This is a genomic window from Nocardia sp. NPDC058666 (assembly GCF_042714895.1).
Classification (GTDB): domain Bacteria; phylum Actinomycetota; class Actinomycetes; order Mycobacteriales; family Mycobacteriaceae; genus Nocardia.
Genome location: NZ_JBHXRY010000005.1, coordinates 1 through 57,671, shown reverse-complemented (window position 1 = coordinate 57,671; position 57,671 = coordinate 1). Strand labels below are relative to the sequence as shown.

The window sequence follows — 57,671 nt, the reverse complement described above, 5'->3', positions numbered from 1 at the left end:
GACGGCTGGTCCATGCCGTTGCTGATGAAGGAAATGTTGGTCCTGTACGCCACCCACGGCGACGCGACCGTGCTGCCCCCGGTGCGCCCGTACCGCGACTACCTCGAGTGGCTCACCCGCCAGGACCGCACCGCTGCCGAACAGGCCTGGTCCGAATTCTTGACCGACGTGGAGCCGACCGTGCTGGCCCCCGAACTGACCTGGCCGCGCGCCACCGACACCGGTTTCGGCCTGTGCGAGTTCGAGTTCGACGCCGCCCACACCGCGCAACTGACCGCGTTCGCCACCGCCGCCGAGGTCACCCCCAACACCGTGTTCCAGACCGCCTGGGGCCTGGTCGTGGCCGCGACGTCGGGCCGCGACGACATCGTGTTCGGTGCCACCGTGTCCGGCCGCCCGCCGCAGTTGGACGGTGTGGGCGACATGATCGGCCTGTTCGTCGACGCGGTCCCGGTGCGCGTGCGCCTCACACCCACCGACACCGTCGGCGACCTGATCCGCACCGTCCAAGCCGAACAGGCGTCGCTGCTGGATCACCACCACCTAGGCCTGGGCGCGATCCAGCGCGTGGCCGGCCTGGGTGAACTGTTCGACACGATGCTGGCGTTCGAGTCCTACCCCGTCGACGTGGAAGGCCTGCAGCAGGCAGGCGGCGCCCTGGACGGTTTGTCCATCGACGACCTGCAGGGCGCCGACCACACCCACTACCCGCTCACCGTGCTGGTCTTCCTCGGCGCCCGCACCCAGGTCCAGATCAAATACCGCCGCGACCTGGTCTCCGACACCGTCGCCCAGGCGATCACCGACCGCCTGCGCACCGCCCTGGACGCCCTCACCGCCACCCCGACCACCCCCGCGAGCACCATCACCGCCCAGCTCGCCGCCCCCACCGACCCGATCACCCGGTCCCGCTACTGGCGCACCGCCCTGGCCGACCTGCCCGCCCCGCCGGCCCTGCCCACCGAGCCCCACGCCACCACGTCCGGGCACGCCCGGTTCGCGATCTCGCCGACCCTGCACCGCGACCTGCTCCACCTCGCCGACACCGCGAATGTGCACCTGTCGACCGTGGTCCGCGCCGCCCTGTCGGTGCTGCTGGCGCGACTGACCGCTTCCGACGACATCGTGATCGCCACCTCGAACCCAGATCTGGTGCTACGCAACACCATCGACCCCACCGAACCCTTCGCCGACCTGCTCGCGCACGCACACCACACCGAAACCCGGGCAGTCGCCCACGCGGGCATCCCCTTCACCGACCTGGCCCACCTGCTCGGCGTGGACTCCCTGGCACAGGTCTGCCTCGAGTTCGGACACCGCGACCCAGCGACCGACTCCAGCGACCTCACCGTGTCGGTGCTCGAGGCCAAATCGGCCATGTCGATCGAAATGACTTTCGCCCGAACCCTTTTCGACGACCACACGGCCGACACCTTCGGCAAACGCCTGGTCCGCCTGCTCACCACCATCACCGCACATCCCCACACCCCTACCGGCGACCTGCCCCTGAGCGACCACGCCGAACACACCTTCCTGACCTACCTGGGCGACACCCCGCAATCCACGACCATCGGCACCCTTCCGGCCCTGCTGGTCCGCGGCACCGGTTTCGGCCAGCACCGAATCGCGGTGCGCGACAACGGCATCGACTACACCTACGGCACCCTCGACGCCGACTCCTCCCGACTGGCCCGCGTCCTGATCGCCGAGGGCATCGGCCCGGAAACAGTCGTAGCCTCGGCCACCCCCCGCTCCTACGCATCGATCCTGTCGCTGTGGGCCATCGCCAAAGCGGGCGGCGTCTACCTGCCCGTGGACCCGAACTACCCCGCCGACCGCGTCCGCCACATGCTCGCCGACTCCGACGCCACCATCGGCCTCACCGTCACCGCGCAAGCGAACGACCTGCCCGCATCCGTGCGCTGGCTGATCCTGGACGACCCGGCTGTCGAGGCCTGCATCGCCACCACCCCCTCGACCCCGGTGCACGACAGGGACCGCCGCGCCCCGCTGCGCCGCGACAACACCGCGTACATGATCTACACCTCCGGCACCACCGGCGTCCCCAAGGGCGTCACGGTCACCCACACCGGTCTGGGCGCACTGGTCGCGCACTCCGCGGCCCTGATGCGCCTGCGCCACGACCACCGCATGTTGCACGTGTGCTCGCCCAGCTTCGACCAGTCCATCGAGGAGATCAGCACCGCCTTCCACCACGGCGCCACCCTGGTCATCGCCCCGCCCGACACCCTGGGCGGCACCGACCTGCACGACCTGCTGACCACCGAGCAGGTCACCCACACGATCATCACCCCCGCCCTGCTCAGCACCCTGGACCCGCAGTCCCTGCCGGACCTGCAGTGTGTGTCCGCGGGCGGCGAAGCCACCACCGCCGACCTGCTGGCCACCTGGCAACCCGGCCGCAGCTTCCTCAACGGCTACGGCCCCACCGAGGCCACCATCGGCGCCACCTACGCCACCCTGCGCGCAGGCGACCGCGTCACCATCGGCCGCCCCGTGCCCGGTATGCGCGCGGTCGTCCTGGACGCCCGCCTACACCCGGTTCCCGTGGGCGTGTCGGGCGAGCTGTACCTGGCAGGCCCCGCGCTGGCCCGCGGCTACCGTGGCCGCAGTGCCGCCACCGCCGACCGTTTCGTCGCCTGCCCGTGGGCACCACCCGGCGAACGCATGTACCGCACCGGCGACCTCGTGCGCTGGGTCAACGGCGACACCTACGAGCTGGAATACCTGGGCCGCACCGACTTCCAGCTCAAGATCCGCGGCTACCGCATCGAACCGGGCGAGATCGACGCGGTGCTGATGCGCCACCCGCAGGTGAGTTTCGCGCTCACGGTCGGCGCGCAGAACCCCGCCGGGGAAACCGCGCTGGTGTCGTATGTGACCGGCCGCGACATCGATCCCGGCGCGCTGACCCGCTGGTCGTCGTCGATGCTGCCCCCGCACATGGTCCCCGCCGCGATCGTCGTGCTCGACCGCATCCCGCTGTCGTCCGCGGGCAAGATCGACCGAAACGCCCTGCCCGCACCGGAATTCGCCACCCGCACCTACCGCGAACCCGCGCCGGGCCTGGAACGCGCGGTCGCCGACGTGTTCGCCGAGGTTCTCGGTGCCGAACGCGTGGGCGCCGACGACAACTTCTTCGACCTGGGCGGCAACTCCCTGCTGGCCACCCGCCTGACCGCACGCCTGAGCGCCGCAGTCGACATCCGAGTCCCCGTGCGAGTCCTGTTCGCCGCCCCCACCGTCGCCGAATGCGCGGTCGAGATCGCCGGTCTGACCCGCGCCGTCGTCCGCCCGGCCCTGCGCTCCCAACCGCGACCGGCCCAGATCCCGCTGTCGCCCGCGCAGCAGCGCATGTGGTTCCTCAACCGCTTCGACACCGGCACCGCCGCCTACAACATCCCCGTCGTGCTTCGCCTGTCCGGCGCCTTGAACCCCACCGCCATGCAGCAGGCCTTCACCGATCTCGTTGCCCGCCACGAGATCCTGCGCACGGTCTACCCGGCCGTCGACCACGCACCCGCACAGGTGATCCTGCCGCTTGACCACCCCGACGTCCCCGTGCTGAATGTGGCCGCCGCCCACGGCATGACCGAAGACTCCGGCCGAACCGTCACGTGGCACGACATCTCCGACGACCCCGCCCAAGCTGCCACCAGCGACGCGATGAAACTCGCTGTCGCGCAACTGGTATCGACCGACTTCGACGTCACCGCCGAAGTTCCCCTGCGTGCGACCCTGTTCGAACTGGCCCCCGACGAATACGTCCTCGCCATGGCCGTGCACCACATCGCAGGCGACGGCTTCTCCGGCGGCCCCCTGACCCGCGACCTGGTCATCGCGTACACGGCCCGCGCCCAAGGACACACCCCCACCTGGGCGCCCCTACCGGTCCAGTACGCCGACTACGCCCTCTGGCAGCAAACCCTGCTGGGCGACGAAACCGACCCGGCCTCCATGGCCGCCACCCAACTCGCCTACTGGCGCACCGCCCTGGCCGACCTGCCCGACCAGCTCGAACTACCCCGCGACCGCCCCCGCCCCGCGATCCAGTCCTACGCGGGCGGGCGCGTCCCGTTCACCATCGACACCCCCACCCACGCCGCGCTGACCGAACTGTCACGCACCCACGGCGCGACCCTGTTCATGGCCGTACACACCGCCCTGGCCGTGGTGCTGGCCCAACTGTCGGGCACCACCGACATCGCCATCGGCACCCCCACCGCGGGGCGCGGCGAAGCGGTCCTGGACGACCTGATCGGCATGTTCGTCAACACTCTGGTGTTCCGCACCCGAGTCGACGGCGACGCGAGCTTCGCCCAGCAGCTGGCCCGCCAGCGCGACACCGACCTGCAAGCCTTCGCCCACGCCGACATCCCGTTCGAACGCCTGGTGGAAGTCCTCAACCCCGCCCGCTCCACCGCACGCCACCCGCTGTTCCAGGTCGGCCTGTCGTTCCAGAACCTGGCCGAAGTCCACATGGACCTGCCCGGCATGAGCGTGTCCTCGGTGGAACTGGACCGCGAACTGTCCCAGTTCGACCTGCACCTGATCCTGGCCGACCGGTACACCGCCGACGGCGCCCCCGCCGGCATCACCGGCTACTGCACCTACGCCACCGACCTGTTCGACGCCGCCACCGTCGCAGGCTTCCTGGACCGCCTCACCCGCCTGCTCACCGCGGTGATCACCGACCCCAGCGCACCCCTGCACACCATCGACCTGCTCGCCCCCGCCGAACGAACCCAGATCCTGCACACCTGGAATCACACTGCGCACCAAGCAGATCCGAACACCACCCTGGTGTCGCTGCTGGACGCCACCGTCGCCGCGGCACCCGACGCCGAAGCACTGGTCGCGCACGGTGCCCGCCTGACCTACGCCGACGTCGACGCCCGGGTGAACCGCCTCGCCCGCCACCTCATCGCCGCAGGCGTCGGCCCCGAAACCCGGGTGGCACTGGCGATCCGCCGTTCAGTGGACCTGGTCATCGCGATGTACGCGGTCAGCACCGCCGGCGGCGCCTACGTCCCGATCGACCCCGATCAACCCGCCGCACGCACCCAGTACATCCTCGACACCGCCGCACCGCTGCTGGTGCTGTCCAACACCGACACCGGTTTCACCGCCACCGACAGCGCACCCGTGGTGTGCATCGACCAGGTGAACCTGTGGGCGCACAGTGCCGCCCCGATCACCGACCGCGACCGCCGTTCACCCCTGCGCCCCGCGAACACCGCCTACGTGATCTTCACGTCGGGTTCCACCGGGCGGCCCAAGGGTGTGGCGGTGTCGCACGCGGCGATCGTCAACCAATTGCGGTGGAAGATCGAAGAATTCGGTCTCGACGACACCGACGCCGTGCTGCTGAAGACCGCCGCCACCTTCGACCTGTCGGTCTGGGAGTTCTGGTCCGCGGCAGTCTGCGGCGGCCGCCTGATCCTGGCCACGCCTGACGGTCACCGCGATCCCGCGTACCTCGCGGACCTGATGCGCCGCGAACAGGTCACCACCCTGCACGTCGTCCCGTCGATGCTGGACACCCTGCTGACCGAGAAGCTGCCCGACTCCCTGCGTCGAGTCCTCGCCATCGGCGAAACCCTGCCGGTCGCACTGGCTGCCCGCTTCGAAGCCGCGGCCCCCGACACCGCCCTGTTCAACGTCTACGGGCCCACCGAAGCCGCGGTCTCGATCACCAGCCACCGTGTGAGCACCGCCGACACCACCACGATCCCGGTCGGTGCCCCGGTCTGGAACAGTCAGGTCTACGTCCTGGACGCCCGTCTGCGCCCCGTCCCGGCGGGCGTGCCCGGCGAGCTCTACCTCGCAGGCACCCAGCTGGCCACCGGCTACCTCGCCCGCCCCGACCTCACCGCGCAACGTTTCATCGCCAACCCCTTCCAGCCGGGCACCCGCCTGTACCGCACGGGCGACCTGGCCGCATGGAACGCCCACGGCGAACTCGAATACCGTGGCCGCACCGACTTCCAGCTCAAGATCCGCGGCTACCGCATCGAGCTAGAGGAAATCGACGCCGTGCTGGCCACCCACCCCGACGTCGGGTTCACGGTCACGGTCGGACGCGAAAACCAAACCGGCGCAACCGTGTTGGTGTCCTACGTCGTGCCCGCGCACGGCCACACGGTCAGCGTGGACACCCTCACGCAGTGGGCCGCGCGGTCCCTGCCCACCCACATGGTCCCCACCACGATCATGGTCCTGGACCAGATCCCGCTGACCCACATCGGCAAACTCGACCGCGCCGCCCTGCCTGCCCCCGACGTGGCCACCCGCACCTACCGCGCCCCCGACACCGCCATCGAACACACGGTCTGCGACATCTTCGCCGACGTCCTACACCTGGACCGCGTCGGCATGGACGACCACTTCTTCGAACTCGGCGGCACGTCCCTGAGCGCCACCCGCCTGTCCACCCAACTCAGCACCGCCACCGCCGCGACCATCCCCGTCACCTGGATCTTCACCACCCCCACCCCCACGGGCATCATCGCCGCCCTGCGTGCCAACGGCGCCCAGAGCGCGGGCCCCGACGCCGCGTTCGACATCCTGCTCCCGCTGCGCCCCACCGGCACCGGCGAACCGTTGTTCTGCATCCACCCCATCAGCGGCATCGCCTGGTCCTTCAGCGGCCTGGCCGCCCACCTGGACCGCCCCCTCTACGGCCTACAGTCCCCGGCCTTGAGTTCGACCGACCCCCTGCCCGATTCGATCGAACAGTGGGCGCTGCTGTACCTCAAGCACCTGCGCGCCGTGCAACCCGAGGGCCCGTACCACCTGCTGGGCTGGTCACTGGGCGGCGTCATCGCCCACGCCATGGCCGTGCAACTGCAGGAAGACGGCGAAGAGGTAGCGCTGCTTGCCATGCTCGACAGCACCTTGTCCTGCGCAGCGCAGCCCTCCACCACCGACACCACCGTGACCACCGCCGACCTGCTCGGCGGATTCGCCGGCGCGGATTCCGACGAACCCCTCGACGCCCACCAACTCGCGCGCACCCTGTGCGAACTGTCCGCGCCCCAGGCCTCGCTGGACCCGTCGCGCATCGACCGCATCGTCAACGCGGCCATCACCTCGGTGGCCTTGGACGCCGCCTATCATCCCCGCCGTTTCGACGGCACCATCACCTATTTCACCGCCGCGGAAGACGACCCGACCGCAACCCTCGGCGCCTCGTCATGGACCGACGCCACCACCGCCCCCGTGCGCAATCACCCAGTGGCAGCGACACATTGGCGAATGACCGAAGACCACGCCCTGGCAACGATCGCCGCGGTCCTACGGGAGTCGCCCTAGAATCGGCACGCAATCCGGGGTCCCGGCCCCGGATTGCGTTGTGCGAGTTGCGTACTGCCGTACCACAAAGCACTATCGTCACTCATGCGTTTGTTACCCCTCACCGCCACCGCAGCGCTGCTGCTGACACTGGGCACCAGCACCGCCGCGGCCCAGGTGACCCCCTCCGACACCCCGCGCCAAGCAGTCGCCCGCACCTACCTCGACGCCCTGGTCTCCCACGACGCCAGCGCGGTCCCGTTCGCCCCGCACGCCACCCGCGTGGAGATGGGCCTGCAAACCGGCTTCTCCGGCCCCCAACTCAGCCACGAACTCAACACCAGCGTGTTCAACCTGACCATCCAGAACATTCGCGACCTCACCATGACCGAAGCCGGCGACACCGTGACCACCCACTACTTCCTCGAAGCAGGCCTGGCCGGCGTGCGCATGGCCACCGTGGAGATCACCGAGAAGTTCGTGGTCCCCGACGGCACCATCCACTACATCGAAGCCACCCTCACCCCGGTAGCAGGCTGATCACCGTCACCGGGTGGGAGCAGCTCGGTATGCCGAAACCTGTTGTCCCGCGAACATATTGAACACTTCGCGGTCGCGAGGGCGGCGGCGCGGAACCTGTGGTGGACTTGCTGTCATGAGAACCCGCGCAGCCCTCGCGGCCGCCTTTGTCTGCGCCAGCCCGCTGGCCGCCTGCTCCGACGAACCGTCCCCCACGAACCCGGCAGCGCCCCCGATCTCCTCGATCAGCACCGAGTCGCTGGACCCCGCCGCCCGCCGCTACCTCGACGCCGTAGCCAACCGCGACGCCGACGCACTCGCCGCCGCCTTCGCCCTCGACGCCGTGGTCATCGACGTCTCCCGGCAGATCCGCGGCCGCGACGCGATCCGCACCTGGGCCGCCGCGGAGGTCATCGGCGGCATCTACACCCTGCTGGGCAACACCCCCCGCCCCGGCGGCACCACCATGCTCGTGCGCTTCCAGCCCGGCGGCACCGGCGGATTCAACGCCAACTACAGCTTCGACATCGCCGACAACTTGATCACCCGAGCCGACCTGCAGTACGCCTGACCATGTGACCCAGATCACTGTTGAGGTTGACTCGAGGTCAAGGTGCACGCTCATGTCATGACTTCGAACACGAGCAACGCCGCCCCCACCAACTCCCTTGCCGCACAGACCAACCCGGACTTCCAGCGCATCATCGACGACATCGTCGACACCGGCTTCGTCGGAATCCAACTGCGCGTCACCGACGAGCACCGCGAATGGGTCGGCACCGCCGGTTTGTCCGCCTTGGGCGAGACCGCCCCACCGCCCAGCAACGGCCGAGTCCGCATCGGCAGCAACACCAAGACCTTCGTGGCCACCGCGGTCCTGCAGCTCGTGGCCGAAGGCAAGATCGCCCTGGACACCCCCGCTGCGCACTACCTGCCGCACCTGGCCATCGACCCGCGGATCACCGTGCGCATGCTGCTGCAGCACACCAGCGGAATCTTCAACTTCACCGGCGAAGTGCTCGAGGACGGCACGATCGTGCCCGGCGTCGTGGCCTGGAGCGGCAAGGACTGGGTCGACAACCGCCTCCGCGGCCGCGACGTACTAGACCTGGTCCGACAGGCTCTGGCCCTGCCCGCCCGGTTCGAACCCGGTACCGACTGGAGTTACTCCAACACCAACTACGCGATCGCCAGGCTGCTGATCGAAGCGGTCACCGGGGACCCGCTGGCGCAGGTGATGCAGCGACAGATCCTGGAACCCCTCGGCCTGACCGACACGCTGGTTCCCGAGAACTCGACCGAACTCGGCGGCCCGCACGCCCACGCCTACTACCGCTACGACGACGCAGGCAAACAGCGCACCGTCGACGTCACCGTCTCCGACCCCTCCTGGATCTCCAGCGGCGGCGACATGATCTCCACCAGCAAAGACCTCCACACCTTCATCCGCGCGCTGGTCACCGGCAAGCTGCTGCCCGCCCCGCTGCTGGCGGACATGCTCACCCCCGAATCCAAGGTCGGCTACGGCCTGGGCGTGATCGTGCAGCACACCCGCAGCGGCACCGTCATCACCCACAACGGCGGCCACGGCGGCCACGCCGCGCTGATGTACAGCACCGCCGACGGCAGCAAGACCATGACCGCCGCGCTGAACTACGTCGACGACGCCGACCTGACACTGTCCGAGCCGTTTCAACAGGCGACCCAACGACTCATCGAGGAGGTTTTCGGCGGCCCCGCCGCTTGACCTACACCCGTTATCAAGGTCAACTTTGAGAGTGCAGAGCAACGGCGTCACGATCGGTCAGGCCGCGGTGTTCGCCGGTGTCACGATCAAGACCGTGCGGCACTACGAGAAGAACGGACTGCTCACCGAACCGGCCCGCGACAGCTCCGGCTACCGCCGATACGGATCCGCCGAGCTGTTGCGGCTGGTGCAGGTACGAACCCTGGCCGCGGCCGGGGTTCCGCTGGCCGAGATCGGCGCCCTGCTCGACGCCGACGCGGCCACGTTCGCCACCGAACTGGCCGACGTCGAACGGCGCCTGTCCGACCACATCGACGAGCTGATCGCCCGCCGCGACACCCTGCACCGCCTCGCTGACGGCGACCGCACCCTGCTGCCCGACCGCGCGGTGGCGCTGCTGGCCCGACTGCCCGGACTCGGGTTCGCCCCCGCCGACGTGGCCGCGGCCAGGGAAGGGTGGGTGCTGGCCAAAGCCCTGGTCCCCGAAGGCTTCGACGACTACGTCGCCAACGTCGAAAACGCTCTCGACGACCCCGAGTTCATCGCCCTGCACCACCGCGCCGCCGAAGCCGCGACCCTGGCCCCACACGACCCGCGCGTGGACGAGATCGCCACCGCCGTAGCCGACCACTACCTGGCCAACCCCGCCCACCTGGAAATCGTGACCGGCCTACAGGCCCGCACCGAAGCCGCGACACGCTACAAACTGATCCGACACCACGGCGAAGAGCCCGAATCCACCCCGGCCCGCATGGCGGCGCTGGTGGAAGCCAAGCTACGCGCTGCGGGCGTGCGAATCCCAGGAACCAACTCCCGCTGATCAGATCTGATGCACCCACGCCACGAAAAACAACGCACCCACCGCGGCCAGCACCACCGCGACCGGGATCGCCCACCACGATCGATGCCCACCCAGCACGGTGCGGGTCAACCGCAGTTGCAACCGCCCCAACGCCGCGATGACGCCGACGAATACCGGCGCGATCACCACCGCGAGCCCGGCCTGCACCGCCCACGCACCCACCAATGTCGGCCCGCCCCACGAGGTCTCGTAATCATCGGAGGCAACCAGGGGATAGGCCAGCCCGCGCACCAACACCAGCACGCTGAGCATCACCAGAAACCACCCCAGCAACCCCACACCCCCCGACAGCACCGAGTGGATCACACAGCGCACCAACGAAACACGGTGCCCGCCGACAGGTTCGCGCAAAAGCCGCCGCGGCACCCGCAGTCGAGTGCGCACCCGCGTGAACGCCAGTGGCAACCCCAGCAGCTCGTAGCCTGCTGTGCGTGCCACCGCGCCGATCACCGCAGTGACCCGGCCGCCGCGAGGTCGTCGAACAACAACTGGTCCACCGGCGGCACCAGATCCCGGTCCCCGAACCCGAACCACGCCAGCGCCTCGATCTCACTGCTGGCAGTGAGCACACCCCGGTAGTCGGCGGTGTAACACGCCATCCGAACAACGGTGTCGTGCCCGTCGGCGACCGCGGCCTCATAGGTACCCACGTGCGCCGCGCTCTCGGGCGCCAGTTCCACGGTCAGTTCCTCGGCGACCTCCCGCACCAGCGTCTGCAAGTCGGTCTCAGCGCCTTCACGTTTCCCACCCGGAATGAAGAACACATCTTTGCCGCGCGGGCGAGCGCACAGGATGCGACCGTTCTCGATCAGCACCCAGGCCACGGTATCGACAAGCGGCCGTTCCGTAGATTCCACCACGGCCCGCAGCCTAACCGTTCGCCGGTCCGCCCGCGCATGCTGGCCGCACCCGCCGATCAGTGACCGGGCAGCACGCACACCGTATCCAGCCCGAGCACCCGGTTCAGCCGCCCGAACGCCAACCACGACCCGATGCTCATACTCAGCTCCACCACCTCGGCCTGTGTGTACTGCGCGAGCATCCTGGTCCAGAACGGTTCGTCGAGACCGTGATGGTCGGTGGCATACCGCTCGGCGTACTCCGCGGCCAACCGGGTCCGATCATCGAACAGTTCAGTAGTGCGCCACTGCGAGACCGCGTCGGCGAACTCCGCCTCGACCTTGCGCCCGTCGCGTTCGGTGCGCCAGTCCTGACAGAACAGACACCCGTTGATCTGCGCGATCCGCAGCCTTGCCGCTTCGAATTCCCGCAGCCCCAGCGTGGAGTGCTCGTACACCGACAGCGAGAACCCCGCTGCCGCAATCCCGATCCCGGGCACCATCTCCCCCCACACGTAACCGATCGGGTCTTTACCTTCGGGAATATCGATGATCATCGTGCTGCCTTTCCGAGTTTGCCCACCGCGGCCCGCAGCGGCACATCCAACGCGTCATACAGACCCGGCTGCGCGTCGACCAACCAGTCGATCGCGTTCACCAATCTGCCCACCGCCGTGGCATTCCCACCCGCCGCCCGATTGCCACCCTCATCGGTGGCCTCGACACTGACCTCGATCCGCGGGGACCCTTCGATGATCACCCGATGCGCACCGTCCCCATCCGGCGGCGTCGGCCAATCCGGTGCGCAACTGGGATGAATCCGGGTGACATGCTCGATCACGATGCGCGCCTGCCCCTCGACGATCCCCTGCACCTCAAACCGCACCGCCCCCTGCGTGCCCGCCTCGAACGCGCCCATCCGCGTGGTCTGCACCGTCGCATCCAGCGCCCGCCGATCCACGGTCTCCACGATCTCGTCGAGTTCGACCCCCAACGCCCGTGCCATCAACCGAATCTGCCCACCCCACACCATCGTCGGTACCGTCGCCATCAACATCGGCGGCTGATACTCCATCGGCTGACCCATCCCGACCAGGTAGCGCACCGAGTCGGGTTGGTCGTAGGTGGAGTAGTCGAAGATCTCCTGACACCGCACCACCTCGACCGTGCCGGCCAACCCGCTGATCAACAGCGGCAACACATCATTTCCCCACCCGGGATCCACCCCGGACACGAACAGCGAACCACCCCCGGCGGCAATGGCTTCCAACACCGGCTCCCGCATCTGCGCCGGTGCACTGCGCGGGTCGTACAGCGCGTACAGCGCCGGGGTCACAACAACAGCCCCCGCCCGGATCGCCCGCACGATGTCGGCGAGCGCGTCGTCGGGCCGAATATCGCCGGACGCCGCGTACACCACCGCCCGCGGACCGGTGGCGAGTAGCGCGTCGATGTCATCGCTGGCCGGCACTCCCAACTCGGTGTCAAGACCAGCGAGCATGCCCGCGTCACGGCCGACCTTGTCGGGGTTGTGCACCAGCACCCCCGTGAGAACCAGCGCCGGATGAGCGGCCACGGCACGAATAGCCGCGCGACCGACATTCCCGGTGCCCCAAACGATCGTGGGGATCATCGAGCCACCGTAGCAAGCGCTTGGTCAGGCGCGAGGACTATCCGGATTCTCGGCGCACAGCCAGCCCCCGCGCGCCGATCGCCTCGGCCAACCGTTCCACCGCCGCGGTCAACTCCCGTTTCGGGAACTTCCCCTTCTCGAACATCGACACCACCACCTCGTCATCGACCCGCTCCCACGTCCCCGCGATCCGCCCGTCGACCAACACCAGCGGCGAGATCCAGCCCGCGGTCCTGCTCACCTTCGCGCGATGTTCGGACCGCAGCATCGCGGTGTCGCCAGTGCCGGGACCCAGCACGTACTGGTCGAACGGCCCGAGCAGATGGATCGCGCCATCCAGCGTCGCCGCAGCGAGCTCATCCACGAACTCGCTGCCGATCCACCCGGTTCTGCCCTCGACATCGACCTCAGTCACCGCGTCACCCAGGGCAGCAAACCACCCACGCACCACCGGTTTTCGCACACTGTTGCGACTGAGCCACCCGTCGAACGCCTCCGGTGTGGCCGGACCGTACGCACCGAGATACGCGGAGATCACCGCCGGTGCGGCCTCGTCGGGATCCGGCACGCCCGACCACCCCGGAACATGATCAGCAGGCGAGGCGAACGTGACCTTGGTGCCACGAGCAGGCCCGTGACACAACGCCCCCTGCCAGGCGAGCGGTTTGAGCACCGCACCCCACCCCGACCGCAACTGCTCACCCAAATGGTCGAACCCCGGTTCAGCCAACACGGCCTCGACCAGTTCATCCCGCGTCAGCACCCGATCGGCGAGCACACCCGACACCACCTCGACCAACGCCGCCACCTGCTCCGGCGTCGCCCCGAAAACCTTCTGCCACGACGGTTTCTCCCACGTGCGCGCCGACCCGATCAGCGACAACGCCGCGGCCGCGAGCTGCGGCACCATCGCGTGCAAGGTGCCGCGCATCGCCCACGTCTTCACCAGCCCGCCCGCCTCCAACGCCTGCGCCACCCCTGATGGGCGCGGATCGGAACTGCGCACCGCGACAGCCATTTCCGCCGCCGATGCCACCTGAGCCTGCACCCCCACCAACCGCTCCACGATATCGCCGACCGAACCTCCGCCCGGTTCCGTCACGAACTGACGGCCCAGCCGCCACGCGAACACCTGATCCCACCCGACACTCACCATGCCTGACCCCTTGTCGCCGACCCCCTGGACATCTCCATCAGATCAGAACCCACTGACAAGTTCGGTCAGCTCGCCTCAGTCCGTCGAACAGCGACCTGCCGCAACGCCGCACGCAGGCCCGCGAATTCGTCGTCGCTGATCCGGTCGACGAAGTGATTGAGCACCAGATCGGCCCGCCCGCCGACGTGCAGCGCCTCGTGCATCAGCCGCGCACTGTGTTCCTCGCGGGTGATCGTGGGCCAGTACCGGTAGGCGCGGCCTTCGCGTTCCCTGGCCAGCCAGCCTTTGCGGTGCAGGTTGTCCATGGTCGACATGACCGTGGTGTAGGCGATCTCGCGTTCGGCGGTCAGTTCGTCGAACAGTTCGCGCACCGTGGTCGCATCGACGTCCCGATCCCACAGCCGGTCCATCAGCACCGCCTCGAGATCCCCGAAACCACGCACTCGCCGATCGCTCCTCACACCTTGCCCGAACCGGTTTCACAGTACCGGCCGGTCCGCGGTGAGGAACTCGTTGTCCGGGCAAGACAATGGCAAGGAGGGAAAACCACTCCTTGCCACCTCTAATTTATAGCGCACCCCGGGCCTTGCGGCAAGGCCCCGGTGCTGGTGCACAATCGTGCGGCAAGCCCGCAACCTGCGGAAACTTGGTCGAAGGGGAGAACTTTGATGATCGACGTGATCGTGGCAGGCGGCGGACCGACCGGCATGATGTTGGCCGCGGAACTGCGACTGCACGGTGTGCAAGCAGTCGTGTTGGAGCGCGATATCGAGCCGACCAAGGTCGTGCGCTCGCTCGGATTGCACGCGCGCAGTATCGAAATCATGGACCAGCGCGGCCTGCTCGACCGGTTCCTCGCCCTCGGCCAGACGTACCCGGTCGGCGGATTCGCCGGCATCCCCGCACCGGTGCCCGAGCACCTCGACACCGCCCACCCGTACATCCTCGGCATCCCCCAACCGCTCACCGACCAGATTCTCACCGACCACGCCACCGAACTCGGCGCCGACATCCGACGCGGCACCGAAGTGGTCGGCGTGAGCCAGGACGACCACGCGGTCACCGTCGACCTCGCCGACGGCACCCACCTGCGCGCCCGCTACCTCGTCGGGTGCGACGGCGGCCGCAGCACCGTACGCAAACTCCTCGACGTCGCCTTCCCGGGCGAACCCAGCCAGGCCGACACCCTGCTGGGCGAGATGGAACTGACCGCGTCACCGGAAACCCTGACCGAGGTGATGACCGAAGTCCGCAAAACCCAACTGCGATTCGGCGCGATGCCCCTGGGCGACGGCCTCTACCGCGTGCTCACCCCCGCCGCCGAAGTCTCCGAAACCCGTTCCACTCCAACCACTTTCGACGAATTCACCCAACAACTCATCGCCACCGCAGGCACCGACTTCGGCGCACATTCCCCCCGCTGGCTGTCCCGCTTCGGCGACGGCACCCGCCAAGCCGACCAGTACCGCGTGGGCCGAGTCTTCCTCGCAGGCGACGCCGCCCACATCCACCCACCCGCCGGCGGCCAAGGCCTCAACCTCGGCATCCAAGACGCGGTCAACCTCGGCTGGAAACTAGCCGCCACCATCAACGGCTGGGCACCTCCCAATCTCCTGGACACCTACCACGCCGAACGCCACCCCGTCGGCGCCGAAGTCCTCGACCTCACCCGCGCCCTGATGCACCTGATGTCCCTGGACCCCGGAGCCCGAGCAGTCCGCACCCTGATGACCCACCTGATGACCTTCGGCGACGTGAACCGCTACCTCACCGAACGAATGACCGCCATCGGCATCCGCTACGACTTCGGCGAAGGCGACCCGCTGCTCGGCCGCCGCCTCCGCGACATCGCACTGAAACAAGGCCGCCTCTACGACCGCATGCGCCAAGGCCGAGGTCTACTCCTCGACCGAACCGGCCACCTCTCGCTAGACGGCTGGACAGACCGCATCGACCACATCACCGACACCACCGAAGAACTCGACGCCCCCGCACTACTGCTGCGCCCCGACGGACACGTGGCCTGGGTCGGCGAAAACCAACAGGACCTACTCACCCACCTCCCCGACTGGTTCGGCCCGGCGTGACCCAGGACACAGCCTGAACCTGTCAGATCCGGGCCGGCTGCGTGGTCTTGATGGTGTCCGACCATGCAGTGCAACGAAAGGACCCATCCTGTGAAGGTCATCCTCGTCTGTAAATCGGTGTCGCACGGCAACACTGCGCGCATCGCACAGGCTATGAGCCAGGTACTCGGTGGCCGAGTCGTCGACCCCGCCGACATCGATCCGGCCGAACTCGCCGACTGCGACCTCGTCGGCTTCGGGTCGGGAATCTTCAACATGAGTTTCCACCCGGACCTACGCCGCTTCATCGCCGCACTGCCCACCCGACAACACCGAAAGGCGTTCGTGTTCCGCACCAGCGGGCTCCCGGAAACACCGTTTCGCCGCTATGTCACCACGTTGACCCGCAGCCTCGAACACAAGGGTTTCGAGGTGATCGATTCCTTCGGCTGCCGCGGCTTCGACACCGTGATGCCCCTGCGTCTGGTCGGGGGCATCCACAAGAGCCACCCCGACGCCGCCGATATCGCGGCGGCTCGCGCGTTCGCCGAGAATCTGCGGGTACAGATCACGACGCCCCCGTTTTAGTCATACCCTGATGCGAACATATGTTCGTGTCCGATCCCGCCGCCCCACGCCACCCGCGCATCCAGTCCCGCGCGCACGCCTCGATCCTGCACGCCGACCTGGACTCCTTCTACGCCTCGGTCGAGCAGCGCGATCAGCCGTGGTTGCGCGGCAAACCGGTGATCGTGGGCGGCGGGGTGGTGTTGGCGGCCAGTTATGAGGCCAAGGCGTTCGGGATCCGCACCCCGATGAACGCGGGCCAGGCGCTGCGCCTGTGCCCGCACGCGATCTCCGTGCCGCCGCGAATGGCCGCCTACGCGGAGGCGAGCAAGGCGGTGTTCGCGGTGTTCCACGACACCACCCCGATCGTGGAGGGCATCTCGATCGACGAGGCGTTCCTCGACGTGAGCGGGTTGCGCCGGATCAGCGGCGAACCGATCGAGATCGCCCAACGGTTACGCGCACAGGTCGCCGCTCAGGTCGGGCTGCCCATCTCCGTGGGCATCGCGCGCAACAAATTTCTGGCCAAAGTCGCCTCCGCCGTCGCCAAACCCGACGGATTGCGCCTGGTCGAACCCGACAAAGAACTCGACTTCCTGCACCCACTACCGGTCGAACGATTATGGGGCGTCGGCAAAGTCACCGCAGCCACCCTGCACGCCAACGGCATCACCCGCGTGGGCCAACTCGCCGAACTGGGCGAACCGCACCTGCGCGCCATCCTCGGCCCCGCCGCCGCCCGCCACCTGTTCGCCCTGTCCTGGGCCCGCGACCCCCGCCGCGTGGAAACCGGCACCCGCCGCCGCTCGATCGGCGCCCAACGCGCCCTGGGCAGCCGCCCCCGCGACCCCGACGAAATCGCCGCCTACCTCGACGGCCTCACCGACCGCCTGGGTCGACGCCTGCGCGCCGCCGACCGCGTGTGCCGAACAGTGGTGCTGCGCTTACGTTTCCACGACTTCACCCGAGCCACCCGCTCCCACACCCTGGTCGAAGCCACCGATTCCTCCGACGCGATCCGCCAGGCCGCCCGACTCCTACTGCACACCGCCCAACCCCTGATCACCGAACGCGGCATCACCCTGATCGGCCTGTCGCTGACCAACCTCGACGACGCCGACACCATGCAACTGACCCTGCCCCTGCAACACCGAGCCGACAACACCCTCGACGCCACCCTCGACGACCTACGCCGCCGCTTCGGCTCCACCGCCGTCACCCGAGCCGCCCTGTTACGCAGCGGCGAAGGCATTTCCGTCCCGCTGCTACCCGACTGACCCGCGCCCCCGAATTCGCGCGAAAGCATAGAGTGCGGCATCCTGACACCAGGGGGTCCCGGCGACAGCTACCCCCGCCACCAACCCCCGAAGAGGACAACCGCGATGCCTTACGCCGTCATCGGCTTCCTGACCCTTGCACTCTGGGTCTACTGCCTGGTCGACATCGTCACCAGCCCCGACACCGGCATCCGCCACCTCCCCAAAATGGGCTGGATCATCGTGGTAGTCCTACTCCCCACCATCGGCGCCCTACTCTGGCTGTTCGCAGGCCGACCCGTCACCGACCCCCGCCCCGCCTCCACCACCCGCTTCACCGAATACGACCGCCCCGGCCGCCAAGTAGCCACCAACCCCGACGACGACGAAGCGTTCCTGCGAGGCCTACGCGACCGCGCCGAACAACAACGCCGCGAAGCCCGCCGCCAAAAAGAACAACGCGACCAAGACCCAGCCTGATCACCTACGCACGCTGGTCGTGACCACCGGCACATCGAACCCGGTCACACCAACGCCCCCCACAACCGCGCATCAGAGCACTGCTCCCGATCGAACTCGCTCCGGATACCGCCGCGGCGCAGTCATCCGCGAATCCTTTCCCTCAGTGCCGATGTCGAACGCTGACCCGATGATCCCTGATTCGACGATGGCGGACCAGGATCGTGCTGTCGGACTCGCCGGGCCACCGTCAGTCGTGGCCGTCGTGGCGAAACTCCATGACAATGGGCGCGATTCATCACATCCGTCGACACTGGGAGCAGCATGAACAGCCGAATCAAGCAGATGCTCGCGATTACCGGCGTCGCAGTCGCGACGAGCAGCGGCCTCGGATTCAGCACGCAGGCCGCCGCCGCCCCTGGCGACCAGGTGACAGCGGGGAAGATCGTTCGCTCCTCGACCAACGGGCGACTGGCTGTGGTGGAAGTCGATTACGCCTGCAACACCAACTCGCCACGGGTCAGGCATTTGGCAGCACAGGTGCGCCGCCAGCCCACTGTCGATCCGAAGACCCCGCCCGAGAACCAGCGCGTCGCCATACTTGCGGGCACAAGCTGGGACGTGACCTGCGATGGCAATCGCCACCGCATGGAGCTGGTGGTCCGCATCGTCTCAGAACGCAACACTCTCCCCAACATGTCGGACGGCCCGGTGACCGTCAGTGTGGTTCTGTATGCCTCTGGCGGTAGCCGCCAGGACGGGACCTCCGTGCTGGCCAGCTACGACGGACAGGGCACAGCCACCGAAGACAAATCCGTCGATCACAAGTAGTCCCCCTGGCACGGCCTGCGTCGGAGAGCTTGCGCCGCAGGCCAACTGCCGAATCCAGCGAATCCACCACGCCGGCCCACACCCGGACGTACGATCCCACCGTGGCCGAATCCCCTGGTTCCACCCCGCTGCGTGTGCTGGTCTACAGCAACGATGCCGACACCCGCCAACAGGTCATGCTGGCGTTAGGACGTAGGCCGCGCGCCGATCTCCCCGAGCTCGATTTCTTCGAGGTCGCCACCGCACCGGTGGTCATCGAACAGATGGACGCGGGCGGCATCGACCTGGCGATCCTGGACGGCGAATCCGCCCCGACAGGTGGCCTCGGGATCGCCAAGCAGCTCAAGGACGAGATCGACCAGTGCCCGCCCGTGGTCGTGATCACCGGTCGCCCCGATGACGCGTGGCTGGCCAACTGGTCGCGCGCCGAGGCCGCGGTCTCGCACCCCATCGACGCCATGCAGCTGACCAACGCGGTCGCCGGCGTCCTGCTCGCCCGCTGATCGCACCCCGCCGGGCATCGTCCCGAACCATCGGATAGTCGCCGCACCACCGGTTTGTCTATTACCACTGGTAACGCCAGTGGTTCCTGCCCGCGTGCCCGAAACCGATTACCCCCGTACCGCTCATGAATCGCGGTACCGATATCGATCAAACCCCCTCCCCGAAACGTGCGGCGGACTCACAAAACGGCGGTAGTCTGTGCTCTAGCTCACACGAGCACGGGCTCTTGTATAACGCTCCGCCATCGCTGCACAGCCTTGCGCGGGCCCCCGTTCGGCGGACAACGTTGTCGGCCCCGTCTCGCCGAAAGCTGCCGTCCGCGGCCGGGCACCATGCCTTGGCCTGCTCCAGCGAGGAGGGGAAGCAGTCGTGAATATCGAGGTGCCCGCACTCGTACTCGGCGCCATCGCCGGTGCGTTCGCGGTGTTCTCCGTCATCATGGCGTCGCTGATCGGCCCGAAACGCTACAACCGGGCCAAACTCGAACCCTATGAATGCGGCATCGAGCCGACCCCGCACGCCATCGCAGGCGGCCCGGGAAACACTGGGGGACAGCGCTTTCCGGTGAAGTACTACCTCACCGCCATGCTGTTCATCATCTTCGACATCGAGATCGTGTTCCTGTACCCCTGGGCCGTGCATTTCGACACGCTCGGGCTGTTCGGTCTCGCCGCGATGGCGCTGTTCATCGTCAACGTATCTGTCGCCTACGCCTACGAGTGGCGTCGCGGCGGCCTCAGCTGGGAATGAGTGGGAAATAATGGGTCTGGAAGAAAAACTGCCCAGCGGGTTCCTGCTGAGCACGGTCGAGGATTTCGCCGGCTACCTGCGTAAAGGCTCGGTGTGGCCTGCCACGTTCGGGTTGGCGTGCTGCGCGATCGAGATGATGGCCACCGGCGCAGGACGATTCGATATCGCCCGCTTCGGCATGGAAGCGTTCCGCGCCTCCCCTCGCCAAGCCGACCTGATGATCGTGGCGGGCCGGGTGAGCCAGAAGATGGCCCCGGTGCTGCGGCAGGTCTACGACCAGATGACCGAACCCAAATGGGTACTGGCCATGGGTGTTTGCGCGTCCTCGGGCGGCATGTTCAACAACTACGCCATCGTGCAGGGCGTGGACCACATCGTGCCCGTCGACATCTACCTGCCCGGCTGCCCACCCCGCCCGGAAATGCTGCTCAACGCCATCTTGGCGTTGCACGAGAAGATCGCCGAGATGCCGATGGGCGTCAACCGCGAAGAAGCGATCCGCGCCGCCGAAAAGGCCGCACTGGCCAGCACACCCACCATCCGGATGGAGGGCCTGCTGCGATGACCTTCGACTCCCCGGACAACACCGACAACACCCAGGGACAACAGATCCCGGAGGAATCACCCGCCGCACCCCAACCGAAACCGCCCGAAGACGAGGTGATCGGCACCCGTCGCGGCATGTTCGGCGTCAGCGGCACCGGCGACACCTCCGGCTACGGCGGCCTGGTCACCCCGGTCGCCCTGCCCGCGGGCACCCCACCCCCGTACGGCGGCTGGTTCGACGCGTTCGTCGGCACCTTGCGCGCGGCACTGGTGCAACGAGTGATCTCCTTCGACACCGTGATCGAGAAGATCGTGGTCTTCCGCGGCGAACTCACCCTGCACGTGCACCGCGAACACCTGGTCGCGGTGGCCGGTGCGTTGCGGGACGACAGCGCACTGCGTTTCGAACTGTGCCTTGGCGTGAACGGCGTGCACTACCCCGACGACACCGACCGTGAACTGCACGCGGTCTACCCGCTGATGTCGATCACGCACGGTCGCCGCATCCGTCTGGAAGTGTCCGCCCCCGACGCCGACCCGCACATCCCGTCGTTGTTCTCGGTCTATCCGACCAACGACTGGCACGAACGCGAAACCTACGACTTCTTCGGCATCCTGTTCGATGGCCACCCCTCCCTGACCCGCATCACCATGCCCGACGACTGGCGCGGGCACCCGCAACGCAAGGACTACCCGCTGGGCGGGATCCCGGTGGAGTACAAGGGCGCGCGCATACCGCCGCCCGACGAGCGGAGGACCTACAGCTGATGACCGACACAGATTTTCGCCGCGACGAACCCACCGTGGTGACGGTCGCGGGCCAGGACTGGGACCAGGTCAGCGAGGTGATCGACGGCGGCGCCGAAGAACGCATCGTGGTCAACATGGGCCCCCAACACCCCTCCACGCACGGCGTGCTGCGCCTGATCCTGGAAATCGAAGGCGAGACCGTCACCGAGGCCCGCTGCGGCATCGGCTACCTGCACACCGGCATCGAGAAGAACCTGGAATTCCGCAACTGGACCCAGGGCGTGACCTTCGTGACCCGCATGGACTACCTGTCCCCGTTCTTCAACGAGACCGCCTACTGCCTGGGCGTGGAGAAACTGCTCGACATCACCGACCAGATCCCCGAACGCGCCACCGTGGTGCGGGTGCTGCTGATGGAACTCAACCGCATCTCCTCGCACCTGGTCGCGCTGGCCACCGGCGGCATGGAACTGGGCGCGCTGACCCCGATGCTGTTCGGCTTCCGCGAACGCGAACTGATCCTGGACGTGTTCGAAACCATCACCGGCCTGCGCATGAACCACGCTTACATCCGCCCCGGCGGCCTGGCCCAAGACCTGCCCGACGACGGCGTCACCAAAGTCCGTGAACTCCTGGACATCCTGCCCGGCCGCCTGCGCGACATGGAACACCTGCTCAGCGCCAACCCGATCTGGAAGAAACGCACCCAGGACATCGGCTACCTCGACCTGACCGGCTGCATGGCCCTCGGCATCACCGGCCCGGTCCTTCGCGCCACCGGTCTGCCGCACGACCTGCGCAAATCCGACCCGTACTGCGGTTACGAGAACTACGAATTCGACATCCCCACCACCACGGGCTGTGACTGCTACGGCCGCTACGTCATTCGCATCGCCGAGATGGCGGAGTCGATCAAGATCGTCGAACAATGCCTGGACAAGCTGCGCCCCGGCCCGGTGATGATCGACGACAAGAAGATCGCCTGGCCCGCCGATCTGAAGCTGGGTCCCGACGGTCTGGGTAACTCGCCCGAACACATCGGCAAGATCATGGGCACCTCCATGGAGTCACTGATCCACCACTTCAAACTCGTCACCGAAGGGATCAGAGTGCCTGCGGGACAGGTGTATACGGCGGTGGAGTCCCCGCGCGGGGAACTGGGCGTGCACATGGTCAGCGACGGCAGCACCCAGCCCTACCGGGTGCACTACCGCGACCCGTCGTTCACCAACCTGCAAGCCGTGGCCGCGATGTGCGAAGGCGGCATGCTCGCCGACGTCATCGCCGCAGTCGCCAGCATCGACCCAGTAATGGGCGGAGTGGACAGATGAGCAACGAAACCCCTTCCAGCACACCGATTCTCCTGAGCCTCACCACCCGTCCCGAACCGTACCCACCACACGTGCGCGAACGCCTGGAACTGGACGCCAAGGAAATCATCACCCGCTACCCACACCCCCGCTCCGCACTGCTGCCCCTGCTGCACCTGGTGCAAGCCGAGGAAGGCTACGTCACCGGCACCGGCATCGATTTCTGCGCCGACCACCTGAACCTCACCGGCGCCGAAGTCACCGCCGTGGCCACCTTCTATTCGATGTACCGCCGCACCCCCACCGGCGACTACCACGTCGGCGTGTGCACCAACACCCTGTGCGCGGTGCTGGGCGGTGACGCCATCTACGAAGCGCTGCAACACCATCTGGGCGTCAAGCACGGCGAAACCACCCCCGACGGCGCGGTCACCCTCGAACACATCGAATGCAACGCCGCCTGCGACTACGCCCCGGTCATGATGGTGAACTGGGAGTTCTTCGACAACCAAACCCCCGAATCGGCCATCGCGATCACCGACGCCCTGCAAGCAGGCCACCAGGTCCGCCCCACCCGCGGCGCCCCCCTGTGCACGTTCCGCGAAACCGCCCGCATCCTGGCCGGTTTCCCCGACGAACGCCCCGGCGCCCTCGACGGTGCACCCGGCGCCCCCACCCTGGCCGGACTGGAAAGCGCTGCCGCAGAAGGGGACCCGCGATGACGACCCTCACCCCGGTCCTGTCCGAACATTGGGCCACCCCCCAGTCGTGGACCCTGGACACCTACCGCGCGACCGGCGGCTACGAAGGCCTGCGAGAAGCCCTGCGCAAAACTCCCGACGAGGTCATCCAGACCGTCAAAGACGCGGGCCTGCGCGGACGTGGCGGCGCCGGTTTCCCCACCGGCATGAAATGGTCGTTCATCCCCCAGGGCCCTGGCCCCGACGGGACGACGAAACCGCACTACCTGGTCGTGAACGCCGACGAATCCGAACCCGGCACCTGCAAAGACATCCCGTTGATGCTGGCCACCCCGCACACCCTCATCGAAGGCGTGGTGATCGCCGCCTACGCCATCCGCGCCGCGACCGCGTTCATCTACGTCCGCGGCGAAGTGGTCCCGGTGCTGCGTCGACTGCAAGCCGCGGTCGCCGAAGCGTACGAAGCGGGCCTGCTCGGCCACGATATCCTCGGATCCGGTTTCGACCTGGACCTGATCGTGCACGCCGGCGCCGGCGCCTACATCTGCGGCGAGGAAACCGCCCTGCTCGACTCACTGGAAGGCCGACGCGGCCAACCCCGCCTGCGCCCACCGTTCCCCGCCGTCGCAGGCCTGTACGCGTGCCCGACCGTGGTCAACAACGTCGAATCCATCGCCAGCGTCCCCTCGATCCTGCGCAACGGCACCGAATGGTTCCGCTCGATGGGCACCGAGAAATCCCCCGGCTTCACCCTGTACTCCCTGTCGGGCCACATCGCCCGCCCCGGCCAATACGAAGCACCCCTGGGCATCACCCTGCGCGAACTGCTGGACTACGCAGGCGGCGTACGCCCAGGCCACACCCTCAAATTCTGGACCCCCGGCGGCTCCTCCACCCCCATGTTCACCGACGAACACCTCGACGTGCCCCTGGACTACGAAGGTGTCGCCGCCGCCGGATCCATGTTGGGCACCAAGGCATTACAGATCTTCGACGACACCACCTGCGTGGTGCGCGCGGTGCTGCGCTGGACCGAGTTCTACGCCCACGAATCCTGCGGCAAATGCACCCCGTGCCGCGAAGGCACCTACTGGCTGGTGCAGTTGCTGCGTCGCCTGGAAGCAGGCCAGGGCACCGAAGCCGACCTGGACAAACTCGCCGACATCGCCGACAACATCAACGGCAAATCGTTCTGCGCGCTGGGCGACGGCGCGGCCAGCCCGATCTTCTCCTCGCTGAAGTACTTCCGCGACGAATACCTCGCACATCAGCGACTGGGCGGCTGCCCCTTCGACCCGGCCGCCGCCACCGTGTGGGCACCAGTGAAAGAGGAACAATGACTGCCATTGCGCCGGGGAACAACAGCGGTGTGGTGCCCACCGACATGGTCAGCGTCACCATCGACGACACCACCATCGAAGTCCCCGCGGGCACCCTGCTGATCCGCGCCGCCGAACTGATCGGCGTGCAGATCCCCCGCTTCTGCGACCACCCCCTGCTCGACCCCGTCGGCGCGTGCCGCCAGTGCCTGGTCGAGATCGAAGGCCAACGAAAGCCCATGGCCTCCTGCACCATTCCGGTCACCGACGGCATGGTCGTACGCACCCAGATCACCTCCCCCGCCACCGAAAAGGCGCAGCGCGGGGTGATGGAACTGCTGCTGATCAACCACCCCCTGGACTGCCCGGTCTGCGACAAGGGCGGGGAATGCCCGCTGCAGAACCAGGCGATGTCCACCGGCAGCGCCGAATCCCGCTTCGACGGCGTGAAACGCACCTACCCGAAGCCGATCCCGCTGTCCACCGCGGTGCTGTTGGATCGCGAACGGTGTGTGCTGTGCGCGCGGTGCACGAGGTTCTCCCAGCAGGTCGCCGGTGACCCGTTCATCGAATTGATGGATCGTGGTGCGCTGCAACAGGTCGGCACCGCCCAAGCCGAACCGCTCGACTCCTATTTCTCCGGCAACACCGTGCAGATCTGCCCCGTGGGCGCGCTCACCGGCACCTCCTACCGTTTCCGGGCCCGCCCGTTCGACCTGGTGTCCACCCCCAGCGTCTGCGAACACTGCGCGTCGGGCTGCGCGCAACGCACCGACCATCGTCGCGGAAAAGTGTTGCGCCGCTTGGCCGGTGACGACCCGCAGGTCAACGAGGAATGGAACTGCGACAAGGGCCGCTGGGCCTTCGCCTACGCCACCGAACGCGACCGCCTCACCACCCCGATGGTGCGCGGCTGGGACGGCGTCCTGGCCCCCGCCTCCTGGCCCGAAGCCCTCACCGCCGCCGCCGCTGGCCTGAGCGCCGCGATCGGCAATGCCGGGGTGCTCGTGGGTGGCCGCGTCACCGAGGAAGAGGCCTACGCGTACAGCAAGTTCGCGCGAATGGTGTTGGCCACCAACGACATCGACTTCCGCGCCCGCGTGCATTCCGAGGAAGAAGAACGCTTCCTCGCCGCCCGTGTCGCCGGCCGTGGCGTGCAGGTCGACTTCGCCGCGCTGGATCGGGCCCCCGCGGTTCTGCTGGTCGGTTTCGAACCCGAAGAGGAATCGCCGATCGTGTACCTGCGGTTGCGCAAAGCCGCCCGTACCCGCGGTCAGCAGGTGATCGCCCTGGCCCCGTTCGCCTCCCGCGGCCTGGAACGCATGTCGGGTGCGCTGATCCAAACACCGCCCTGCGGCGAAGCCGACATCATCAACGCGATCCTGGCCGAAACCTCCACCGACGCAACAGAACTGCTGGCCATGCTGCACACTCCCGGCGCGGTCATCATGGCCGGTGAACGCCTCGCGGGCAGCCCCGGCGCCCTGTCGGCCGTGTGCCGCCTGGCCGACATCACCGGTGCCGCCCTGGCCTGGGTGCCCCGTCGAGCAGGCGAACGCGGCGCACTGGAAGCGGGCGCGCTGCCCGGCCTGCTGCCCGGCGGCCGACCGGTGGTGGATCCGTCTGCGCGCCAACAGGTTCGACACCGCTGGCAATCCGGCGAACTCCCGGTGACCCTGGGCCGCGACGCCACCGCCATCCTGGCCGGCGCCGCCCAACTGGGCGCCCTGGTCATCGGCGCCGTCGACCCCACCGACCTGCCCGACCCCGCCGCCGCCCTGGCCGCCATCGACGCCGCCCGCTTCGTGGTCAGCCTCGAAATGCGGCACAGCGCCGTCACCGAACGCGCCGACGTGGTGTTTCCCGTAACGACCGCGATGGAGAAGTCGGGCACCTTCCGCACCTGGGAAGGCCGCCCCCGCCCCTTCACCGCCGCCTCGCTGGACACCACCCGCCGCGTCGCCGCCCCCCTGTCGGACCTGCGCGTCTTGCACTCCCTGGCAGCACAGATGGGTGTCCCGATCAATCTGCCCGACGCCACCTCCGCGCGCACCGAACTCGACCTGCTCGGCACCTGGACCGGCGAACCCATCCCCGCCCCGGAACTGACCAGCCAAACCCGCCCCGTCCCCGGCCCCGGCACCGCCGTGCTGGCCGGGTGGCGGATGCTGCTGGACGCGGGCCGCCTACAGGACGGCGAACCCAACCTCGCCGGTGTCGCCCGCCCGCCCGTGGCGCGCCTGTCCGCCGCGACCGCCGCCGAGATCGAAGCCGCCGACGCCGACCACATCATCGTCTACACCGACCGCGGCGAGATCTGCGTGCCGCTGATGATCACGGACCTGCCCGACCGGGTCGTGTGGCTGCCGCTGCACTCGCCCGGTTGCACGGTCGCCGCCGAACTCGGTGTGACACCCGGCGCCGTGGTGCGCCTGCGTCGCGCCGACGACAGGATGAAGGAACACCGTCATGAGTGATCCAGTGCTGCACCTGGCGGCCGGAACTGTTTTCGGCACCGACCCGCTGTGGCTGGTCGTGGTCAAAGCGCTGGGCGTGTTCGTCTACCTGATGCTGGTGCCGTTGATCGCGGTCTACGCCGAACGCAAAGTCGTGGCCTGGATGCAGATGCGGGTGGGCCCCAACCGGATCGGCCCCGGCGGCATGCTCCAGTCCGTGGCCGACGGCGTGAAGATGGCGCTCAAGGAAGACATCATCCCGGCGATCGTGGACAAGCCGATTTTCGTGCTCGCCCCGATCATCTCGGTGATCCCGGCGTTCATGGCGTTCGCGGTGATCCCGATGGGCCCCGAGGTCTCGATCTTCGGCACCCACACCGCCTTGCAGCTCACCGACATGCCCGTGGCGGTGCTGTACATCCTGGCCATCACCTCGATCGGCGTCTACGGCATCGTGCTGGCCGGTTGGTCCTCGGGTTCGACCTATCCGCTGCTGGGTGGTCTGCGTTCCACCGCGCAGGTGATCTCGTACGAAATCGCCATGGCGCTGACATTCGCGACGGTGTTCCTGCTGTCGGGCACCATGGCCACCTCCGAGATCGTCACCGCGCAGGAGGGCACCTGGTATGTGTTCTTGCTGCTGCCCTCGTTCCTGATCTACTGCGTGTCCATGGTCGGCGAAACCAACCGCGCGCCTTTCGATCTGCCCGAAGCCGAAGGTGAGCTGGTCGGCGGTTTCCACACCGAGTACTCGTCGCTGAAGTTCGCGATGTTCATGCTCGCCGAATACGTCAACATGGCTACGGTGTCGGCGCTGGCGACCACGTTGTTCCTGGGTGGCTGGCGCGCACCGTTCCCGATCAGCCTGTGGGAGGGCGCCAACTCCGGCTGGTGGCCGCTGCTGTGGTTCACCCTCAAGGTGTGGACGTTCCTGTTCGTGTTCGTCTGGTTGCGCGGCACCCTGCCTCGCCTGCGCTACGACCAGTTCATGAACCTGGGCTGGAAACTGCTCATCCCCACGTCGCTGGTCTGGGTGATGATCGTGGCCGCCGCCCGCGTGCTGGACCTGGAAGGTCTGCCCGGCCAGAACTTCATCCTGGTCGGTGTGGGCCTGGCGATCACCGCGGCGATGATCGCGATGTTCCTGCGCGCGGGCCGTTCCGCGGGTCTGCCCCCGCTGCCCGAAGAACCCGTGTCGACCTCATCGGTGTTCCTGGGTTTCCCGGTCCCGCCGATGCCACCACGGCCCGCCAACGACCAGCCCGAGATCAGCCTGTTCGAACCCCTCGCCGGTTTCGCGGTCACCGCGGCGACCATGTTCAAAAAGCCCAATACCGAGTCCTACCCCGAACAGAAGGTGCCCACCGCGCCGCGCTATCACGGCCGCCACCAACTCAACCGGTACGACGACGGCCTCGAGAAGTGCATCGGGTGCGAACTGTGCGCGTGGGCGTGCCCGGCCGACGCCATCTTCGTCGAGGGCGCCGACAACACCGAGCAGGAACGGTTCTCCCCTGGTGAACGGTACGGCCGCGTCTACCAGATCAATTACCTGCGTTGCATCGGTTGCGGCCTGTGCATCGAGGCCTGCCCCACGCGCGCGCTGACCATGACCAACGAATACGAACTCACCGACGACAACCGCGCCGACCTCATCTACGAAAAAGACCAACTGCTGGCCCCGATGCAGCCCGGCATGACTCCCGCGCCGCACCCGATGGCACCGGGCACCGATGCCGCCGATTACTACCTGGGCCGCGTCGGTCCCGCACCCTCGGACGAGGAGGTCCTGCGATGAGCACCGCACAGCTGGTGGCCGCCGAAGTCACCGACACCTCCACCGGCGAAGCCGTGCTGTTCTGGGTGCTCGCCCCGATCGCGGTGCTGGGCGCACTGGGCATGGTCACCGCGGCCAAAGCCGTGTACTCGGCGCTGTGCTTGGCCGCGGTCATGCTGTCGCTGGCCGTGTTCTACATCGCGCAGGGCGCACTGTTCCTCGGTGTCGTGCAGATCGTGGTGTACACGGGCGCGGTGATGATGCTGTTCCTGTTCGTGCTGATGCTGGTGGGCGTGGACTCCGCGGAGTCGTTGCGAGAGACGTTGCGCGGGCAGCGTATTGCCGCCGCGATCGTCGGGGTCGGGTTCGGGTTGCTGTTCATCGGCGGCATCGGCGCGGCCCTGCGCGACAGCGGAACCAGTTTCCCCGGCCGCGGTTTCGGCGACCGGGACGTGATCGCCGAACTTGCCGAGTTGATCTTCCTGCGCTACGTGTGGGCGTTCGAACTCACCGGGGCACTGCTGATCACCGCCACCATCGGCGCGATGGTGCTGGCCCACCGCGACCAGTTCACCCCCAAACGCGGGCAACGCGAAATGTCGCGTGACCGCTTCCGCACCGCGGGCGAACGCGCGACCCCGCTGCCGACACCGGGCGTCTACGCACGGCACAACGCGGTAGACAGCCCCGCCCAACTGCCCGACGGTTCCTTCGCCGAACTGTCGGTGTCCACGATCCTGCGTCACCGTCGCACCCGCGCCCACACCGAAGCCGCCGTGGCCTCGGTGGGCACGCTGCGTGACACCAAGATCGACAATCCGGCGGCCGACGAGGAAGGCAAGCGGTGAACCCCCAGAACTACCTGTTCCTGTCCGCGCTGTTGTTCACCATCGGCGCCGCGGGAGTGTTGTTGCGCCGCAACGCGATTGTGGTGTTCATGTGCGTGGAGCTGATGCTCAACGCGGTGAACCTGGCGTTCGTGACCTTCTCCCGGTTGCACGGCAACCTCGACGGTCAGGTGATCGCGTTCTTCACCATGGTGGTCGCCGCCGCCGAAGTCGTGGTCGGGCTTGCCATCATCATGACGATCTTCCGTGCCCGCCGGTCGACCTCGGTCGACGCCGCCAACCTGCTGAAGTTCTGACATGGGTACCGCAACGTTGTGGCTGCTGCCCGCCCTGCCGCTGGTCGGCGCGATCATCCTGCTGTTGTTCGGCCACCGCACCGACCGGTGGGGCCCCTACCTGGGCACCGCGGCGGCGCTGGCGTCCTTCGGTGTCGCGGTGGTCGCGTTCACCGATATGCTCGCCCGCCCCGACGCCGACCGCGCCATCCACAAGGATCTGTTCAACTGGGTCCCCGCGGGCGACCTGCAGGTCGGGTTCACCCTGCAATTGGACCAGTTGTCGATCTGCTTCGCGCTGCTGATCACCGGTGTCGGGTCGCTGATCCACATCTACTCGCTGGGCTACATGAGCCACGACCCCGGCAAACGCCGGTTCTTCGGCTACCTCAACCTGTTCCTGGCCGCCATGCTCGTGCTGGTCATGGCGGGCAACTTCCTGGTGCTGTACCTGGGCTGGGAAGGCGTGGGCCTGGCGTCGTACCTGTTGATCGGCTTCTGGTACCACAAGCCTTCCGCCGCAACAGCAGCCAAGAAGGCCTTCGTGGTCAACCGGATCGGTGACATGGGCTTGGCCATTGCCATGATGGTCATGTTCGCGACCTTCGGCTCCTTCGACTTCGCCACCGTGTTCGCGGCAAGTCCGGGCGCCAGCGAAGGCACCCTCACCGCGATCGGGCTGCTGCTGTTGTTGGCCGCGTGCGGCAAATCCGCGCAGGTGCCGCTGCAGTCGTGGCTGGGTGACGCGATGGAAGGCCCCACCCCGGTGTCGGCGCTCATCCACGCCGCCACCATGGTCACCGCCGGTGTGTACCTGATCGCGCGCTGCAATCCGATCTACGATCTGGCCCCCACCGCCCGCGCCGCGGTGCTGGCCGTCGGTGCGATCACCCTGCTGTTCGGCGCCGTCATCGGCTGCGCCAAAGACGACATCAAGAAGGCACTGGCCGCGTCGACCATGAGCCAGATCGGTTACATGATCCTGGCCGTGGGGCTTGGCCCCGCCGGCTACGCGTTCGCGATCATGCACCTGCTCACCCACGGCTTCTTCAAAGCAGGCCTGTTCCTGGGCGCCGGTTCGGTGATGCACGCGATGAACGACGAAACCGACATGCGCCGCTACGGCGGCCTGCGCACCCTGATGCCGATCACGTTCATCACCTTCGGCCTGGGCTATCTCGCCATCATCGGCGTGCCCCCGTTCTCCGGGTTCTTCTCCAAGGACAAGATCATCGAAGCGGCCTTCGACCACGGCGGCGCGGTCGGAATCCTGCTCGGCGTGGTCACTCTGGTCGGTGCCGCGCTCACGGCGTTCTACATGACCCGCGTGATGCTGATGACCTTCTTCGGCGAACGCCGCTGGAAGCCCGACACCCACCCGCACGAATCCCCCGCGGTGATGACCGGGCCGATGATCCTGCTCGCGTTCGGCTCGGTGTTCGCCGGTGGGCTGTTCGTGTGGGGTTCGTCGCTGGTCAACTGGCTGACCCCCGTCGTGGGCTCCCACCACGGCGAACCCGTCATCCCCCCGGCCGTGGTCACCGGATTGGCCCTGACCGCGGTCGCGATCGGTGTCGCCATCGCCTACCGCAAATACGCCGAGAACCCCATCCCCGAAGTCGCGCCCGAACCGGTCAGCGTGCTCACCGAAGCCGCACGCGACGACCTGTACGCCGACAAGATCAACGAAGCCGTGTTCGAACGCCCCGGCCGCCATCTCACGCGTGCACTGGTGTTCCTCGACGCGAAAGGCGTGGACGGCATCGTCAACGGGCTGGCGGCCTCGATCGGTGGGCTGTCGGCACGAATCCGCAAGGTGCAGACCGGTTTCGTGCGCTCCTACGCCCTGTCCATGTTCACCGGCGCGGCCCTGTTCGCCGCTGCCCTGCTGGCAGTGAGGTTCTGGTGAACTCGTTTCCCTGGCTGACGACACTCTGGCTCGCCCCCGCTCTCGGGGCAGGGCTGGTCCTGGCGGTTCCGGCCGCCCGCCGCAATCTCGCGCGCGGCCTGGCCTTCGCGGTCTCGCTCGGTGTACTCGCGCTGGCCGTCGTGCTGGCCGCACGGTTCCAGCCCGGCGGTGATCAATACCAATTCGTCGAATCCCACGAATGGATCCCGGCGTTCGGCGTCGGCTACACCCTGGGCCTGGACGGCATCGCCGCCGCGCTGGTCCTGCTCACCGCGGCCCTGGTGCCACTGCTGATTCTGGCAGGCTGGAACGACGAAACCGCCACCGGTGAAGGCCCTCGCACCACGCACATCTACATGGCGTTGATGCTGCTGGTCGAGTCGATGGTGCTGATCTCGTTCCTGTCGCTGGACATCTTGCTGTTCTACATCTTCTTCGAAGCGATGCTGATCCCGATGTACTTCCTCATCGGCGGCTTCGGCACCCGCACCACCGACCAGGCGATCCGCGCCCAACGCTCGCGCGCGGCGGTGAAGTTCTTGCTGTACAACCTGTTCGGCGGGCTGATCATGCTCGCCGCGGTGATCGGCCTGTACGTGCTGACCGCGCAAGCCGGACTGGGTGAAGGGTCGGCGGGCACGTTCGATCTGCGCGTGGTGGTCGCCGCGGCCAACAACGGTGAACTGGGCGGCAGCACAACGGTTCTCAACGCCTTGTTCCTGGGCTTCATGTTCGCCTTCGCGGTGAAGGCACCCCTGTGGCCGTTGCACACGTGGCTGCCCGACGCGGCGGTCTCGGCCACCCCGTCCAGCGCGGTGCTGATGATGGCCGTGGTCGACAAAGTCGGTACCTTCGGCATGTTGCGCTACTGCCTGCTGCTGTTCCCGCTGGCCTCGGACACCTTCGCGCCCCTGGTCATCACCCTGGCGGTGATCGGCATCCTCTACGGGGCGCTGCTGGCGATCGGCCAAACCGACATCATGCGCCTGATCGCCTACACCTCGATCTCGCACTTCGGTTTCATCATCCTGGGCATCTTCGCCATGACCACCCAATCCCAATCCGGGGCCACCCTGTACATGGTCAACCACGGATTGTCCACGGCCGCACTGTTTCTCATCGCCGGATTCCTGGTCTCCCGACGCGGCACCAGGATGATCGCCGAATACGGCGGGGTGCAGAAGGTCGCACCGGTGCTGGCGGGCACGTTCTTCATCGCCGGTCTGGCCACCCTGTCGCTGCCCGGCCTGGCACCGTTCGTCAGTGAATTCCTGGTCCTGATCGGCACCTTCCCCAAGTACCGGGTCGCCGCGGTGATCGCGACCTTCGCACTGGTGCTGGCCGCGATCTACGTGCTGTGGCTGTACCAGCGGGTGATGACCGGCCCACTGAAGAAGGGCAACGAGCACCTGCGCGACCTGGTGCCACGCGAACTGGCCGTGGTGGTGCCGCTGCTGGTCGCGCTGCTGGTCCTGGGCTTCTACCCGAAACCGATCCTGGACCTGGTGGATCCCGCAGTGGGACACACTCTTTCCACGATCGGTAAGCACGACCCCGCGCCGACGGTCCCCGCCCCCGAAGCAGGCGCGGCCACCCCGCCCGCAGGCGGCCACAAATGAGGACGGACTCCGTGACCATCACCGACCTGGCGGCCATCGCGCCCGCACCCAGCATCGAATACCACCTGCTGTCCCCGATGCTGATCGTGTTCGCGGTCGGCGTGGTGGGCGTGCTCGTGGAAGCGTTCGTGCCACGGCCCCACCGGTATTCGACACAGCTCACCCTCGCAGTGGTCGGTGTCGTCGGCGCGCTGGTGGCCGTGGTGCTGCTGGGCGGGTCCGAAGGCACCGCGGTGGTGGGCTCGGTCGCCATCGACGGGGTCAGCCTGTTCCTGCAGGGCACGATCCTGTTGGTCGCGCTGCTGGGACTGTTGCTGATCGCCGAACGCGGCGCCGTGCCCCGCGCGCGCAGCGGACCCGGCACCTGGAGTCGGGCAGCCGCCGCACTGGACCGGGGCGTCGACGCGTTCACCCCGCAGGCGTCCGCGGTGCCGGGCAGCGCACACGAACTCGCCGCCGTGCGCTCGGGTGTGGCGACCACCGAGGTGTTCCCGCTGACCATGATCGCGGTCGGTGGCCTGCTGCTTTTCCCCGCGTCCAATGATCTGCTCACGATGTTCGTCGCACTGGAAGTGCTGTCGCTGCCGTTGTACCTGCTGTGCGGGCTGGCTCGACGCAGGCGACTGCTGTCGCAAGAAGCGGCACTGAAGTACTTCCTGCTCGGCGCGTTCTCCTCGGCGTTCTTCCTCTACGGTGTGGCCCTGCTGTACGGGCAGACCGGCACGGTCTCGCTGCCCGGAATCGGTGCGGCACTGGACAAACAACCCGAAGACGCCACCCTGGCCCTGCTCGGCATCGCGATGCTCGCGGTCGGCCTGCTGTTCAAAATCGGTGCGGTGCCGTTCCAAGCCTGGGTCCCCGACGTCTACCAGGGCGCACCCACCCCGATCACCGCCTTCATGGCCGCGGCCACCAAGATCGCCGCCGTCGGCGCGACCATGCGCGTGCTGATGGTGGGAACCGGTGCGCTGAGCGACGATTGGCGCCCGGTGCTGGCCGCGGTGGCGATCGCGACCATGATCGTGGGTGCGGTCATGGCGATCACCCAAACCGACGTCAAACGTATGCTCGCCTACTCCTCGATCGCCCACGCCGGTTTCCTGCTCGTGGGCATCGTCGCCGCCGACCGCGCAGGCGTCGCCGCGATCCTGTTCTACCTCCTGGCCTACGGCTTGGGCACCGTCGGCGCCTTCGCGGTAGTCAGCCTGGTCCGCGACGCCTCCGGCGACGAAGCTACCTCCCTTTCCCAATGGGCAGGCCTCGGCCGCCGATCCCCGTGGCTGGCTTCAGTTTTCGCGTTGCTGCTGCTGTCCTTCGCAGGTCTGCCGCTGACCAGCGGCTTCGTCAGCAAATTCGCCGTCTTCGCCGCCGCCTCCGGAGCCGGCTACACCCCCCTGATCATCCTCGGCGTCCTGTGCAGCGCGATCGCCGCCTTCTTCTACATCCGAGTCATCGTCCTGATGTTCTTCACCGACCCCCCAGCAGACGCCCCCACCGTCACCGCCCCCTTCGCCACCACCCTGGTCGTCGCTTTCACCGCAGGCGCCACGGTCCTGCTCGGCATCTTCCCCCAACCCATCCTCGACCTCGCCGACCGCAGCGCCCTGTTCATCCGCTGACGGGTTCGGTCACTCGTCCACCAAGGACCGAGCAATTCCTTACGGCTGGTTGATATCTCGGCCACTGGTAGCGTGGGCGGGTGATCCGATCTCGCTTCATGCGACCCGCACTGGCGGCATTATCGGTCGGCGTCGCAGTGATCGTTTCCGGCTGCGGCCAGACGACGTCCGGGAAAGCCCGGCCCGCGGTTGCGGCACCCGACGCGTGTGATGCGGTGGTCATGTTCGTGCTCGACGTATCGCTGTCGATGGAGGCGACCGATGTCGACCCGAGTCGCCTCACCGTGGCCAAGCAGGCGATGAAGGAATACGCCTATCAGCTGGCACCGGACACGAACCTCGGACTGGTGACTTTCGCGGGTACAGCGTCGTTGATGGTCACGCCGACGACCGACCGCGCCCCGTTCACCAACGCCCTGGACTCGGTCAGACTCGCGGAGCGCACCGCAACCGGCGAAGGCATATTCACCGCACTGACGGCGATCGACACGTTCAGCGGCATCGTGCCCAGCGCGGGTTCACGCCGGATCATCCTGCTCTCCGACGGCAAACAGACTATGCCCGAAGATCTCAACGCGGCCCGCGGTGCGTACACCGCCGCCCGAGAAGCGAACGTCGAACACATCCCCGTGTCCACGATCTCCCTCGGCACCGCCGACGGAGTCGTCGAGATCCCCGAACACAGCGGCTCGGTCAAGGTCCCGGTCCCCACCGACCCCGACTCACTCCGCGAGATCGCCCGCCTCTCCGCCGGCACATCCCACACCGCAACAACCCTGCCGCAACTCACCACCACGCTCGGCGGCCTCAGCTGCCGCAGGTGAAACCCACCGCAAAACGGCAACGCCGCGCAGAATCACCTACCGGTGAGCCTGCGCGGCGTGCAGTTATTGCGCGACGTTTCGCTTTATCGCGCGGAGGTGCGGAAAGGCTCCGTCGGTGCCGCGAGATTCGGTGCGCCCAGCAGCGATGGCGACGACAGGGCGTAGATCCCGTCGTTGGTCATCAGCCAGACGATCTTGCGGTCGTATTCGACATACACGCCGTGGGTGGGGTTGCTGCGTGCCCAATCCTCGGTTTCCGGACCGAAGGTCGGGGGTGCGAAGTAGCCCGCGATCTTCGGCTTCTTCGGGTCGGTGACGTCGAAGAACTGCGCACCGGCGTTGTAGAAGTCGTAGATCATGAGCCCGTCCTTGGGCTCGCCGGGCGAGGTGTAGTAGCCGCTGCGCTTGGGGCCGAAGCTGCCGCCACGCTGGCAGTAGTCGGTCACCGTCGCGCCGCCCGGAGGTGTCGGACGGGGCAGCCGGCCCACGATGCGCGGCTTGGTGGCATCGGAGGCGTCGATCTGGAAGATGTCCTTGTACGGCTCGTAGCAGTCCTCGGACAGCGGGTAACCGCTCAGATAGACCATGCCGGTCTTCTCGAACTGCGACACGTCGATGTTGTCGGCCTCGGTGCCCGCCACTGACGGGGGAATATCCAGGTGCCCGACTTCGCGCAGGTTCGTGGGGTCGGAGATGTCCAGGATCGACATGCCGAAGCCACCCATGGCCGCGAATCCGTACTTGCCACCGTTTTCGATGGGAGTGGGGATGTAGAGCGGGTTACGCGAACCCATCCACGAGGTCCGGTTGCCGCAGCGCGGATTGGACCGGTAGGCCTCTTCCTCACCGCGAACCATGCCGTTGCGATGCCAGGTGTCCAGCAGCTTGGGTGCGGCGGGGTCGGCCATGTCCCAGACCTGGAAACCGTTGGCGTACAGGTAGGTCGGGTACTCCTGCATCGACCAGTCGTCGCTGGGCGCGGCCGAGATGAACATGTAGCGGCCACCGTCCCAGTGCGGAACGTCGAGCGAGCCCGACCCCTGCTGCGGCTTGGTGAGGTCCGAGTCGAGCGGATTCTGCTGGGTCTGGTCGGTACTGACCGTGGACAGCAGCTCCCAGTCCTTCTTCCGCGGACCGTTCAGCTTGTAGACCTTGAAACCTTTGAGCTGAGTGTCGGCGCGCGCCGCGGCCACCCCTTCCGGGCTGGCGTACTTGCTGTTCTCCGGTGAGTCACCCATCCAGAAGTGCACCTGACGCTTCATCTCGAAGCTCTGCACCATGATGTAGCCGCCGTGCTTGGCACTCCACTGGATCGTGGAGGCGCCCCACATGTCATGCGCGGCCCAGTCCTTGCCCGCGACGGCCTCGGGGTTACCTTCGACCTCGCCCACGTCCTCGCGGGACAGCGACTCCACGATCTGCACGTTCTTGACGTCGGTGATGTCGTAGACGCGGGCATCGCTGCGGTCGTACTGGAACATGTAGCGTCGACCGTCGAAGTCCACGATGTTCTGCCAGGAATGGAACGGATCCGGCGTGAACTTCTTGCCGGGGTAGTGCGCCTCGACGGTCACGTTGTCGCTCTTGTACGTGTTCGGGTCGTACCCGTCGGTCGCGGGAAACAGCTCCTCACCGCCACCGGGGAACGGATGCTGCTCTTCCTCGTTCACGTAGGTCTGCGACGGGTGCAGAAAAGTCCCGTCCTTCTGCATCCCGTAACTACCCGGATCGACCGCCGCCGGTCGCCGGTCCGCACACGCGACCGGAACGTTGGGGTCCTCGGGCAGACCGGCGGCAGCGCTACGATCGTCCATAGCCCGCGTCAGCAACGCCCCACCCGTTCCGGCGCCGACAGCGACGCCGACAACGACTAGGCCGGCCAGCCATTTCCCCCGTTGTCCCGACAGTTTCACCATGTTGTCCTTCTCCGAACTGGTTGTGCGCGAAGTGCTCTACGGCCGATGGTGTGCAGCGGCCACGACCAGTCTTGCCAGCCGCTGCCCCCGACCTCCCCCTCCCAAAGGCCGGACTGACAGGGTCGAAAACCGACCTCGAGGATCTTGTGGTCCAGATCACTTTTGTGCTAGTGAACGGCTGCCCCGCTATTGGAGGTCCCCCGGGTGCGAACCTGTCGTGAACGGGTTCGGATCGCCGTCGGCGAGCACCCCCACGAACGGTTCACCCTCTCCCGCAAAGGTGTACGCACCACCCTCGATCCGTTCGATCAGTCCGTTCGTCCAGGCCGCCTCACTGTCGGACGAGTGCACCCACATATTCATGATCTCGCCGATGTGCCCGAGCTGTCCGGGGCCGTGTTCGGGTGTGTAGTACTCGGTCACACCGCTTCGCCACCGCTCGAGTCCCGCGATCCGCTCCCGCAGCAGCGCGACGGCCTCGTCCCGTGGCAGGTCGACGATGAACCCGATGCCGGCCGAGAGCATGTCCATCTGCTGGTCATACGAGGTCAGAGACTGGCGAAGCAGTGCGAAGTATTCCTCGGTGCCTTTTTCGGTGATCTCGTACTCCACGCGCGGTGGTCCGCCGACGGTGCTCGGCGCAACCTCGTGCGCGACGAGCAGTCCCTGCTTGGCCATCTGCTTGAGCGCGTGATAAATCGACCCCGGTTTGGCGTTGGACCACTCGTGGGCTCCCCAGAACTCGAGGTCGTTGCGCACCTGGTAACCGTGCGCCCGCCCATGTTGACGGACCGCGCCCAGGACCAGCAGTCGGATCGCTGACATGCACATCTCCCTCTAGGCAACTTTGACTAGGAACCCGGAGGTCAGCTTAGCCAGTCACGTAACCCCGGATCGTCGGTGTGATTAGTCAAGTTTGACTAATCGCTCGATTCTTCGTACCGTGGACTTCTAGTCAAGTTTGATCAATGACTGAAGGAGAACACCGTGCATGACCACGATCAAGCGATCGTCGTCGAAGGCCTACGCAAGAAATACGGGGACAAGCAGGCCCTCGACGGTCTCGATCTCACGGTCCGAGCCGGAACCGTCCAGGCAATTCTCGGCCCGAACGGTGCTGGAAAGACCACAGCCGTGCGCATCATGTCCACCCTGCTTCGCCCGGAGTCCGGGCGTGTCGAGGTCGCCGGAATCGACGTGCGAACCAGGGCGGACGAGGTGCGCTCACGGATCGGCCTGCTCGGCCAGAACGCCGCCGTCGACGAGGAACTCAGCGGCCGACAGAACCTCGAGATGTTCGGTCGCCTCTACCATCTCGGCGCGCGCCGAGCACGAACCCGAGCCGACGAACTCCTCACCCGATTCGGGCTCGCCGACACCGGCAAGAAGGCCATCAAGAACTACAGCGGCGGCATGCGACGACGTCTCGATCTCGCGGCCTCGCTCATCTCCCAGCCGCAGGTTCTGTTCCTGGACGAACCGACCACCGGCCTGGACCCGCGCGGCCGCACGGAGGTCTGGAACGCGGTCCGCTCCTTGGTCGGCGGCGGTACCACCGTCCTGCTGACCACCCAATACCTGGAGGAGGCCGACCAATTGGCCGACCGGATCGCGGTGATCAACCACGGAAAAGTCATCGCCGAAGGCACCGCGGACCAGCTGAAATCCGAGATCGGCGGCGACCGCATCGACGTGGTCCTGCACGACCCCGCCCACCTGGCCCGAACAGCCGCACTGCTACCCGGCGACGCGGTGGTGGATCAGGACCGACGCCAGATCAGTGTCGCGGTCACCGACCGGATGGCGGCGCTCACCGAAACCGTGCGGACCTTGGAGTCCGCGGGCATCGAGGCCGAGGACATCGCACTACGCAAGCCGACCCTCGACGAGGTCTTCCTGCACCTGACGAAGGAGAACGTGGCATGACTGTGAGCACCACGCACGGCATCGGTTCGACGCTGCGTTGGGCGATCACCGACTCGGCGACGATGACCAGACGCGAACTGGCACATTGGGTGCGCCAGCCCGCGCAGGTGGTGATCGGCCTGGTCTTCCCGGTGATGCTGCTGCTGATGTTCAGCTACCTGATCGGTGGCGGACGTGGCGTCGACGGCGACTTCACGTCCTACCTGGTGCCCGGCATGCTGACGATGACCATGGCCTTCGGTCTCGAAGCGACGATGCTGTCGGTCACCCAGGACCTCGGCAAAGGTGTCATCGATCGGTTGCGGTCGATGCCGATGAACTCCGGTGCCGTACTGGTCGGCCGCAGCGTCGCGGACATGCTGCAATCGGTTGTCGGGCTGGCGGTGATGATCGCGGTGGGTTACGCGATGGGCTGGCGCTGGCACGACGGCCTCGCCTCCTTCCTGACCGCGGTGGGACTGCTGTTGCTGCTGCGCTTCGCCATGCTGTGGATCGGCATCTACCTGGCGATGGTCGCCGGCAAGCCGGAATCGGTGCAGGCGGTGCAAATGCTGATCTGGCCGGTCAGCTTCCTGTCCACCGCCATCGCCTCCCCCGACTCGATGCCGTCCTGGCTCGGCACGATCGTGGAATGGAACCCGATGTCGGCAACAGCCACCTCGGTCCGCACCCTCTTCGGCAACCCCGGCACGAACGGCACCTCGTGGGCCGCAACCCACGCGGAGTTCCTCGCGGTGGTGTGGCCGCTGGTTTTGATCGCGGTGTTCTTCCCACTGGCAGTACGTCGATTCCGCGACCTGAGCCACTAGTCGATGGGGCAGCGGCACTGGCACAGTGTCAGTGCCGCTGCCCCGTGCCGGTCTCCCGCCCGTCGGAGACTGAACAGGTGAGTCCGATTGAACCGCCCCGGAATTCGGCGTTTGCTACTGTCGCCGATATGACGATTTCACGATGCTTCGTGAACATCTGCAGTGACCGCCTCCCCGCAACGCGTGACTTCTACGTCGACCTACTGGGTTTCCGAATCGCCTACGACAGCGACTGGTTCGTGCAACTCGGCGACGCCGAATCGGACGCAACCATCGGCATCATCGCGCGTGATCATGAACTGGTTCCCGAGTCTGCCCGCGGCGCGTTCGGCGGCTCCTACCTCACCATCGTCGTCGCCGATGTGGAACCCGTCTACGCCCGAGCCAAGGACCTCGACGTCCCCATCGTCGAGGCACCCCGAGATCTGTTCTACGGCCAACGCCGCATGCTGGTCACCGACCCCAACGGTTACCTCGTCGACGTCTCCAGCCCGACCGCACCACCACCCACCGACCTCTGAACCATTGCGCAGTGCTCGGCAATCGATGCCAGGCCGACCCTGTCGGACCTGACCGATACGGTAGCCAGCATGAAGGGTACGGGGACAACACTGCTGAACGACGTTGCGCGAATGTCGGTGCCGCAGCGCATGCGGACACTGGCGGGGGCGGCGAGGCGGCTTGCGGGGACCGCGGAGTTGACGCGGTTGCTCGGCGAGGTCGCGCAGCAAGGGCGGTCGGGGCGGCGGACCGCGCACTATCTCGCTGTCGTCGGGCAGGACCGTGGTTATCTGCTGTCGCAACTGGATTCGACGGATCAGGAAATCGCAGGGCAGGCTTTGGCTTCGCTGATCCGGCTCGGGGTCGATCCCGCGGTGGTCGTGCGGCGACTGCCCCGCGCATCGCAGCAAACCAGGAAGACCATCAGGCGGGCGCTGGGGCGTGGGGATCGAACGCAGATCGCCGACGCGCTCCTACCCGTGCTGCGGGAGTTGTTCGGCGATGTCGAGGCCGCACGGGTGCTGCCGTCGTGTTCGGACGCGGTCGTCGCGCAGTGGCTGCCGGAGCTGGGCTACGCGGTGTCCAACTGGACGAAGTTGTCGGGCAAGCACATCGGTGTCGTGATGGATTTCGTGCAGGCCCGGTCGCAGGGCGCAGGGCTGGCCGAGTGGCCGGAACTGTGGTCGTGGCTGACCGCCAACCCCGTCGCGGCGGTGGAATACAGCCCTGACCGGTTGCTCGCGTTGGCCGCGTCGGCGATCGAATACGTGCCGGTCGCGTCGCTGAATCCCGTGGCAGGACGGCTGGCTCGCCACGACCCCGACGCCGTGCGCCATCTGATACTGCACCCCAGCGGCAATGGTCGCGCACTGGCAGGCCCGACGCTGGGACGGGCTTTCCAATTCCTGCCCGACGACCAACTGCGCGAACTCTATCTCGCCTCGCGCACGAAACTCGCTTTCCTGCGCACGCTTCCCCCGTCACGACGTGCGGCGATCGCCGGCGCCGACCTGGCCCGCCCCGGCCTCGCGCCCGCCGCTGTCGACTTGGATCTACTCGACGCGATCGCGGGCCCTGCTCGCGCGCAGATCGCCCGCACACTGCTGTCGCGTCCCGGTGGAGCCGACGTGCCCGACGTCGCCGACCGCCTGACCGCCCGCCTGCCGTGGGCGGAAGCGAAACCGATACTGGCCGAAGCGATTCGGCGTCCCACCGCCGACGAGCGTGCCGCTGCCTATCCACGACTGATCACCGCGGCGGTAGGAAGCCGCGACCCGCTGGTGATCACCGAACTGCTGGCATTGCTGACCAGATTGCGCAACGAACAGGACCCGGTCCGCGGTTCCGCCCTGCGCGCGGTGGCCGGCATCCCCATGTCACTGCTGACCACCGACCACCTCCCAGGTCTGGAACAACTGGCCTCCGACGCGCTGCACGCCCGCGACCGCTCCTGGACCACGTCCAACACCGTGAGCACGATCGCCCGCACCCTGCTGGTGCGCGGCGGCACCACCGCCGAACCTGCGTTCACCGCCGCGGCACTGCGGATCATGACCCTGCTGGCCGACCTGTCGATCGACCCGAAACTGTGGGGGCTGCACCGCAATCTGCCGCGCGGGGCCGAACAGCAGATCCTGTCGGCGCTGCTGCCCCGACTTCGAGCCGACGCGGATCGTGACCGCTGGGACCTGTGCCTGAGCTTGGCCGCCGGGCTGGAACACCGCGCGTTCGACCTGCCCGACCTGCAACGTCTGGTCCTGCGCGCCTGTCGCGCGTCCTCGGATTCGACCGTGCGCACGGCCGTTGCTCTCGCTCTCGCCGCGCCGACCACACGCGACGCCCACCTGGACGAACTGCTCGCGCGCGACCGTTCCCTGTTCACGTTGTCGTCGGTCCAAACCTTGATCGGCACCCGGCGCACCGACCTGCTCGACACCCTGCTGAACACCAAGACCGGGGGCCGGTTCCTGTCGGCGAAGGTCGTGTTCGTGCCGATGTTCTTCACCGGATTCCACCGGTGGTCACCGCACCACGTCGACCGGTACGCGCGCCTGCTGGACGACTACGCCCGCGGCCCCAAAACCACCCCGCACGAGCGGGCGCGCGCCGTTCGTCAACTCGGGCGCCTGCCCGACAGTTTCGCCAGGCTGCAGCGGTTCGTCGACAACGACGAACTCGTGGTCACCGAGGCCGCGCTCACCGCACTGGGCACCAGCGACGAACCCGAACGCGCGATGGCCGTGCTGGCACAGCACGTGGGCGACGATCGCGCCCGAGTCGCGGTCAGCAGCCTGTCCACCTGCGCCCGGTGGATCGCACCGGATCGACTGTCCAACGCTGTTGCACCGCTGCTCGATTCGCCCAAGATCACCGCGGTGAAGGAAGGCATCCGGCTGCTCGCGGAACTTCGCGCCCCCGACGCGTTGCCGATCATCGCCGAACGGGCCGCCCGCCCCGAAGCCCATCGCGATGTCCGACGAGCGGCGGTGTTCGCCACCCGATTCCTGCTCGACCAGGAACAAACCTGGGCACTGCTGAGTCGAGCGGCAACCGATCCCGCTGTGGCCGGCGCGATTCTCGACATCCGACCGGGGATGCTGCCTGTCCCGCAGCGTCAACGGTTCGCGACGTTCGTGCGCGACCTGGCCGCGGGTCCCGATCCCCGTTCGGCCGCCTTGGCGTTGACGGCGTTGGCTTCATGGCGGCGTTGGTGGGCTCCAGACACCCAGGAGGTATTGGTCGACCTGGTCACCGACCTGTCCACCGTCGCCACCTGGAAGTCCGCGATGAGCGCATTGCTGTCCGGAGTCCAAGACGACAGCGACCCGACAGCGTTTGTGGCGGCCGTGCGTCGACTACGCACCGACGACTTCCGCGCATCGGACCGGGATCTGCCCGCCCACCAACGCCTTTCCGTCGTGCTCGACCGATTCGTGCCCATCGTCCGCAACCACCCCGCCGACGCCCGCCTCCTAGCCGCGCCGGTAGTCGCTGCCCTGTCCGACGACGCACTCTGGCACGACCAGGTCATCGAACTCACCGTTGTCGCGAGCCGCTGGACCGACCCCGACAGCATCATCACCGCCCTCGACGAAGCCGCCACCTACGCCACCGGCACCCTGGTCACCCGCGCCGCCCACCACCTCGGCCAACGCTTGGGCACCGAACTCGACACCACCACCCCCTCGACCTTCCACACGATCAGCACCGAACTAACCAGCAGCCCAACACCTTCCATCGCCCTGGCCGCCCTGACCATCGTCGCCCGATGCGGAGCGAAGTTCGGTTGGACACCCGAATGGACGGCCCTGCTCACCACCCTGCGCACCCACCCCGCCCCCGATGTCCGCCGCGCCGCCCACAGCGTCTTCACCGCACCGGAGTAGGACTCCCCTTCTACTTGAACGCGAACATGTTTCGCTGCGCCCAGTCCGAAAACGCGTGCGGCGCACGGCCCAACACCTTGTCGATATCGGGCGAGATCAGCTGTTCTTCGGGTGTCGGGTTGCCGAGGATGTCCAGGGTGGTCTCGACGACGGGTTCTGGCATGAAGTGCAGCATCTGTGTCTTCGCTTGTGCCCGAGTCTGTTCCACGAACCGGACCGGTTCACCCAGCGCCGCGGCGAGGTCTTCGGCTCGCTGACGCGGCGTGCTCAGCGCAGGACCGGTCAACGTGTAAACCTGCCCCGCGTGACCGTCTTCGCGCAGCGCCACGGCGGCGACCTCGGCGATATCGAACGGATCGACAACCGGCAACCCGACGTCCCCGAACGGCGCCGCGACAACCCGTTCGTCGCGAACCGACTCCGCCCAGGCGTACGCGTTGGAGGCGAAGCCGCCGGGCCGCAGGATGGTCCATTCCAGCCCCGACTCACGGACCGCTTCCTCGAAAGAATGCGCCAACTGCCCATGTGAGGCCGACTCCGGCCGGGTGGCCACACCCTGCGACGACAGTCGCACAACCCGTTGTATGCCCGCGGATTTCGCGAGCGCGAGGATGGCTCGGGGGTCCATCAGGTGCGCGCTGATGCCGGTGTCGTGCAGAAACAACGCTGTCGCACCGACGAAGGCAGGAGCAAGAGTTTCTGCCGCGGTGAGGTCGGCACGCTGGTGGCGCACGCCGCCCGGCAGCGCGGGTTCCGCGGTGCCACGCGACACCGCGGTTACCTGCTCCCCTGCTGCGGCAAGGCTCTGCACGAGGGTACGTCCGACATTGCCGGTTGCTCCGGTCACTACGATCACAATCACTCCTGAGTTAGTTGTCTGACTAACTGAATCGTAATGGACGCGTTGCCGATCTGTCTAGTTGGACAACTAACTCATCCTAAACCGGCCTGACCGGAGACAATTCACTCGCACAGCGCGTGGCTCAGCATGCCGCCGATATCCACGGTGGAGGGTGTGCCCGTGTAGGACACGGTGACCGCGCGCCCCGCTGCCGTGGCACCGGAGATGGCGGAGAAACCGCGGACACCGCCGATGTGCCCGACATACAGTGCGCCACAAGGCAGTTGGGCGTATCCGACGCCGAGACCATAGGACATCCCGTCACCATTACCCATGTCGACACCGTCGAGCTTCTGGCGTAGTTGGGGTTGGGGCACCACCTGGCCGACCACCAGCGCGAGATAGAAGCGGTTCAGGTCCGCGCCGGTGCTGACCAACGCGCCCGAAGTCCACGGCAACGACGGTTCCATGCGCGTGGTGTCGGTGACAGCGCCATCGACGGTGGTGTAGCCGGTCGGATGTGGTCGGCGCAGAACGGTTTCGCCGGTGGCAGGCAGATACGTGCGCGACAGGCCGAGTGGGAGCAGGACGCGGTCGCGCAGCTCCTCGGCGAAACCACGCCCGGTGACCGCTTCGATCAACATGCCGACGACGATGTAATTGGTGTTGGTGTACTCGAATCGGGCACCGGGGGCGAACTGCGCGGGATACTCCAGGGCGAGGGCGATCTCCTGGGCCGGAGTCCAGGTCCGGCCTTCCAGCGCTGCGGTGTGCTCGTTGAGCTCTGCGGATTGCGGTTCGGGCAGTCCGCTGTGGTGGCTCAGGATCTGACGGACGGTGATGACCTTCCCGTCCACGCCGTCACCGGTGAGCAGCCCGGGCAGATACGTGTCGACCGGCCGGTCCAGTTCGACCCGCCCTTCGGCCACCAGTTGCAGCACCATCGCGGCGGCGAAAGTCTTGGTGATGCTGCCGACTCGCACGTGCTGGGGTTCCGGTAGTAATCGCGCGAAAAACAACGACAATGACTTGACCAGCAGATATGTGCCGTCACAGCTCGGGCTGCGGGTCGGCTCGGTTGGTGCTTGGCTTGGCTTCCGATGACGTCGATTGGTGTGCTGGAGGTCAGGTTTCGTGGCAACGCAGGTGTTCGCGGATGAGGAGTTGGCGCGTCTTCGGGAGTTTCCCGATATCAGCCGCGAGGAATTGTTCCGGTTCTTCACGCTGACCCCGGCCGATGTCGCGTTCGTGACGCCGGGGCGGGGCCGTGGCCCGGCGGAGCGACTCGGACTGTCCGTGGCGCTGTGTTCGCTGCCGTGGCTGGGGTTCGTGCCGGATCGGGTGGCCGACGCGCCACCGGTTGCGGTGGCGCGATTGGCGGACCAGTTGGAAGTGGATGCGTCGATGATCCGCTCGTATGGCAAGCGGGCGCAGACGCGTACCGAGCATTTACGGTTGGTAGCGCAATATCTGGGGTGGCGGCTGGCGAGCGCGGCGGAGCTGAAGGAACTCGACGAGTTCCTTCTGGCACGAGCGATGGAGCACGACTCACCGACACTGCTGTTCCGGCTGGGATGTGAGTATCTGCTGTCGGCGAAGATGATCCGTCCCAGCCCAGACACCGTCGTCCGCCGAGTCGTACACGCCCGCGAGCAGGCTCTGCGCGAAACCTACGACCGGGTGTCGCACGAACTCACGCCGCGGCGGTGCGCGGAACTGGATGCTCTGCTGGTCATGGAGCCGTCGATCAAGATGTCGCGGCTGCGATGGTTGTCGACCGGCCCGGTAGAGGCGTCGGCAGCCGCAGTGCGCAACGAGGTGGAGAAGCTGGGGTATCTGCGAGGTCTGGGCGCGGACACCCTGGACATGTCGGTGTTGCCAGCCGAACGACGCCGGTTTCTGGCCACGCTGGGGCGGCGGTTGACCGTGCAGGCGCTGGAGCGTCGGGAACCGGAGCGTCGGTATCCGATCTTGCTGACGGTGGTGGCACAGTCAGCCGTCGATGTGCTCGACGAGGTGGTGGCGCTGTTCGATCAGGCGCTGTCAGCGAAGTTCAGTGCCGCGGAGAACCGGATGAAAGAAGAACTCGCCGAACGCGGAAAGACCGGGGAGGACCGGCAAGCGCTCCTAGACGATCTGCTCACGATCGTGACCGACCCGCAGATCCCCGACGAGGACATCGGCGCCATGATCCGGGGTGAGAGTATCGGGTGGGAGCGGCTGCGCGCCGCGATCGCGCAAGCCCGGCCGCGACTGCCGCGCGATCACGGGCACCTCGCGGCCCTGGATTCGTCGTACACGTATCTGCGACGGTTCACCCCGGCGGTGCTGTCGGCGGTGCGGTTCGCTGGCGGCACCTCAGCGACCGAGCTGCTGCTCGCGGTGGACATGCTGCGCGAGCTGAACGCCACCGGCCGCCGAAAAGTGTTCGATGAGGCGCCGACCGGGTTCGTGCCGACGAAGTGGCGCGGATATCTCGACGAAGCCCGTAAGACGGGCAATGCCGTTGCCTACCGGCACTTTTGGGAGTTGTGCGTGCTTGTCGGGCTGCGCGACGGGCTTCGCACCGGGGACGTGTTCGTGCCGGGGTCACGCCGCTACGCCGACCCGGCCGCCTATCTGCTCACCCCCGAGCAGTGGGAGCCCCAGCGTGCCGAGTTCTGCCGCCTGGTCGACAAATCCGATGATCCGGCCCGCGCGCTCGCAACGATCGTCGAGGAGTGGCACGAGGCGATGGGCGAGCTGGAGATGGTCCTGGCGCCCGGCGACGGCCCGGTTCGCCTCGATGAAGACGGTGACCTGGTGATCTCGCCTTTGACGGCGGAAGACATTCCATCCGAGGCGACAGCGCTCAAGGCAGAGCTGACCGCGATGCTTCCGTTCGCGCCGATCGTGTCGCTGCTGATCGAGCTGGACAAGCGCACCGGCTACCTTGACTGCTTCACCCACGCCGGCGGTAAGCAGACTCGCACGCCGGAGTTGAAACGGAACTTGATCGCTGTCCTCCTGGCCTACTCCACCAACCTCGGGCTGACGAACATGGCCGAAGCGTCCGGCATCTCCTACGACATCCTGACCTGGACAGCGGAATGGTACGTGCGGGAGGAGACGCTGCGAGCGGCGAATCTGGCGATCATCGGTTACCACCGACGACTGTCGTTGACCAGCGCTTTCGGTTCCGGCACATTGTCTTCCTCTGATGGCCAACGGTTCCCGACGCGCGGCAAGTCCACCACCGCTCGCGTGGCGAATCAATGGTTCGCCGATGAAGGCCTGTCGACCTACACCCACGTCACCGATCAGCACACCACCTACGGGACGAAGATCATCGTCACCACTCGCCGCGAAGCGCACTACGTGCTGGACGAGATCCTAGGCAACGCAACGGATCTGCCGATCACCGAACACGCCACCGACACCCACGGGGTGACGCTGGTGAACTTCGCGTTGTTCGATCTACTGGGCATGCAGCTCTCTCCTCGTATCCGGGATCTGGGGCGGGTGACTCTGTACCGTCCGGGCTCACGTGCCGATGCCGAGGCCCGGTTCCCTACTGCGGGGCACCTACTGACCCGAAAGTTGAATCTGGACTTGATCGCCGAGCACTACGACGACCTGCTACGGCTGGCCGGGTCGTTGAAGTTCGGGCACGCGACCGCGTCGCTGCTGGTGGGAAAGTTGTCCGCGTCGACCCGGCAGAACGCGCTGGCCGCTGCTTTGAAGGAGTACGGCGCGATGCGGAGGACGATCTACGCGGCCCGATACCTGTCGGATCCGGACTATCGGCGCAAGATCTCGCGCCAGCTCAACAAGGGCGAGTCGATCCACGCGCTCAAGCGTGACCTGATCTACGCCCACGAAGGCGCCTTCCGGGCGCGTCACCTGGAAGCCCAGACCGAACAGGCGTGGTGCCTGACTTTGGCCACGAACGCGGTGATCGCGTGGACCACAGAGTATTATGGGCTCGCCGTCGACCAGATGCGCCGCGAGGGCCGCCGCATCGACGACGACGTGCTGTCGCACATCTCGCCGGCACATAGCGAGAACATCAACTTCTTCGGTGCCATCGAGGTTGATATCGACGCCGAGCTCGCGCAGCTCGGCCCGACCGGGTACCGGCCGCTGAGGATCCGCGATACCTTGTTCTGAAGCAGCGGCGTGGACGTGGCATTCCATCGCCGTCACATCGGAGCACAACCAAGCGCGGATGGGCCCAGACCACTTTCGCGGTCTGGGCCCATCCGATATTCACTTGTTAGGGGTTGGACTGGGACCGCAGGATCAGGCCCTCATTTGCTTGTAGGCCTTCGACTGCTTGTGGGCCGTCCTCGGTGTGTCCGGGCGTCACTCCCTCTCGGGAGTCTCGGGCGAACTCCTCCAAGGTGGTGGGTTTGCCCGGCTCGATCACTGGTTCCTCGAGGTTGACGTCGTAGTCGTCCTCGTTATCGTCAACGGGTTTCGGGGCATCAGTCACCGAGCTCACGTCCTGTCCTGTCGTCGGTATAGCGGGTGTGCTGCTGTGTTCGCCAGAACGCACGATGCCGAGAACGACGCCACCCACAACCACCGCGCCTAGCACAGTGGCGCCGACCACTTTCCCCTGCACGTTGACTCCTAGCCAGTCGATTGCCCACAATTCTAGCCCTTACAGACAGCTCGTCACGGAGCCGGTGGCAGAGAACCTCCTTGAGCGTGCACTCGGAACGGATCCTGGTTGATGACACGATTCGTGCCGTAGAAGGCGCCCAGGAGGCTGCCCGCCAGCGAGTTCTGCGGCGCGTCGATCATGCAGACGCTAAAACCAGCTGAGCCGGTGGCGGCCCCGAGATCAGGCACATGACACTGGGGGTTGAAAGTTCGACCGCCCCCACCCGAGGTCGCCGCCCCCTCTGTGGTCGATGCGAACGGATACTCATCGCATGATCGACCGTCGAGACGACGCCCGTCACGGATCGCGCCCTTGGCCGGACATGCGGTCTGGCGGTTGATATCGCGGGTGACAGCATCCGCCTGGCGATGGAGTGGCGTGGCGGAACCGGGAAGCCCAGACGCGATAGCGGCTTGAACGTGTCCGGTCTGCTCGGCGGTATTACTACCGAGGCTGAACTGCGGAGTCGAAGGCGCTACAACGCAACCCTGCTGGTAATTGCCCTGCGAATTTTTTATTGTCGTGTCGCATCGGAACATATCAGCTCGAAACCTGCCAGAAGTTGACTCGGTAAAATTTGGCGAATTATTTCCCAACCATATGTCTATCAACATCGAACGTGCGACCGCGTCGTAGTCGGCCATGTCGTGTTCCTTCCACTTCACGACGATGACCTTGACCTGTCCTGCGCTGACCGAAGAACCGCTGGACGGGCCATCGACACTATACTGTCCAGGATCGAACCCCGAATAGATCGGTTGATATTTAAATGTGGGAGTGCCGACGCTGCCAATAAATGTTCCAAACGTAATCCTGAACTCCTGGTTCATCTCCCCAGTTCGATGTGAGGACAGGATGCCCGTCTTCACATTAAACGGAATTTCCCCAGCAACGGCGCCCTCCTTATTGATGACTTCAGCTCTACCGTTGAGAACCATGCAAGCATTCTTACGGGTCAGCCGCCATGTGCCGGTCCACGGCTGAAGCGTACATTCGCTCGGAATGAATGAAGCTGGCGTCACCGGTCCATCCAGCGTCGGGTCCTCCGCACCCGGCGGCATTGTTGAGCCCGGCTCCGATACCAGACACGATTGTCCCGACACGCACGAGACGAACGTGGCCCCAGCGCCCCCTGTGGCCGCACTCCCTGCTGCGCCGGCCGCGGCATCGTCGCCGAACTCCTGCCAGGTCGTAGGACGGCCCATCGGAACGACCGGTTCCTCGTCGCCGGCTTCTGGAACGACGCCAGCCGCAGTCTCTGTCGGGTAGCCCATCGTCGCGAACTGGAATTCCTGACGCCACGACGAGCCGACTTGCTGTTGATCGGCGGTGGGGTATCCGTAAGGACCACGTTCGAATCCCGACTGCTGCCATTTGGCCACCAGTCCGCCGCTAACAGGGTGCGCTGTCAGCGGACATGGAATAGTCCCCAATCGCGGTCTCGAAGCATCCCCAATCGCGGACATGAAAGCTCCCCGGTGATGGACATCTAAGTTCCCCACCCAGTCATGAGCAGCCGTCCAGCTACTTGGAAAATGGCCGCTCGTGAAGACGAATGAGGAGATCATGGAGATTCTGGCTGCCTACGATTTGACGGGCAGTTACCGCAAAGCCGCCGAGTTGGCCGGCTGCGATCACCACACCGTCCGACGCTACGTGCAGCTGCGCGGGACCGGGATCGATCCCGCGGTCCGGCTCCCACGCACGAAACTGATCGACGCGTACATGCCCAAGGTCGAGGAACTGATCGAGGCCTCTCACGGGCGAATCGGTGCCGACCAGGTCCACAAGAAGCTGGTCGCGATGGGATTCACCGGCACTGCCCGCACGACCAGGCGCGCGGTCGCCGCGGCGAAAGAGTCGTTCCGAGGAGGCCACCGCCGAGTCCACCGGCCCTGGGTGACCGAACCTGGTTTATGGATGCAGTGGGATTGGGGTGAGGGCCCCAAACTCGGTGATCAGCGAACCTCGTTGTGGTGCGCGTGGTTGTCGTGGTCGCGGTTCCGCGTCGTTATCGCGGTGCAGGACAAGACAATTCCCACGATCGCCGCGTGTTTGGACCAAACGTTTCGCGCGTTCGGCGGGGTCCCGACCTATTGCTTGACCGATAACGAGAAGACCGTGACCACCACCCATATCGCGAAAATCGCGGTCCGCAATCCCGATATCGTCCCGATCGGACGGTTCTACGGAACAGTGATCCGCACGTGCATGCCCGCTGATCCAGCGTCGAAGGGCGGGGTGGAGAACGCGGTCAAGATCGCCAAACGCGACCTCGTCCCGACCGCGACAAACCTTCGCCCGGCCTATAACTCTTTCGCTGAGATCGAACAGGCCTGCGACCAGTTCATGGCCGAGGTCAACGGCCGGGTTCACCGCGAGACCCGCCGGGCGCCGATCGAGATGCTGGGCGAGGAACGGTTCCGACTGCACCAGCTACCCGAACACCCCTACACCGCGGCCCTGGGCCTGACCCGGCAGGTTCACCCGAAAGACTCCACGATCCAGGTCGAACAGGTCCGTTACTCGGTGCCCCATTCCCACGCGGGGCGACAGGTGTTCATTCGTTGGCACGGTGATCAGCTGGTCGTGACCGCGATCATCGACGGTGTTCCAGTCCAGATCGCCCGCCACCAGCGATCAACACCAGGCAATCCGGTGATCTTGGACGAGCACTACCCCGACGCACCTCGCGGGCTGCGTGTTCCGAAACCGCAGACAGCGGCTGAGGAAGCGTTCCTGCAGATCGGGCCGGGCGCGGCGGCGTGGTTGGAAGAGGCCGCCGCTGAGGGCACGCGCGGGATCGCCTCGAAGATGGCCGAGGCGGTCGCGTTGGCGAAGCTACGCGGCACGACCGCGGTCGATCGAGCGTTGGGCACCGCCGCCATGGCGGGCCGGTTCACCGACGGTGACCTGCGCTCGATTATGGACCACCAACAATTCAATGACGGACCTGCCGAAACCTCGCGCGCGGGCGAGGACCACAGCCTGCAACCAGGCACCGGCGGCTGGTCCGGCTTCGGCCGCCGCGCCGCTGATGACACCCACCCCGACCTTCGTTGATCACCGAATTGAGGACACTGATGACAACTCTTGAAGCCCCCGCGCCAGCGCGGTTGAAAGCTCCCGCGACCGCGACCGCCGCGACGTTGGGTTCCTCGGCGTTCGACGAAGCGATCGCGTTGACGAAAACGTTGAAACTGCCCCATATTCGGCGAGCGATGACCGAGGTCATCCCTACCGCGAAAGCCCAACGATGGGACCCCGCCGAAGTGATGCGGGTGCTGTTGGCCGAAGAAGCCGCAGGGCGGGCGGCCTCGAATCTGCGGACTCGCCGCCAACGGGCCCAATTCCCGACCGGGAAGACGTTCCATATCTGGAACGAGGGCGCGTCCTCGATCCCGGTCCCGACGCAGTCGTCGTTGCGGACGTTGGAATGGATCGGCAGACGCGAAAACCTTTGTGTCTGTGGGCCTTCGGGCACTGGGAAGAGTCATTTCACCGAGGCGTTGGGCCAAGCAGCGATCGATGCCGGCATGACGGTGGCGTGGTTCACCATCGAAGACCTGGGCGGGCTTGTTCGTCGTCACCGCGTCGATGACTCGGTCAGCAAGGCCTTCGCGCGGCTGACCCGCACCGATCTCGTGATCGTTGACGACATCGGGCTTTTGCCGGTCTCGGCGGACGCGGCCGAGGGCTTCTATCGGCTCGTCGACGCCGCTTACGAGCGCAAGAGCCTGGCTGTTTCATCGAACCTGCATCCTTCGGGTTTCGACGAGATCATGCCCAAGACCTTGGCCACGGCGACCGTTGATCGTCTCCTTCACCACGCACACGTCGTGGTCACCGACGGCGACAGCCACCGGCTTTCCGAAGCTGTCTCGGGCAACGGAGTCGTCGCGCTCACCTGAGCGAAACACCCGTCCTGCCGGGTCGTGTTCACGGGGAGATCTCATGACCGCGGTCAATGGAATTCCCCACTCGCTGGGGAGTTTTAGTGTCCGCGAATGTGTCATGTTTCGTGACCGCGAGCGGGGAGACCTACATGGCCATTGACAGTGCGCGCCGTAGGCTCCAGTCCAGTAGATCACGCCGTGTTCGAACCGATTGAAACGACTCAGCCCGTCAGGCGTGCCCGCCTCGTCGCTGATCGGGTAGCCGAGGTAGCCACCTTCCCACCCAGCTTCGCCCCATTTATCGCGGATCGCGCCAGTAACGTAATACGCTTCGTTCGCTTTCCAGTAAATGGTCCCGCCGTCGAAGTACTGGCGACGGCCGATGCCGTCTGAGTTCACGAACTCGTCGGAGGTTGGATAACCCAGTACGCCGCCCTCCCAGCCGTTGCGTTGCCAAGCGGCGAAGAAATGGTTCACCACCGGGTGCGCGCCACCGTTTGGCGACCAGTAGATCGGGCCGTTGGTAAATACCGACCTGCGGCCTATCCCATCTGGCTGGGTCAACTCATTGGTGGTCGGCCATAGCAAGAAACTGTTGGGGCCGCCGAGGGAGTTGTATTTATCCTTGATCGCTCCGCAGACCTCGTAGGGCGATGGCCAATAGACCTGACATCCTGGTGTGAGTAGTGCGCGGGCTTCGGCTTTGCCCGCCGCTGCGGCCTCCATGGTCTCGGCTTTGTCCGCGTCGGCTTTGGAGAACCCGCCGGGGATCTCTTCTCGGTCAGAACGCATCTTGCCTGGGGTAACAGTGGTGTTGGGGTTTTCGGTCGCTTTCCAGGACTTGCCCGGAGCGGGAGGCGATGGAGAAGTTGATGGCTGCGCGTTCGCCGACACGAGCTGCGCAGCTATGACAGCCCCTACCAGGATGACGATGACCGCACGTAGCAGCCCCAGCACATGGGATCTGAATAGATGGTGAAGATACAATTCCCTACCCCCGTACGTAATTCAGTAACAGTGTGGCTATCCCAGAGTCCCTGATGTTGCTCCGCTACGTCGCGCATCGGATACCGGCGCGGTCACGAACTGGACTCAGGTCAGCATGTGGCTGCGAGGTTGTCATATCGAAACATGTAGTCTGCGAGTTACTTTCGCTCCAGTGCGAGCGGGTTCTCGTCCACTGCAAGGGAATCGCGCCAGTCGCAAGGCCCGTGAATTTGGCTCAGAACAGAGTGTCGTGCGCCTTGAGCGGCCGGTAGTCGGACGGCTGCGCATCCAGGCCAGCTCGGTACCCTGTGCCGACTCCGACTTCGCGGATTATGCCTTCCTCGACGGTATGGCAGGTCGCGGCGGAGCTCATGCAAAGACTCGGCCTCGCAGAGCTGGTGGACCGGCAATTCGGTCTCCGTTGATCAGGTGATCGAGGCTAGTCGGCCTCGATAGATCCTCATGGCCTTGCGGTCGGCGGCCGACCCGCTTCTGCCGAGGGATTGCGCGGCGTCCAGCAGCGCCTGATGAACGGGCGGCAGCGCTGTGACGTGCAGGCTATATCCTTGACCGCGCCGCACCTCCCGGCCCTGTTGTAGGGCTTGGCGCTCGGGTTCGCCGAGGCTGGCTAAGTGGCCGTTCAGGTGGTGGGCAACCTTGCCGGGCACCTCGATCCGGATCGGGCGCGGCTCGTCGTCACCAGCTCGGGACAACTGTTCGGGCCGGTCGGGCAGCAGGTCAGCGACGGCGGTGCGGATTGCGGCCCGACTTACCTGGTGTCGGCGAGCCAGTGCGGCGATGCTGGCGCCATCGCGATACTCGGGGGTCGAGGAACAAATCCGCCCAATCCGGCGCTAAGGAGTTACCGCAGATAGTGTCATACTATGTGCGATAACTGCTCGGTCGTCCTGGCGCGATGCACCTTCCGCGCCGTGTCGACTCGGGAAACTATGTGCGGTAGTGCGACTGGAGGTCGAAATGGGGCGGGTTCACAGGTTGCCGAGTTCGGCGAGCGGGGTTCGGCTGGCCGACGCTGTACGGATCTATTTGGCGACGATTCCCGCGCTGAACACCCGCGCGACTTATGCCGCCGCGCTGGATCGCCTCGTCACCGACTTCGGCGCGGACACCGATGTCGCGGTGCTGAGTTCGGAGCCGGATCGGGTGAGTGGCTGGTTCACGTTCGTGTGGGGCGCCAAGTCGGCGAAGACGTTCAACATCCGGTTGACCGCGCTGGGCTCGGCTTGCAGGTACTGGCGGGAACAGGATTGGCTGGCGGGTGATCCGCTGGTGCGGTTGCGAGCGCGACCGGCACCCCCTGATACCAGCAAAGCGTTGAGCCGCGACCGCGTCGCTGAGCTCCTGGGTTCGGATGCGCCCTTGCGGGAACGGGTGCTGTGGCATTTGCTCTACGAATCCTCCGCGCGGGCCGAGGAGGTACTGATGCTCGACCTACCCGAACTCGATACCAGCAACCGGTGCGCAGTGGTGACCCGCAAGGGCGGTGCACGGGAGGTCATCGCGTGGCAGACCGGCACCGCGAGGTTGTTGCCGCGGATGCTGGCCGGCCGCAAGACCGGACCACTGTTCCTAACTGACCGCAAAGCGCGGCCCTCGGTCGCGACCAACGACATCGACCTGTCGACCGGGCGGGGAAGGCTGTCCTACCGGCGCGCGGCCGAGTTGTTCGAAGCCCACACTCAGCATTTCGGCGACGGTCCGTATACGCTGCACCAGTTTCGCCATTCCCGGCTCACTCACGCTGCGGAGGACGGTGCGTCGACGCCGGTGTTGATGAAGCTGTCTGGACATAGTTCGGTACGTAGCCTCGCCAAGTATGCGCGTGTGTCCGACGCGGGGCTGCGGAAGTTCCAAGCCGACAGCGACCCGGCAGCGCGCCGACACCGTGGCCATTGATCCCGATTTGAACGGGGAGTGAGGACATGCCGGGAAGTCGCTGGAATCTGCAATCCCCACGGCCCGGCGACCCGTACACTCAGAGGCAATAGCAACTCAACATGATCGGGGGATTCATGATTACCAGGTTGTTCGTCGGATTCAGTGCGCTCGCCGTGGCTGCGGCGACGCTGACTGGATTGTCGGCCGCTCCGGCCGCGGCTGCCGAACCGGACCCGCTTCGGGTGTTGTTGGTGCTGGCGGCGGGACCGAAGGAGAACTGCGACGCCCTCTACGACGACCAAATGAACTACCCCTATCTGTCAGACTCGGATGAGACACGGCGACCGTGTAGTTTCCCGTAGACATGGGCGAGATCGGACGTTGTGAGCGTGACACTGAGTACCGC

47 protein-coding genes and 1 pseudogene (1 of these 48 running past the window's edge) are annotated in these 57,671 nt (G+C 66.5%); 34 read left to right on the top strand and 14 right to left on the bottom strand.

Annotated elements, in window-relative coordinates:
- The 5 genes from ACFWVD_RS14080 to ACFWVD_RS14060 all read left to right on the top strand — a co-directional run.
- Positions 1-7,335, top strand: the 3' end of a protein-coding gene (locus ACFWVD_RS14080) for an amino acid adenylation domain-containing protein (protein ID WP_379242610.1). It extends 8,988 nt beyond the left edge of the window; only the last 7,335 of its 16,323 coding nucleotides appear in the window; the start codon falls outside the window, past its left edge; the stop codon is at positions 7,333-7,335.
- Between the two features lie 84 nt (positions 7,336-7,419).
- The gene (locus tag ACFWVD_RS14075; RefSeq protein WP_379242608.1) at positions 7,420-7,854 is read left to right on the top strand and encodes a hypothetical protein; all 435 of its coding nucleotides are present in this window, start codon (positions 7,420-7,422) and stop codon (positions 7,852-7,854) included.
- A 115-nt stretch (positions 7,855-7,969) separates the two neighbouring features.
- Positions 7,970-8,404 (top strand): nuclear transport factor 2 family protein, encoded by a 435-nt coding sequence (locus tag ACFWVD_RS14070; protein WP_379242606.1) that lies wholly within the window; start codon positions 7,970-7,972, stop codon positions 8,402-8,404.
- 57 nt (positions 8,405-8,461) lie between these two features.
- Positions 8,462-9,580, top strand: coding sequence for a serine hydrolase domain-containing protein (locus ACFWVD_RS14065; protein WP_379242604.1), 1,119 nt, complete (start codon positions 8,462-8,464; stop codon positions 9,578-9,580).
- A 31-nt stretch (positions 9,581-9,611) separates the two neighbouring features.
- The gene (locus tag ACFWVD_RS14060; protein ID WP_379243300.1) at positions 9,612-10,400 is read left to right on the top strand and encodes a MerR family DNA-binding transcriptional regulator; all 789 of its coding nucleotides are present in this window, start codon (positions 9,612-9,614) and stop codon (positions 10,398-10,400) included.
- On the opposite strand, the gene ACFWVD_RS14055 is transcribed toward ACFWVD_RS14060, so the two are convergent.
- From ACFWVD_RS14055 to ACFWVD_RS14030, 6 genes are all read right to left on the bottom strand, one after another.
- Positions 10,401-10,880, bottom strand: a complete 480-nt coding sequence (locus ACFWVD_RS14055; RefSeq protein WP_379242602.1) for a hypothetical protein — start codon at positions 10,878-10,880, stop codon at positions 10,401-10,403.
- 8 nt (positions 10,881-10,888) lie between these two features.
- Positions 10,889-11,302: an NUDIX domain-containing protein gene (locus ACFWVD_RS14050; protein ID WP_379242600.1), complete on the bottom strand. Its 414-nt coding sequence runs from the start codon at positions 11,300-11,302 to the stop codon at positions 10,889-10,891.
- 56 nt (positions 11,303-11,358) lie between these two features.
- The gene (locus tag ACFWVD_RS14045; RefSeq protein WP_379242598.1) at positions 11,359-11,838 is read right to left on the bottom strand and encodes a carboxymuconolactone decarboxylase family protein; all 480 of its coding nucleotides are present in this window, start codon (positions 11,836-11,838) and stop codon (positions 11,359-11,361) included.
- A complete protein-coding gene (locus tag ACFWVD_RS14040; protein WP_379242596.1) occupies positions 11,835-12,914 on the bottom strand; it encodes a dihydrodipicolinate reductase in 1,080 nt (359 codons plus the stop codon). Before ACFWVD_RS14040 ends, ACFWVD_RS14045 begins: the two co-directional genes overlap by 4 nt.
- A gap of 37 nt (positions 12,915-12,951) precedes the next feature.
- Positions 12,952-14,070 (bottom strand): winged helix DNA-binding domain-containing protein, encoded by a 1,119-nt coding sequence (locus tag ACFWVD_RS14035; RefSeq protein WP_379242594.1) that lies wholly within the window; start codon positions 14,068-14,070, stop codon positions 12,952-12,954.
- A 65-nt stretch (positions 14,071-14,135) separates the two neighbouring features.
- Entirely contained in the window at positions 14,136-14,513 is a 378-nt protein-coding gene (locus ACFWVD_RS14030) for a BlaI/MecI/CopY family transcriptional regulator (protein ID WP_379242592.1), read from the bottom strand.
- 225 nt (positions 14,514-14,738) lie between these two features.
- On the opposite strand from ACFWVD_RS14030, the gene rox reads away from it, so the two are divergent.
- The 20 genes from rox (at position 14,739) to ACFWVD_RS13930 (ending at position 36,456) form a co-directional block, all read left to right on the top strand.
- Positions 14,739-16,157, top strand: a complete 1,419-nt coding sequence (gene rox, locus ACFWVD_RS14025; protein WP_379242590.1) for a rifampin monooxygenase — start codon at positions 14,739-14,741, stop codon at positions 16,155-16,157.
- Between the two features lie 90 nt (positions 16,158-16,247).
- Positions 16,248-16,724 carry a flavodoxin family protein gene (locus tag ACFWVD_RS14020; RefSeq protein WP_379242588.1) on the top strand — a complete coding sequence of 159 codons (477 nt, stop codon included), beginning with the start codon at positions 16,248-16,250 and terminating at the stop codon, positions 16,722-16,724.
- Between the two features lie 20 nt (positions 16,725-16,744).
- Positions 16,745-17,980 (top strand): DNA polymerase IV, encoded by a 1,236-nt coding sequence (gene dinB / locus ACFWVD_RS14015; protein WP_379242586.1) that lies wholly within the window; start codon positions 16,745-16,747, stop codon positions 17,978-17,980.
- A 105-nt stretch (positions 17,981-18,085) separates the two neighbouring features.
- Positions 18,086-18,439 (top strand): PLD nuclease N-terminal domain-containing protein, encoded by a 354-nt coding sequence (locus tag ACFWVD_RS14010; protein WP_379242584.1) that lies wholly within the window; start codon positions 18,086-18,088, stop codon positions 18,437-18,439.
- A 303-nt stretch (positions 18,440-18,742) separates the two neighbouring features.
- Complete coding sequence (locus ACFWVD_RS14005) at positions 18,743-19,249, top strand: hypothetical protein (RefSeq protein WP_379242582.1); 507 nt, start codon at positions 18,743-18,745, stop codon at positions 19,247-19,249.
- 176 nt (positions 19,250-19,425) lie between these two features.
- A complete protein-coding gene (locus tag ACFWVD_RS14000) occupies positions 19,426-19,752 on the top strand; it encodes a hypothetical protein (protein ID WP_379243298.1) in 327 nt (108 codons plus the stop codon).
- Positions 19,753-20,122: 370 nt separating this feature from the next.
- Entirely contained in the window at positions 20,123-20,503 is a 381-nt protein-coding gene (locus ACFWVD_RS13995; protein WP_379242580.1) for an NADH-quinone oxidoreductase subunit A, read from the top strand.
- 10 nt (positions 20,504-20,513) lie between these two features.
- Entirely contained in the window at positions 20,514-21,068 is a 555-nt protein-coding gene (locus ACFWVD_RS13990; protein ID WP_379242578.1) for a NuoB/complex I 20 kDa subunit family protein, read from the top strand.
- Positions 21,065-21,817 (top strand): NADH-quinone oxidoreductase subunit C, encoded by a 753-nt coding sequence (locus tag ACFWVD_RS13985; protein WP_379242576.1) that lies wholly within the window; start codon positions 21,065-21,067, stop codon positions 21,815-21,817. The genes ACFWVD_RS13990 and ACFWVD_RS13985 overlap by 4 nt, the downstream gene beginning before the upstream one ends.
- Entirely contained in the window at positions 21,817-23,130 is a 1,314-nt protein-coding gene (nuoD, locus tag ACFWVD_RS13980) for an NADH dehydrogenase (quinone) subunit D (protein ID WP_379242574.1), read from the top strand. The genes ACFWVD_RS13985 and nuoD overlap by 1 nt, the downstream gene beginning before the upstream one ends.
- A complete protein-coding gene (nuoE, locus tag ACFWVD_RS13975; RefSeq protein ID WP_379242572.1) occupies positions 23,127-23,831 on the top strand; it encodes an NADH-quinone oxidoreductase subunit NuoE in 705 nt (234 codons plus the stop codon). The genes nuoD and nuoE overlap by 4 nt, the downstream gene beginning before the upstream one ends.
- Complete coding sequence (gene nuoF / locus ACFWVD_RS13970) at positions 23,828-25,150, top strand: NADH-quinone oxidoreductase subunit NuoF (protein ID WP_379242570.1); 1,323 nt, start codon at positions 23,828-23,830, stop codon at positions 25,148-25,150. The genes nuoE and nuoF overlap by 4 nt, the downstream gene beginning before the upstream one ends.
- Entirely contained in the window at positions 25,147-27,606 is a 2,460-nt protein-coding gene (locus tag ACFWVD_RS13965) for an NADH-quinone oxidoreductase subunit G (protein ID WP_379242568.1), read from the top strand. The genes nuoF and ACFWVD_RS13965 overlap by 4 nt, the downstream gene beginning before the upstream one ends.
- Positions 27,599-29,383 carry an NADH-quinone oxidoreductase subunit NuoH gene (gene nuoH / locus ACFWVD_RS13960; RefSeq protein WP_379242566.1) on the top strand — a complete coding sequence of 595 codons (1,785 nt, stop codon included), beginning with the start codon at positions 27,599-27,601 and terminating at the stop codon, positions 29,381-29,383. Before ACFWVD_RS13965 ends, nuoH begins: the two co-directional genes overlap by 8 nt.
- A complete protein-coding gene (locus tag ACFWVD_RS13955) occupies positions 29,380-30,210 on the top strand; it encodes an NADH-quinone oxidoreductase subunit J (RefSeq protein ID WP_379242564.1) in 831 nt (276 codons plus the stop codon). The genes nuoH and ACFWVD_RS13955 overlap by 4 nt, the downstream gene beginning before the upstream one ends.
- On the top strand, positions 30,207-30,506 hold the full coding sequence (nuoK, locus tag ACFWVD_RS13950; protein ID WP_379242562.1) for an NADH-quinone oxidoreductase subunit NuoK: 300 nt from the start codon (positions 30,207-30,209) through the stop codon (positions 30,504-30,506). The genes ACFWVD_RS13955 and nuoK overlap by 4 nt, the downstream gene beginning before the upstream one ends.
- Before the next feature lies 1 nt (position 30,507).
- Entirely contained in the window at positions 30,508-32,394 is a 1,887-nt protein-coding gene (gene nuoL / locus ACFWVD_RS13945) for an NADH-quinone oxidoreductase subunit L (protein WP_379242560.1), read from the top strand.
- On the top strand, positions 32,391-34,013 hold the full coding sequence (locus tag ACFWVD_RS13940; protein ID WP_379242558.1) for an NADH-quinone oxidoreductase subunit M: 1,623 nt from the start codon (positions 32,391-32,393) through the stop codon (positions 34,011-34,013). The genes nuoL and ACFWVD_RS13940 overlap by 4 nt, the downstream gene beginning before the upstream one ends.
- Positions 34,014-34,024: 11 nt before the next feature.
- Positions 34,025-35,632: an NADH-quinone oxidoreductase subunit NuoN gene (nuoN, locus tag ACFWVD_RS13935; RefSeq protein ID WP_379242556.1), complete on the top strand. Its 1,608-nt coding sequence runs from the start codon at positions 34,025-34,027 to the stop codon at positions 35,630-35,632.
- An 80-nt stretch (positions 35,633-35,712) separates the two neighbouring features.
- The gene (locus ACFWVD_RS13930; RefSeq protein ID WP_379242554.1) at positions 35,713-36,456 is read left to right on the top strand and encodes a VWA domain-containing protein; all 744 of its coding nucleotides are present in this window, start codon (positions 35,713-35,715) and stop codon (positions 36,454-36,456) included.
- 83 nt (positions 36,457-36,539) lie between these two features.
- Here the strand turns inward: ACFWVD_RS13930 and ACFWVD_RS13925 are convergent, their stop codons facing one another.
- Entirely contained in the window at positions 36,540-38,270 is a 1,731-nt protein-coding gene (locus tag ACFWVD_RS13925; RefSeq protein ID WP_379242552.1) for a hypothetical protein, read from the bottom strand.
- Positions 38,271-38,558: 288 nt separating this feature from the next.
- Positions 38,559-39,197, bottom strand: a complete 639-nt coding sequence (locus tag ACFWVD_RS13920) for a PadR family transcriptional regulator (protein ID WP_379242550.1) — start codon at positions 39,195-39,197, stop codon at positions 38,559-38,561.
- Between the two features lie 162 nt (positions 39,198-39,359).
- Between ACFWVD_RS13920 and ACFWVD_RS13915 the strand changes: the two genes are divergently transcribed.
- The 4 genes from ACFWVD_RS13915 (at position 39,360) to ACFWVD_RS13900 (ending at position 44,994) form a co-directional block, all read left to right on the top strand.
- A complete protein-coding gene (locus tag ACFWVD_RS13915; RefSeq protein ID WP_379242548.1) occupies positions 39,360-40,298 on the top strand; it encodes an ATP-binding cassette domain-containing protein in 939 nt (312 codons plus the stop codon).
- On the top strand, positions 40,295-41,107 hold the full coding sequence (locus ACFWVD_RS13910) for an ABC transporter permease (RefSeq protein WP_379242546.1): 813 nt from the start codon (positions 40,295-40,297) through the stop codon (positions 41,105-41,107). Before ACFWVD_RS13915 ends, ACFWVD_RS13910 begins: the two co-directional genes overlap by 4 nt.
- 128 nt (positions 41,108-41,235) lie before the next feature.
- Positions 41,236-41,628, top strand: a complete 393-nt coding sequence (locus tag ACFWVD_RS13905; RefSeq protein ID WP_379242544.1) for a VOC family protein — start codon at positions 41,236-41,238, stop codon at positions 41,626-41,628.
- A 69-nt stretch (positions 41,629-41,697) separates the two neighbouring features.
- On the top strand, positions 41,698-44,994 hold the full coding sequence (locus ACFWVD_RS13900; protein WP_379242542.1) for a hypothetical protein: 3,297 nt from the start codon (positions 41,698-41,700) through the stop codon (positions 44,992-44,994).
- A 10-nt stretch (positions 44,995-45,004) separates the two neighbouring features.
- Here ACFWVD_RS13900 and ACFWVD_RS13895 read toward each other — a convergent pair whose 3' ends face one another.
- The gene (locus ACFWVD_RS13895) at positions 45,005-45,841 is read right to left on the bottom strand and encodes an SDR family oxidoreductase (protein ID WP_379242540.1); all 837 of its coding nucleotides are present in this window, start codon (positions 45,839-45,841) and stop codon (positions 45,005-45,007) included.
- 116 nt (positions 45,842-45,957) lie between these two features.
- Positions 45,958-46,818 (bottom strand): serine hydrolase domain-containing protein, encoded by an 861-nt coding sequence (locus ACFWVD_RS13890; protein WP_379242538.1) that lies wholly within the window; start codon positions 46,816-46,818, stop codon positions 45,958-45,960.
- A 151-nt stretch (positions 46,819-46,969) separates the two neighbouring features.
- Between ACFWVD_RS13890 and ACFWVD_RS13885 the strand changes: the two genes are divergently transcribed.
- On the top strand, positions 46,970-49,984 hold the full coding sequence (locus ACFWVD_RS13885) for a Tn3 family transposase (protein WP_379242536.1): 3,015 nt from the start codon (positions 46,970-46,972) through the stop codon (positions 49,982-49,984).
- Between the two features lie 106 nt (positions 49,985-50,090).
- Here ACFWVD_RS13885 and ACFWVD_RS13880 read toward each other — a convergent pair whose 3' ends face one another.
- Both ACFWVD_RS13880 and ACFWVD_RS13875 read right to left on the bottom strand, forming a co-directional pair.
- Entirely contained in the window at positions 50,091-50,318 is a 228-nt protein-coding gene (locus ACFWVD_RS13880; RefSeq protein WP_379242534.1) for a hypothetical protein, read from the bottom strand.
- A 176-nt stretch (positions 50,319-50,494) separates the two neighbouring features.
- Positions 50,495-51,865 carry a hypothetical protein gene (locus ACFWVD_RS13875; RefSeq protein ID WP_379242532.1) on the bottom strand — a complete coding sequence of 457 codons (1,371 nt, stop codon included), beginning with the start codon at positions 51,863-51,865 and terminating at the stop codon, positions 50,495-50,497.
- Positions 51,866-52,028: 163 nt separating this feature from the next.
- On the opposite strand from ACFWVD_RS13875, the gene istA reads away from it, so the two are divergent.
- Together istA and istB are read left to right on the top strand one after the other, a co-directional pair.
- Positions 52,029-53,546 carry an IS21 family transposase gene (gene istA, locus ACFWVD_RS13870; RefSeq protein WP_379242530.1) on the top strand — a complete coding sequence of 506 codons (1,518 nt, stop codon included), beginning with the start codon at positions 52,029-52,031 and terminating at the stop codon, positions 53,544-53,546.
- A gap of 20 nt (positions 53,547-53,566) precedes the next feature.
- On the top strand, positions 53,567-54,394 hold the full coding sequence (gene istB / locus ACFWVD_RS13865; RefSeq protein WP_379242528.1) for an IS21-like element helper ATPase IstB: 828 nt from the start codon (positions 53,567-53,569) through the stop codon (positions 54,392-54,394).
- A gap of 159 nt (positions 54,395-54,553) precedes the next feature.
- On the opposite strand, the pseudogene ACFWVD_RS13860 reads toward istB, so the two are convergent.
- Together ACFWVD_RS13860 and ACFWVD_RS13855 are read right to left on the bottom strand one after the other, a co-directional pair.
- Positions 54,554-55,105: pseudogene (locus ACFWVD_RS13860) on the bottom strand (LGFP repeat-containing protein); the annotation flags it as partial.
- A 686-nt stretch (positions 55,106-55,791) separates the two neighbouring features.
- Positions 55,792-56,079 (bottom strand): hypothetical protein, encoded by a 288-nt coding sequence (locus tag ACFWVD_RS13855; RefSeq protein WP_379242526.1) that lies wholly within the window; start codon positions 56,077-56,079, stop codon positions 55,792-55,794.
- Between the two features lie 265 nt (positions 56,080-56,344).
- Between ACFWVD_RS13855 and ACFWVD_RS13850 the strand changes: the two genes are divergently transcribed.
- Both ACFWVD_RS13850 and ACFWVD_RS13845 read left to right on the top strand, forming a co-directional pair.
- Positions 56,345-57,283: a tyrosine-type recombinase/integrase gene (locus ACFWVD_RS13850; RefSeq protein ID WP_379242524.1), complete on the top strand. Its 939-nt coding sequence runs from the start codon at positions 56,345-56,347 to the stop codon at positions 57,281-57,283.
- Positions 57,284-57,384: 101 nt separating this feature from the next.
- Complete coding sequence (locus tag ACFWVD_RS13845; protein WP_379242522.1) at positions 57,385-57,627, top strand: hypothetical protein; 243 nt, start codon at positions 57,385-57,387, stop codon at positions 57,625-57,627.
- The last annotated feature ends 44 nt before the right edge of the window (positions 57,628-57,671 follow it).

Bases quoted from the DNA above. Each gene is read 5' to 3' on its own strand.
- ACFWVD_RS14075 (WP_379242608.1), top strand. From the start codon at position 7,420: ATGCGTTTGTTACCCCTCACCGCCACCGCAGCGCTGCTGCTGACACTG.
- ACFWVD_RS14070 (WP_379242606.1), top strand. From the start codon at position 7,970: ATGAGAACCCGCGCAGCCCTCGCGGCCGCCTTTGTCTGCGCCAGCCCG.
- ACFWVD_RS14065 (WP_379242604.1), top strand. From the start codon at position 8,462: ATGACTTCGAACACGAGCAACGCCGCCCCCACCAACTCCCTTGCCGCA.
- ACFWVD_RS14045 (WP_379242598.1), bottom strand. From the start codon at position 11,838: ATGATCATCGATATTCCCGAAGGTAAAGACCCGATCGGTTACGTGTGG.
- ACFWVD_RS14040 (WP_379242596.1), bottom strand. From the start codon at position 12,914: ATGATCCCCACGATCGTTTGGGGCACCGGGAATGTCGGTCGCGCGGCT.
- ACFWVD_RS14035 (WP_379242594.1), bottom strand. From the start codon at position 14,070: ATGGTGAGTGTCGGGTGGGATCAGGTGTTCGCGTGGCGGCTGGGCCGT.
- rox (WP_379242590.1), top strand. From the start codon at position 14,739: ATGATCGACGTGATCGTGGCAGGCGGCGGACCGACCGGCATGATGTTG.
- dinB (WP_379242586.1), top strand. From the start codon at position 16,745: ATGTTCGTGTCCGATCCCGCCGCCCCACGCCACCCGCGCATCCAGTCC.
- ACFWVD_RS14010 (WP_379242584.1), top strand. From the start codon at position 18,086: ATGCCTTACGCCGTCATCGGCTTCCTGACCCTTGCACTCTGGGTCTAC.
- ACFWVD_RS14005 (WP_379242582.1), top strand. From the start codon at position 18,743: ATGAACAGCCGAATCAAGCAGATGCTCGCGATTACCGGCGTCGCAGTC.
- ACFWVD_RS14000 (WP_379243298.1), top strand. From the start codon at position 19,426: ATGCTGGCGTTAGGACGTAGGCCGCGCGCCGATCTCCCCGAGCTCGAT.
- ACFWVD_RS13990 (WP_379242578.1), top strand. From the start codon at position 20,514: ATGGGTCTGGAAGAAAAACTGCCCAGCGGGTTCCTGCTGAGCACGGTC.
- ACFWVD_RS13985 (WP_379242576.1), top strand. From the start codon at position 21,065: ATGACCTTCGACTCCCCGGACAACACCGACAACACCCAGGGACAACAG.
- nuoD (WP_379242574.1), top strand. From the start codon at position 21,817: ATGACCGACACAGATTTTCGCCGCGACGAACCCACCGTGGTGACGGTC.
- nuoE (WP_379242572.1), top strand. From the start codon at position 23,127: ATGAGCAACGAAACCCCTTCCAGCACACCGATTCTCCTGAGCCTCACC.
- nuoF (WP_379242570.1), top strand. From the start codon at position 23,828: ATGACGACCCTCACCCCGGTCCTGTCCGAACATTGGGCCACCCCCCAG.
- ACFWVD_RS13965 (WP_379242568.1), top strand. From the start codon at position 25,147: ATGACTGCCATTGCGCCGGGGAACAACAGCGGTGTGGTGCCCACCGAC.
- nuoH (WP_379242566.1), top strand. From the start codon at position 27,599: ATGAGTGATCCAGTGCTGCACCTGGCGGCCGGAACTGTTTTCGGCACC.
- ACFWVD_RS13955 (WP_379242564.1), top strand. From the start codon at position 29,380: ATGAGCACCGCACAGCTGGTGGCCGCCGAAGTCACCGACACCTCCACC.
- nuoL (WP_379242560.1), top strand. From the start codon at position 30,508: ATGGGTACCGCAACGTTGTGGCTGCTGCCCGCCCTGCCGCTGGTCGGC.
- ACFWVD_RS13925 (WP_379242552.1), bottom strand. From the start codon at position 38,270: ATGGACGATCGTAGCGCTGCCGCCGGTCTGCCCGAGGACCCCAACGTT.
- ACFWVD_RS13920 (WP_379242550.1), bottom strand. From the start codon at position 39,197: ATGTCAGCGATCCGACTGCTGGTCCTGGGCGCGGTCCGTCAACATGGG.
- ACFWVD_RS13910 (WP_379242546.1), top strand. From the start codon at position 40,295: ATGACTGTGAGCACCACGCACGGCATCGGTTCGACGCTGCGTTGGGCG.
- ACFWVD_RS13905 (WP_379242544.1), top strand. From the start codon at position 41,236: ATGACGATTTCACGATGCTTCGTGAACATCTGCAGTGACCGCCTCCCC.
- ACFWVD_RS13900 (WP_379242542.1), top strand. From the start codon at position 41,698: ATGAAGGGTACGGGGACAACACTGCTGAACGACGTTGCGCGAATGTCG.
- istB (WP_379242528.1), top strand. From the start codon at position 53,567: ATGACAACTCTTGAAGCCCCCGCGCCAGCGCGGTTGAAAGCTCCCGCG.
- ACFWVD_RS13850 (WP_379242524.1), top strand. From the start codon at position 56,345: ATGGGGCGGGTTCACAGGTTGCCGAGTTCGGCGAGCGGGGTTCGGCTG.
- ACFWVD_RS13845 (WP_379242522.1), top strand. From the start codon at position 57,385: ATGATCGGGGGATTCATGATTACCAGGTTGTTCGTCGGATTCAGTGCG.